General features: G+C 71.4%; 50 protein-coding genes (1 of these 50 running past the window's edge). 13 read left to right on the forward strand and 37 right to left on the reverse strand.

Annotated elements, in window-relative coordinates:
* Positions 1 to 102: 102 nt before the first annotated feature.
* Positions 103 to 1,821, forward strand: a complete 1,719-nt coding sequence (locus AN216_RS06350) for a hypothetical protein (protein WP_244502349.1) — start codon at positions 103 to 105, stop codon at positions 1,819 to 1,821.
* A gap of 33 nt (positions 1,822 to 1,854) precedes the next feature.
* Here the strand turns inward: AN216_RS06350 and AN216_RS06355 are convergent, their stop codons facing one another.
* The gene (locus tag AN216_RS06355) at positions 1,855 to 4,413 is read right to left on the reverse strand and encodes an NB-ARC domain-containing protein (protein WP_244502350.1); all 2,559 of its coding nucleotides are present in this window, start codon (positions 4,411 to 4,413) and stop codon (positions 1,855 to 1,857) included.
* Positions 4,414 to 4,875: 462 nt separating this feature from the next.
* Between AN216_RS06355 and AN216_RS06360 the strand changes: the two genes are divergently transcribed.
* From AN216_RS06360 to AN216_RS06375, 4 genes are all read left to right on the forward strand, one after another.
* Positions 4,876 to 5,205 carry a plasmid stabilization protein gene (locus tag AN216_RS06360; protein WP_070195609.1) on the forward strand — a complete coding sequence of 110 codons (330 nt, stop codon included), beginning with the start codon at positions 4,876 to 4,878 and terminating at the stop codon, positions 5,203 to 5,205.
* A 155-nt stretch (positions 5,206 to 5,360) separates the two neighbouring features.
* Positions 5,361 to 5,726 carry an iron-containing redox enzyme family protein gene (locus AN216_RS06365; RefSeq protein WP_420855692.1) on the forward strand — a complete coding sequence of 122 codons (366 nt, stop codon included), beginning with the start codon at positions 5,361 to 5,363 and terminating at the stop codon, positions 5,724 to 5,726.
* Between the two features lie 143 nt (positions 5,727 to 5,869).
* The gene (locus AN216_RS06370; protein WP_070195610.1) at positions 5,870 to 7,156 is read left to right on the forward strand and encodes an ATP-grasp domain-containing protein; all 1,287 of its coding nucleotides are present in this window, start codon (positions 5,870 to 5,872) and stop codon (positions 7,154 to 7,156) included.
* Positions 7,157 to 7,180: 24 nt separating this feature from the next.
* The gene (locus AN216_RS06375) at positions 7,181 to 9,202 is read left to right on the forward strand and encodes a CocE/NonD family hydrolase (protein WP_070195772.1); all 2,022 of its coding nucleotides are present in this window, start codon (positions 7,181 to 7,183) and stop codon (positions 9,200 to 9,202) included.
* 68 nt (positions 9,203 to 9,270) lie between these two features.
* On the opposite strand, the gene AN216_RS06380 is transcribed toward AN216_RS06375, so the two are convergent.
* The 4 genes from AN216_RS06380 to AN216_RS06390 form a co-directional block, all read right to left on the reverse strand.
* The gene (locus AN216_RS06380) at positions 9,271 to 10,692 is read right to left on the reverse strand and encodes a pyridoxal phosphate-dependent decarboxylase family protein (RefSeq protein WP_070195611.1); all 1,422 of its coding nucleotides are present in this window, start codon (positions 10,690 to 10,692) and stop codon (positions 9,271 to 9,273) included.
* 167 nt (positions 10,693 to 10,859) lie between these two features.
* Positions 10,860 to 12,056 (reverse strand): alcohol dehydrogenase catalytic domain-containing protein, encoded by a 1,197-nt coding sequence (locus tag AN216_RS06385; protein WP_070195612.1) that lies wholly within the window; start codon positions 12,054 to 12,056, stop codon positions 10,860 to 10,862.
* Between the two features lie 209 nt (positions 12,057 to 12,265).
* Positions 12,266 to 12,430, reverse strand: a complete 165-nt coding sequence (locus AN216_RS29110; RefSeq protein WP_170843047.1) for a hypothetical protein — start codon at positions 12,428 to 12,430, stop codon at positions 12,266 to 12,268.
* Between the two features lie 73 nt (positions 12,431 to 12,503).
* A complete protein-coding gene (locus tag AN216_RS06390; protein ID WP_070195613.1) occupies positions 12,504 to 12,764 on the reverse strand; it encodes a DUF5133 domain-containing protein in 261 nt (86 codons plus the stop codon).
* A 314-nt stretch (positions 12,765 to 13,078) separates the two neighbouring features.
* Between AN216_RS06390 and ku the strand changes: the two genes are divergently transcribed.
* The 3 genes from ku (at position 13,079) to AN216_RS06400 (ending at position 15,632) form a co-directional block, all read left to right on the forward strand.
* A complete protein-coding gene (gene ku, locus AN216_RS06395) occupies positions 13,079 to 14,047 on the forward strand; it encodes a non-homologous end joining protein Ku (RefSeq protein ID WP_070195614.1) in 969 nt (322 codons plus the stop codon).
* Positions 14,048 to 14,194: 147 nt separating this feature from the next.
* On the forward strand, positions 14,195 to 14,317 hold the full coding sequence (locus AN216_RS30620; protein ID WP_275522162.1) for a hypothetical protein: 123 nt from the start codon (positions 14,195 to 14,197) through the stop codon (positions 14,315 to 14,317).
* 283 nt (positions 14,318 to 14,600) lie between these two features.
* Entirely contained in the window at positions 14,601 to 15,632 is a 1,032-nt protein-coding gene (locus tag AN216_RS06400) for a TerC family protein (protein ID WP_170843048.1), read from the forward strand.
* Positions 15,633 to 15,779: 147 nt separating this feature from the next.
* Here the strand turns inward: AN216_RS06400 and AN216_RS06405 are convergent, their stop codons facing one another.
* The 6 genes from AN216_RS06405 to AN216_RS06430 all read right to left on the reverse strand — a co-directional run bounded on the left by AN216_RS06405 (position 15,780) and on the right by AN216_RS06430 (position 21,877).
* Positions 15,780 to 16,748: a TIGR03557 family F420-dependent LLM class oxidoreductase gene (locus AN216_RS06405; RefSeq protein WP_070195773.1), complete on the reverse strand. Its 969-nt coding sequence runs from the start codon at positions 16,746 to 16,748 to the stop codon at positions 15,780 to 15,782.
* Positions 16,749 to 16,921: 173 nt separating this feature from the next.
* Positions 16,922 to 17,665 carry a class I SAM-dependent methyltransferase gene (locus AN216_RS06410; RefSeq protein ID WP_070195774.1) on the reverse strand — a complete coding sequence of 248 codons (744 nt, stop codon included), beginning with the start codon at positions 17,663 to 17,665 and terminating at the stop codon, positions 16,922 to 16,924.
* A gap of 96 nt (positions 17,666 to 17,761) precedes the next feature.
* Complete coding sequence (locus AN216_RS06415; RefSeq protein ID WP_070195616.1) at positions 17,762 to 18,517, reverse strand: SDR family NAD(P)-dependent oxidoreductase; 756 nt, start codon at positions 18,515 to 18,517, stop codon at positions 17,762 to 17,764.
* A 184-nt stretch (positions 18,518 to 18,701) separates the two neighbouring features.
* On the reverse strand, positions 18,702 to 19,037 hold the full coding sequence (locus tag AN216_RS06420) for a hypothetical protein (RefSeq protein ID WP_070195617.1): 336 nt from the start codon (positions 19,035 to 19,037) through the stop codon (positions 18,702 to 18,704).
* Positions 19,037 to 20,191: a 3-ketosteroid-9-alpha-monooxygenase, oxygenase component gene (locus tag AN216_RS06425; protein ID WP_070195618.1), complete on the reverse strand. Its 1,155-nt coding sequence runs from the start codon at positions 20,189 to 20,191 to the stop codon at positions 19,037 to 19,039. Before AN216_RS06425 ends, AN216_RS06420 begins: the two co-directional genes overlap by 1 nt.
* Before the next feature lie 177 nt (positions 20,192 to 20,368).
* Positions 20,369 to 21,877, reverse strand: a complete 1,509-nt coding sequence (locus tag AN216_RS06430; RefSeq protein WP_070195619.1) for an FAD-binding protein — start codon at positions 21,875 to 21,877, stop codon at positions 20,369 to 20,371.
* Between the two features lie 294 nt (positions 21,878 to 22,171).
* Between AN216_RS06430 and AN216_RS06435 the strand changes: the two genes are divergently transcribed.
* Positions 22,172 to 22,789: a TetR/AcrR family transcriptional regulator gene (locus tag AN216_RS06435; protein WP_079166324.1), complete on the forward strand. Its 618-nt coding sequence runs from the start codon at positions 22,172 to 22,174 to the stop codon at positions 22,787 to 22,789.
* Between the two features lie 269 nt (positions 22,790 to 23,058).
* Positions 23,059 to 23,844: an SDR family oxidoreductase gene (locus AN216_RS06440; RefSeq protein WP_070195620.1), complete on the forward strand. Its 786-nt coding sequence runs from the start codon at positions 23,059 to 23,061 to the stop codon at positions 23,842 to 23,844.
* Between the two features lie 80 nt (positions 23,845 to 23,924).
* Here AN216_RS06440 and hsaA read toward each other — a convergent pair whose 3' ends face one another.
* From hsaA to AN216_RS06510, 14 genes are all read right to left on the reverse strand, one after another.
* Complete coding sequence (gene hsaA / locus AN216_RS06445) at positions 23,925 to 25,091, reverse strand: 3-hydroxy-9,10-secoandrosta-1,3,5(10)-triene-9,17-dione monooxygenase oxygenase subunit (protein ID WP_070195621.1); 1,167 nt, start codon at positions 25,089 to 25,091, stop codon at positions 23,925 to 23,927.
* An 86-nt stretch (positions 25,092 to 25,177) separates the two neighbouring features.
* Positions 25,178 to 26,779 (reverse strand): FadD3 family acyl-CoA ligase, encoded by a 1,602-nt coding sequence (locus AN216_RS06450; RefSeq protein WP_070195622.1) that lies wholly within the window; start codon positions 26,777 to 26,779, stop codon positions 25,178 to 25,180.
* A gap of 5 nt (positions 26,780 to 26,784) precedes the next feature.
* Entirely contained in the window at positions 26,785 to 27,579 is a 795-nt protein-coding gene (locus AN216_RS06455) for an SDR family NAD(P)-dependent oxidoreductase (RefSeq protein WP_070195623.1), read from the reverse strand.
* On the reverse strand, positions 27,576 to 28,517 hold the full coding sequence (locus AN216_RS06460; protein WP_070195624.1) for a 3-oxoacyl-ACP reductase: 942 nt from the start codon (positions 28,515 to 28,517) through the stop codon (positions 27,576 to 27,578). Before AN216_RS06460 ends, AN216_RS06455 begins: the two co-directional genes overlap by 4 nt.
* Positions 28,518 to 28,688: 171 nt before the next feature.
* A complete protein-coding gene (locus AN216_RS06465; RefSeq protein WP_070195625.1) occupies positions 28,689 to 29,474 on the reverse strand; it encodes a 2-keto-4-pentenoate hydratase in 786 nt (261 codons plus the stop codon).
* Entirely contained in the window at positions 29,440 to 30,321 is an 882-nt protein-coding gene (locus AN216_RS06470) for a MaoC/PaaZ C-terminal domain-containing protein (RefSeq protein ID WP_070195626.1), read from the reverse strand. The genes AN216_RS06465 and AN216_RS06470 overlap by 35 nt, the downstream gene beginning before the upstream one ends.
* Positions 30,318 to 31,499: a lipid-transfer protein gene (locus AN216_RS06475; protein WP_070195627.1), complete on the reverse strand. Its 1,182-nt coding sequence runs from the start codon at positions 31,497 to 31,499 to the stop codon at positions 30,318 to 30,320. Before AN216_RS06475 ends, AN216_RS06470 begins: the two co-directional genes overlap by 4 nt.
* A complete protein-coding gene (locus AN216_RS06480; protein ID WP_212732680.1) occupies positions 31,496 to 31,900 on the reverse strand; it encodes a MaoC family dehydratase in 405 nt (134 codons plus the stop codon). The genes AN216_RS06475 and AN216_RS06480 overlap by 4 nt, the downstream gene beginning before the upstream one ends.
* A gap of 80 nt (positions 31,901 to 31,980) precedes the next feature.
* Positions 31,981 to 33,165, reverse strand: a complete 1,185-nt coding sequence (locus tag AN216_RS06485; protein WP_070195628.1) for an acyl-CoA dehydrogenase family protein — start codon at positions 33,163 to 33,165, stop codon at positions 31,981 to 31,983.
* Positions 33,165 to 34,193 (reverse strand): bifunctional MaoC family dehydratase N-terminal/OB-fold nucleic acid binding domain-containing protein, encoded by a 1,029-nt coding sequence (locus tag AN216_RS06490; protein WP_244502351.1) that lies wholly within the window; start codon positions 34,191 to 34,193, stop codon positions 33,165 to 33,167. The genes AN216_RS06485 and AN216_RS06490 overlap by 1 nt, the downstream gene beginning before the upstream one ends.
* Complete coding sequence (locus AN216_RS06495) at positions 34,190 to 35,356, reverse strand: acyl-CoA dehydrogenase family protein (RefSeq protein WP_070195629.1); 1,167 nt, start codon at positions 35,354 to 35,356, stop codon at positions 34,190 to 34,192. Before AN216_RS06495 ends, AN216_RS06490 begins: the two co-directional genes overlap by 4 nt.
* 53 nt (positions 35,357 to 35,409) lie before the next feature.
* Positions 35,410 to 37,065 (reverse strand): steroid-22-oyl-CoA synthetase, encoded by a 1,656-nt coding sequence (gene casI, locus AN216_RS06500; protein WP_070195630.1) that lies wholly within the window; start codon positions 37,063 to 37,065, stop codon positions 35,410 to 35,412.
* Positions 37,066 to 37,077: 12 nt separating this feature from the next.
* Complete coding sequence (locus AN216_RS06505) at positions 37,078 to 38,304, reverse strand: NADH:flavin oxidoreductase (protein WP_070195631.1); 1,227 nt, start codon at positions 38,302 to 38,304, stop codon at positions 37,078 to 37,080.
* Positions 38,305 to 38,413: 109 nt separating this feature from the next.
* Positions 38,414 to 39,175, reverse strand: coding sequence for an SDR family NAD(P)-dependent oxidoreductase (locus AN216_RS06510; RefSeq protein WP_070195632.1), 762 nt, complete (start codon positions 39,173 to 39,175; stop codon positions 38,414 to 38,416).
* Positions 39,176 to 39,556: 381 nt separating this feature from the next.
* Between AN216_RS06510 and casG the strand changes: the two genes are divergently transcribed.
* Positions 39,557 to 41,200: a steroid-24-oyl-CoA synthetase gene (gene casG / locus AN216_RS06515; RefSeq protein ID WP_070195633.1), complete on the forward strand. Its 1,644-nt coding sequence runs from the start codon at positions 39,557 to 39,559 to the stop codon at positions 41,198 to 41,200.
* 128 nt (positions 41,201 to 41,328) lie between these two features.
* Here casG and AN216_RS06520 read toward each other — a convergent pair whose 3' ends face one another.
* From AN216_RS06520 to AN216_RS06545, 6 genes are all read right to left on the reverse strand, one after another.
* Positions 41,329 to 42,033 (reverse strand): PaaI family thioesterase, encoded by a 705-nt coding sequence (locus AN216_RS06520; RefSeq protein WP_079166326.1) that lies wholly within the window; start codon positions 42,031 to 42,033, stop codon positions 41,329 to 41,331.
* Positions 42,030 to 42,920, reverse strand: a complete 891-nt coding sequence (locus tag AN216_RS06525; RefSeq protein ID WP_070195634.1) for a MaoC/PaaZ C-terminal domain-containing protein — start codon at positions 42,918 to 42,920, stop codon at positions 42,030 to 42,032. Before AN216_RS06525 ends, AN216_RS06520 begins: the two co-directional genes overlap by 4 nt.
* Positions 42,921 to 42,935: 15 nt before the next feature.
* On the reverse strand, positions 42,936 to 45,143 hold the full coding sequence (locus AN216_RS06530; protein WP_070195635.1) for an acyl-CoA dehydrogenase family protein: 2,208 nt from the start codon (positions 45,141 to 45,143) through the stop codon (positions 42,936 to 42,938).
* Between the two features lie 7 nt (positions 45,144 to 45,150).
* Positions 45,151 to 46,311, reverse strand: coding sequence for a steroid 3-ketoacyl-CoA thiolase (locus tag AN216_RS06535; protein WP_070195636.1), 1,161 nt, complete (start codon positions 46,309 to 46,311; stop codon positions 45,151 to 45,153).
* A 138-nt stretch (positions 46,312 to 46,449) separates the two neighbouring features.
* Positions 46,450 to 47,226, reverse strand: coding sequence for an SDR family oxidoreductase (locus tag AN216_RS06540; RefSeq protein ID WP_070195637.1), 777 nt, complete (start codon positions 47,224 to 47,226; stop codon positions 46,450 to 46,452).
* A gap of 460 nt (positions 47,227 to 47,686) precedes the next feature.
* Positions 47,687 to 48,445, reverse strand: coding sequence for an SDR family NAD(P)-dependent oxidoreductase (locus tag AN216_RS06545; protein WP_070195638.1), 759 nt, complete (start codon positions 48,443 to 48,445; stop codon positions 47,687 to 47,689).
* Positions 48,446 to 48,620: 175 nt separating this feature from the next.
* Here AN216_RS06545 and AN216_RS06550 point away from each other — a divergent pair, with 175 nt between their 5' ends.
* Positions 48,621 to 49,073 (forward strand): YybH family protein, encoded by a 453-nt coding sequence (locus AN216_RS06550; protein WP_170843049.1) that lies wholly within the window; start codon positions 48,621 to 48,623, stop codon positions 49,071 to 49,073.
* Positions 49,074 to 49,128: 55 nt separating this feature from the next.
* On the opposite strand, the gene AN216_RS06555 is transcribed toward AN216_RS06550, so the two are convergent.
* Both AN216_RS06555 and AN216_RS06560 read right to left on the reverse strand, forming a co-directional pair.
* A complete protein-coding gene (locus tag AN216_RS06555) occupies positions 49,129 to 50,616 on the reverse strand; it encodes an FAD-dependent oxidoreductase (protein WP_079166327.1) in 1,488 nt (495 codons plus the stop codon).
* Complete coding sequence (locus tag AN216_RS06560; protein ID WP_070195640.1) at positions 50,613 to 51,542, reverse strand: VOC family protein; 930 nt, start codon at positions 51,540 to 51,542, stop codon at positions 50,613 to 50,615. Before AN216_RS06560 ends, AN216_RS06555 begins: the two co-directional genes overlap by 4 nt.
* Positions 51,543 to 51,697: 155 nt before the next feature.
* On the opposite strand from AN216_RS06560, the gene AN216_RS06565 reads away from it, so the two are divergent.
* The gene (locus AN216_RS06565; protein WP_070195641.1) at positions 51,698 to 52,918 is read left to right on the forward strand and encodes an RNA-guided endonuclease InsQ/TnpB family protein; all 1,221 of its coding nucleotides are present in this window, start codon (positions 51,698 to 51,700) and stop codon (positions 52,916 to 52,918) included.
* A gap of 106 nt (positions 52,919 to 53,024) precedes the next feature.
* Here AN216_RS06565 and AN216_RS06570 read toward each other — a convergent pair whose 3' ends face one another.
* The 4 genes from AN216_RS06570 to AN216_RS06585 form a co-directional block, all read right to left on the reverse strand.
* Entirely contained in the window at positions 53,025 to 54,209 is a 1,185-nt protein-coding gene (locus AN216_RS06570; protein WP_070195642.1) for an acyl-CoA dehydrogenase family protein, read from the reverse strand.
* An 8-nt stretch (positions 54,210 to 54,217) separates the two neighbouring features.
* Complete coding sequence (dmpG, locus tag AN216_RS06575) at positions 54,218 to 55,267, reverse strand: 4-hydroxy-2-oxovalerate aldolase (protein ID WP_070195643.1); 1,050 nt, start codon at positions 55,265 to 55,267, stop codon at positions 54,218 to 54,220.
* A gap of 22 nt (positions 55,268 to 55,289) precedes the next feature.
* Positions 55,290 to 56,198 carry an acetaldehyde dehydrogenase (acetylating) gene (locus AN216_RS06580; protein ID WP_070195644.1) on the reverse strand — a complete coding sequence of 303 codons (909 nt, stop codon included), beginning with the start codon at positions 56,196 to 56,198 and terminating at the stop codon, positions 55,290 to 55,292.
* A gap of 215 nt (positions 56,199 to 56,413) precedes the next feature.
* On the reverse strand, positions 56,414 to 57,026 hold the 3' portion of the coding sequence (locus tag AN216_RS06585) for a ferredoxin--NADP reductase (protein WP_070195645.1). Its footprint extends 422 nt past the window's final position; only the last 613 of its 1,035 coding nucleotides appear in the window; the start codon falls outside the window, past its right edge — the gene reads right to left on this strand; it ends in the stop codon at positions 56,414 to 56,416.

Genomic DNA, 57,026 nt, shown 5'->3' on the forward strand with positions numbered 1-57,026 from the left:
GTGCCGCGTGCCGCGAGCCGCGAGCCGCGAGCCGCGAGCCGCGAGCCGCGAGCCGCGAGCCGCTGACCGGCTGGGGGGTCGGGTTTGTTAGAGGCGACGGCTGTGTTCGGTAGCCAGTCGCTTCGCGTGCCCGTGGGGCGTGACGCCCGCCGCTGGAGCACGTTCCACGGGGATCGCACCCTGGTCGTCGCCGCCCGTACGGTCACCTCGACCGTGCGCGTCCTCGAGACCCTCCCGTCGCTTCTGCGCGGCGACAGCCGTGTGACGGTCGTCTTCGCCCACGACCCCACGTCCGCCTTCAACGCCGATGTCCTCGACCTCCTGCGCACCGCGGGGTGTCGCGTCATGCCCTGGCAGCAGTTGGAGCACATCGACCCTGATCTCATCCTCTCCGCCAGCGAGAACATCGACGTACCAGAAGGCGACTGTCCGGTGCTGGTGCTCCCGCACGGCGTCGGTTTCCAGAAACTCGTTCCGGATTCACGGAGTTCGCGTGCCAGGCTCTCCGGGGTCGTGCCGGAGTCCCTGTTGGAGTCCGGGCGCGCCTGGCTGGCTGTCTCGCATCCCGCCCAGGAGGCGCAGTTGCTCGCCGCCCACCCGAAGGCGGCCGGACACACGCTGCTGGTCGGCGACCCGTGCTTCGACGAGATCGCGGTCAGCCGGCCACTCAGGAACGCCTACCGGGAGGCGTTGGGTGTCTCCGAAGATCAACGCCTGGTCGTCGTCAGCTCCACTTGGGGACCGACCTCGACCCTGGGCAGACACCCGGACCTGCCGCAGCGTCTCCTCGCCCAACTGCCGTACGACGACTACCGGGTCAGCGCGATCATCCACCCCAACGTGTGGTCGGCACACGGCGCCTGGCAGATCCGCACCCTGCAAGCCGCCGCCCTGGACGCCGGATTGCTGCTGATGCCGGCCGTCCACGCCTGGCGGCCCGCGCTCGTCGCCGCCGACGTGGTCGTGGGCGACCACGGATCGGTCACGTTGTACGGCGCCTCAGCTGGTACGCCGCTGCTGCTCGCCTCGTTCGGAGAGGACGCGGTGCCCGGGACGGCCGTCCACGACCTGGCGGCCGTCGCACCGCGGCTCGACACCGGCGGGGACATGCTCCAGCAGGTGGCGGACGTCGTACACGAGCACAGGCCCGACCGGTACGCCGCGATCGCCGCTCGGGCGTTCGCCGAACCGGGGCGGTCGCTCGCCCGGCTCCGCACCGCTCTCTACCGTCTGTTGAGGCTCCCGGAACCGTCCTCCCCGCCGCCCTCGCCGCTGGCGCTGCCGGTACCGGATTCGCCCGCCTCGCCGGTCTCCTCCTGGCACACGACCAGCAGTGTCACCGGAGACCGCGCCGCGCCGACGGTCGAGGTGTGCCGCTTCCCCGCGGCCGCCTTCGCGTACGACCGGGCACTCCCGGACTCCGCCACCTCGTTCTCCCACCTCGCCTGCGCGGACGACGAGCGTGACCACCGGCTCACCGAGAGCGCCTCCGTACTCGTACGGCGTCAACCGGCGTCGACCTCGGTCGAGGCTCTGCGCTGGATCGCTGACACGCTGACCCGGCTGCCGGGGAGCCTCCTCTCGGCCTCGGCCGTACGCGGCGACTGCTGTCTGGTCGGGCTCAGGGACGGCCGGATCGTGGCGGCGGCGACCACCGGACCAGCAACGGACCCGGGACTGTCGGCCGCGGTCGTCTACGCCTGTCTGCGCGCGGGGCGTCCGCTGGACGACGCCCAGGTGACGCTGCGGGTCGGTGACAGGCGGGACGAGGACGTCCTCCTGCGCCTTCGTCCCACCGGGTCGGCCGGACAGCTGCCGTAGTGCCGGCCGGTTCCTGGGTCCTGGACACCGGCATCAACGACCAAGAGCGTCCAACCGCCACCGCAGTCCCTCCACGAGGGGGCTGTCGGCCGCTTCGTGGATCTCGAGGGCCCGGTTCAGGCACTCGCGGACCAGGCCCTCCCGGCCGTTGGTCCGCCCGGCGACGTCAGCGAGTCGCACCAGGGCCTGCGCCTCGTAGTGCGTCGCCTCCGCCTCGCCCAGGGCCTGTGCCCCGGCGCGCAGTTCACGGATCGCGTCCTCCGTCTCCCCGAGGTGATCGTGTACGACACCGATGGCGGCGGTCACCCGGGCCGCCATCCGCTGGTCAGGTTCCGTACGGGTCGCCAGGTCCTGCCGCGCCTGCCGCAGCGTGACCATGGCCGACAGGTGATCACCCTGGGCGTCCTGCGCGCACCCGAGGAAGAACGCGGCGATGGCCGCGCCACGGAACTCCTCGGCCCGCTCATTGAGTTCGCGGGAGAGCTGATACGCCTCGACGGCCCGGGACGGTTCGAACAGATCCCGATACCGTCCGAGGAACTCGTGTACGGAGGCGCGCAGCACGAGGTGACCGGACGCCTCGGCAAGGGCGGCCGCCTTGTCCAGTTCGCCTCCCGCGCGGTCGTTCTCGCCGAGGTCCAGCAGCGGGCGCGACAGCAGGCTGCGCAGTCGGCCCTCGGCCGCCGTGGCCTCCGCGATCTCCCCCGCCGTCTCCGCCGACGCCACGGCTGCCGCGGCTGCCTCGGCGCCCAACTCCAGCGACTCCCGCCACGCCCCGAGGTAACGGCGGTACAGGAACAGCGCCGTGAACGCCTCAGCCAACTGCCAGGCCAGTGTGTTCAGCCCGTGCCGGACCGCGGCCCGCAGCACTGCCAGGACGGCGTGACGCTCGGTGTCCAACCACTCCAGCGCGGGCGGACCACCGGCCACGGCGAAGGGGTCGTCGGCGTCTCGTAGCAGGGCGGACAAGTCGGCGATCCGCAGCCGGTCGCGCCGGAGTGCCCGATCAGCGAAGGCGGTGAGGGCGAGATAGTGTGTGCCCACTCGTTCCGTCAGCGCCGCCCGCTCGCTCTCCCGCTCCTCCGCCGTCGCGCGCTCCCGGGCGTGCAGACGCACCAGATCGTGCATACGGTATCGGCCGTCCCCCACGGCCTCCACCAGACTCGCCTTCGCCAGGACGCCCAGCAGGCGCTTCGCGCTCCTCGCGTCGGTGCCGGTGCCGGTGCCGGTGCCGGTGCCGGTGCCGGAGTCAGTGTCAACGGCGACGGCGACCGCGGCCACCCCGGCGTCGAAGACGCCGTACGGCAGCCATCCAAGCAGCCGGTAGAGCCGAGCCGCGTCAGGCGGCAGCAGCCGGTAGGAGGAACCCAGAACCGCGGACACCAGGGACTCCTCTCCGTCCAGTGCCATACCGGCCAGTCTCCCGGCCTCGTCGTCCAGTTCGGCGGCGAGTTCCGCCATGCTCAGGGTGTCGTCGGTGACCAGTCGCGCCGCCACGACCTGCAGGGCCACGGGCAGCCCGCCGCACAGTCCCACCAGACGCTCCGCGGCCTCCCGCTCGGCCTCGACCACCTCCTCGCCGCACCGGTCGCTCAGCAGTGTCAGCCCACCGCGCGCGTCCAGCGGTTTCAGGGAGATCAACCGCGCCCCGTCCATGGCCAGTTCACCCAGCCTGCGCTGGCTCGTGACCAGCACCGCGCTACCCGGTCCCTTGGGGATCAGCGCACGCACCTGGGCGGGCTGGTCCACATCGTCGAGTACGAGCAGTAAGCGCAGGTTGGCCGAGCGCGACCGGAACAGGTTGCTTCGCTCGGCGAGTGAACCCGGGATGCCGTCGTCGCCTCCCGGCAGCGACCTCAGGCACATCGCGAGAGCCTCGGAGACGTCCCCACCAGCGGCGGTCACCGATGCGGACTGGTCACGCAGGGCCGCGAAATCCACGTACAACTGTCCGTCCGGGAAGAGACCCCGGTACATCGCGGCCCACTGCCAGGCCGTCGTCGTCTTGCCGACGCCGGCAAGCCCGTCCAGTACGCCGACCTCCACGGCGAGGGAACCCGCCGGTCGCGCTCCGAGTGCTTCGTCCAGAGCGGCGAGTTCGGCCGTACGGTTACTGAACGGCGCCGTCAGGGGAGGGACCTGATCAGGCCGGTCCGACGAACCCGCGCCGGACACGGGCACTGACCCCACGTTGAAGGTGATGCCTCCGTGCACCTGCGTCCCGTGGAAGACCGGGCCGTGGTTCACCACTGCACCAGCGAGCTGCACGAACGTGCGCGAGGTGTCAGGCGCCAGCTCGGACAGCAACCGGGCCAACTCCGCTGCCGCGCCGGGGTCTTCCTGGAACATGTCCGCGAGTCGCCGCCGCCACCGGTCCTGGAGGTCCGCCTGGGCTCCGACATCGCCCGCCGCCCGGGCACTGTCCAACTCCTCACTCGCGGCCTGGAGTTCCTCCTCGGAGTCGTCGTCCGAACCACGCCGTCCGAAGAAGCGCGCCAAGCCACCCTTCGCGCTCTCCCATGAGTCCGAAACCATCACTCCGACCAGGGACGTCGCCCCCGTCGCCGCGAGAGCGGCCAACTCGGCTTCCACACTTCCCCCTTCGCCCAGTACGACCACGCAGGCCAGCGGACTCCACGGTAGAGAGGTCTCGGGGACTTGGACAGCCCGGCACGCTGGGGCGCCCGCGCCCGTGGCGAACAAGCCTGCTCGGGGCCTCCCGGCACCCTGGCGGCCCGCCGCCCGCTTGCGGTGTGCGGAAAGCCTGGAACCGCACCACTCGGTCGCTGGACGAGCGCGGCCGAACCGGAACGCTACGAGTCTCCTGGTGCCTGAAGAACGCCGTCAGGCCGCCTGTGCGAGCTGCTGCTGACCACCGAGCGTGACGATAGCTGGTGGAACCATCCGACCTCGGGGTCCAGGTGGCAGGGCACGCTGACGAGAATCACGTTGGAAGTTGGGTACCCGACCCGAAGGCAGGGTTTCGCCGCGTGCGCATCCGTGCGCCCGGCTCGGGAGCCAAGCAGCTCGGACAGAAACGGAGAGGAGAGCACCATGCCTGCGGGCTCGAACAAGAAGCGTGAACGGCAGTACGAGCACATCAAAGCGGGCCAGAAGGAACGGGGCACCTCTGAGCAGCGGGCGGAGGAGATCGCCTCCCGCACCGTCAACAAGGAACGCGCACAGACCGGCGAGGCAGGACGGGCCAGCCGTACCTCCACACAGGACAAGTCAGCGTCGCGTCGCGGTGGCGAACGCTCCGGCAACCGCAAGGGCCCGATCAGCCCCACCCGCGACCAGCTGTACAACGAGGCAAGGCAGAAGGGCATCGACGGGCGCTCCAAGATGAACAAGGAGCAGCTCTCCCGCGCCGTCGGCCGGTGATCCGGAGCGCGGGCGGGCGAGAAGGCCACTGGGAGGCTCGTGTGGTCAGCACGACTGACCTCCGACCGGAGGCGGATGGAGGATCTGGGTCTCGATTCCTCGTACGGCGAACACCCCGACGCGGCTCCGCGGAAGCCCTGGCCACGGTGAACGTGATGTCCCTGTTCGGACTGCATCGTGCCTGGCGGGGTGCTCTCGTGGGCCACTTCGCCGTCCCGGAGACGACGTCGTCCCCGGCGCGCGACGCTTGGCTCGGGCGATGCGCCGCGCGGGGGCCGGGACCGCCGGCCCAGCACTTCTACGACGAGCACGTGGAAGCGGACGCGGTCCATGAGCAGGTCGTCCGTCGCGACGTGCTCGGAGGGCTGCTGCTCGAGGACGAGCCGCAGCTCGCTCCGGACGTCGCCTTCGCAATCCAGGCGACCACTCATCTGGAGGACCGGCTCGCCGAAGCGCTCCTCTCGGCCTGGCGGGAGGAGCGCACAGCGCTGCGCGCGTGGGAACGCCGGCGCGGTGCATGAACGCACCGGCCTCGGAAACACGGCCGGTGAAACGCGGAGCCGACGATGCCGCTGGAGTGCTCCCCACGCCAGGACATGGAGTGTGGCCGCCGTGCCGTGGACGACCGCGCGGATCGCCTGTACAGGGCGGGGAATGGCTAGCTATGAGGCCAAACAAGGAAAAGGCCGACAACATCTTCGTGATCGGAATGGATGAGCGTAATCGGGAGCTTCTGAGTAATCTACCCCACCTCGCCGCCTACCGCTTCCACACGCTCCTGCGCAAGGAAGAGCTCATGGAGCGGGAAACGGTGTCGTTGCGGGATCTGCTGGACAAGGCGGAGAGCAGGCTGGCGGACTTCGACGGGCAGGTCGACGCCATCGTCGGCTACTGGGACTTTCCCGTGAGTTCGATGGTGCCGATCCTGTGCGCGCGCCACGGTCTGCCTTCCGCACCTCTGGAGGCCGTCGTCAAGTGTGAGGACAAGTACTGGAGCCGGCTGGAGCAGCAGAAGGTCTGTGACGCCCACCCGCCGTTCGCACTCGTCGACCTCGCCGACCCGAGGCCGCCCCCGACGCTTTCCTTCCCGATGTGGCTGAAACCCGTGAAGTCTCGCTCCTCCGAGCTGGCGTTCAAGGTCGAGGGGCCTGGGGAACTCGTCGACGCGGCAGCTCGGATCCGGGAGGGCATCGGCCGGATCGGGGAGGCGTTCGACGTCGCTCTCTCGATGCTCGACCTTCCGGAGGAGGTGGCACGGGCCGGTGGCCAGGCGTGTCTGGCCGAGGAGGAGATCTCGGGGCAGGAGGTCACGGTGGAGGGCTACTGCCTCAACGGCGAGGTCGAGATCTACGGGGTGATCGACTCCGTGCTGTATCCGGGGACCTCGAGCTTCCTGCGGTACCAGTACCCGACCTCGCTGCCCGAGGACCTGGTCCAGCGGCTGACCGACACTTCCCGGCGGGTCGTACGGCAGCTCGGGCTGGACTATTCCACTTTCAACATCGAGTACTTCGTGGACCAGGAGCGGGACCGGATCGACATCGTGGAGGTCAACCCGAGGTTGTCGCAGTCCCACGCCCCGCTCTTCGAGTACGTCGACGGAGCGCCCAACCACGAGTGCATGATCAGCCTGGCTCTGGGCCGCGCCCCCTGTCTGCCCCGTCGCCAGGGCCCGTACGGCGTCGCCGCGAAGTGGTTCCTCAGGGCCTTCTCCGACGCCCACGTACGCAGTGTGCCGACCAAGGACGAGATCGCCCGGGTCGAGCGGGAGGTGCCGGGCGCGACCGTCGACATCGTCGCCGAGGAGGGACGGTGGCTGTCCGAACTGCCGATGCAGGACAGTTACAGCTACGAACTAGCGGCCCTCTACATCGGAGCCGCCGACGAGACGGACCTCCAGGAGAAGTACGAGCACTGTCTGGCGCTCCTGCCCTTCGCCTTCGACGACTAGGAGGATCGTATGGCGGCCTCGAAACTGAGGGAAGTCAACCCCGGACCCCTCCCGATCCAGGAGGAGGAACACGTGTGGGTCCCCACGCGGGACGGGGCACGGCTGGCCGCACGCATCTGGCGTCCGATCGCCTCCGACACCGAACCGGTGCCGGGAATCCTGGAGTTCATCCCCTACCGCAAGCGTGACCTCACCGCCCTGCGGGACTCCATCCACCACCCCTACCTGGCCGGCCACGGTTACGCCGGTGTGCGGGCCGACCTGCGGGGCAGCGGGGACTCCGAAGGGGTGCTCGTCGACGAGTACGTGGAACAGGAGTTCCGAGACGCCGAGGACGTACTCGCCTGGGTCGCCAAGCAGCCGTGGTGCAGTGGCCGCACCGGGATGATGGGCATTTCCTGGGGCGGCTTCAACGCCCTCCAACTCGCGGCCCGCCGGCCCGAGAGCCTCGGCGCGATCGCCGCCCTCAGCTTCAGTGACGACCGCTACGCCGACGACGTGCACTACATGGGAGGGTGCCTGCTCAGCGACAACCTCTCGTGGGCGTCCACGATGTTCGCGTACACCTCGTGCCCGCCCGACCCGCAGGTGGTCGGCTCCCGCTGGCGGGAGATGTGGCACGAACGGCTCGACGCGATGGAACCCTGGATCGCCGAGTGGCTGCGGCACCAGCGGCGGGACGCCTACTGGCGACGCGGCTCGGTGTGCGAGGACTACTCCGACGTCGGCTGCCCGGTGCTCGCCGTCAGTGGCTGGGCCGACGGCTACTCCAACGCCGTCTTCCGGCTGATGCAGCAGCTCACCGTGCCCCGCCGTGGCCTCATCGGCCCTTGGTCGCACAAGTACCCGCATCTTGGACAGCCCGGGCCCGCCATCGGCTTCCTGCAGGCCCTCGTGCGCTGGTGGGACCACTGGCTCAAGGACGAGGACAACGGCGCCATGGACGGACCGATGCTGTGCACCTGGATGCAGGAGAGCATGCCGCCCTCCACCGCCTACGACGAACGCCCGGGCCGCTGGGTGGGCGAACCGGGCTGGCAGTCGCCCCACGTGGAACGCGTCCGGTACCCGTTGGGCGATCACCGGATCGGCCAGCCCGGGGAGCAGCTCGACGCTCCCCCGTTGAGCGTGGAATCCCCGCTGTCCGTGGGCCAGTTCGCCGGCAAATGGTGCTCGTACAACGCGCCTCCGGACCTGCCGTACGACCAGCGGGAGGAGGACGGCGGCTCGCTGGTCTTCGAGAGCGCGCCCCTGACGGGCAGGTGCGAGATCCTGGGCGGGCCGGTACTCCACGCCACGCTCGAGGTGGACCGGCCGGCCGCGATGGTGGCCGTGCGACTGTCGGACGTGGCACCGGACGGACGCGCGACGCGGGCGACGTACGGGCTGCTCAACCTCACACACCGGCGTGATCACGCCGAGCCGGAGGCGCTCGAGCCCGGCGAACGCTATCGCGTGCGCGTTCAACTCAACGGTGTGGCACAGGCGTTCCCGGCGGGCCACCGTATCCGGATCGCGTTGTCGACCTCGTACTGGCCCTTGGCGTGGCCGCCGCCGGAACCGGTGCGGCTGGTGGTGCATCCCCAGGACAGCGAACTGGAACTGCCGGTCCGCTCGTCGGCGGCGGACGGGGTGCCCGCCCCGGTCTTCGAGGAGCCTGAGGGAGCTCCGGCGTTGACGAGCACCATGATTCGGCCGGGTGAGCAGCGTTGGACGCTGTCCCGCGATCTCGTCGAATACCGCTCGGCTCTCGAGGTCGTCAAGGACCTCGGTGTCGTACGCATGGACGACACCGACCTGGAACTGACCCGACGGGCCGTTGAGCGGTACAGCTGGATCGGTGACGACTTCGCGTCCGTGCGCGGCGAGATCGAGTGGGTGATGGGCTTCGCCCGCGGCGACTGGGACGTACACACCACGACGCGCACCGTGTTGACGTCCGATGCCGCGAACTTCCTCGTGCACGCCACGATGGACGCGTACGAGAACAACCGCCGGGTGCGCTCCCGCAACTGGGAGTGGACCATCCCACGAGATCACGTCTGAGGCCGGGGACGCCGGCGGGCCGTGGGCCCGCCTCGCGACGGCGGTCTCCGAGCCCGGTCCCGCGCCGGTCAGGAGCATGCGTCGCGGAAGCGACGGATGATCTCCTCGGCGCTGCGGTCGATGTCCCCGGGCGTGGTGAGCCAGGAGCATACCGACACCCTCATCACCCTCCGGCCCGCGAAGTGCGAGCCGCTCAACCAGCAGACGCCGTCCTGCTGGACCCGCCGGATCACCTCCTTCGTGAGCGCGTCCCGGGCACGGTGCGGCGCCTCGAAGCGTACGAGGACCTGGTTGAGGACGACGTCGTTGACGATCTCGACGCCCGGTTCCGCCGCGAGGCGAGCCGCCATCCGCCGGGCGAGTTCGACGTTACGGTCGACCAGGCGGCTCACGCCCGACCTGCCCAGCGTACGCAGCGCCGCGTACACCGGAACGGAGCGCGCCCTTCGCGACCAGTCGGGCACTGTGTTGATCTGGTCCCGCTGCTCGGACGCCTCGAGATAGTCGGCCGCGACACCCACGGCGGCTCGGTGCGCGGCGGGGTGCGCCACGAGGACGATGCCGCAGTCGAAGGGGGTGTTCAGCCACTTGTGCGCGTCGGTCGTCAGGGAGTCGGCGAGGTGTGCCCCCTCCAGCTGACGACGATGCTGGTCGCTGGCCAGTGCCCACAGGCCGATGGCCCCGTCCACGTGGACCCAGCCGTCTCGGGCGTGGACACGTTCACACACTTCCGCGAGGGGGTCGACGGCACCCGTGTTGATGTTCCCCGCCTGTACGCACACGATCGGCGGGCCTTCGACCGACTCCAGCGCGGCGGCGAGAGCGGGGAGTTCGACGGCGCCCTCGGCGTCACACGCGAGCGTGTGCACGCTTGTCCCCATGCCCAGGAAACGCAGGGCGCGGTCGATCGAGGCGTGCCGCTGCTCACTCACGATCACCGGGATACGAGGCGCCTGCCACAGTCCGTCCGTCTCGACGTCCCAGCCAGCGGCGGCGAGCAGCTGATGCCGGGCCGCCGCGAGGCCGGTGAAGGCCGCCATCTGCGTGCCGGTGGTGAACCCGACGGACGTGTGACCGTGAAGCCCGAGCAGGTCGACCAGCCACTCCGCGCAGATGTCCTCGAGGACGGCGACGGCCGGGCCGCACGAATAGAGGGTCGTGTTCTGGTCCCAGGCCGTGACCAGCCAGTCCGCTGCCGCCGCCACGGGAAGGGAGGAACCGATGACATAGCCGAAGTAGCGTGGGCCCGCGCTGCCCGTCGCCCCGAGCTCACCGGCTCGCGCGAGGGCGTCAAGGGTCTCGGACGCGTCCTCACCGTCCTCGGACAGGCCCCCGGCCCCGAGGACTCCACGCAGTTGGTCGGGTGTGACAGACGGGAAGACGGGACGCCGCGCCACGGACGCGCGCCAGTCCAACGCGTGCTCGTACGCCCGGTGCAGCAACGCGGGGAACCCGTCTTCCGTGGTCTCCCCGGGTCCGTGAGCGTCCATGTCCAACGTTCCTCCACCGTACGGCTGTCGCGTTCGGCGCCCGATCCGCGTTCTTCAGGCCGTGCCATCCTGTCCGGGTACGGGGTGCGAAGCCCGGCGGAAATCGGACGACACGGTCTGTTCGCCGGGCGACGGGGAGAGGAAGACGGAGACTCGTCCCGAACGGCTCAGGAGGAAGAGGCTGCCGGTTTCAGCAGGGTCTTGATCATCCCGTCCTCCTTGCGCTGGAAGGTGCCGTAGGCTTCGGCGGCGTTCTCCAGCGGGAGCATGTGGGTGGCGAAGGCGTCCACGTCCAACGGATCGTCATCGGTCAGCAGGGGCATGATGTCGTTCACCCAGTGCCGTACGTTCGCCTGACCCATCCGCAACTGGATCTGCTTGTCGAACATCTGAAGCATCGGCAGTGGGTCGACGGCCCCGCCGTAGACGCCGGAGACGGAGACGGTGCCACCGCGCCGCACCACGTCGAAGGCCGTGTGCAGCGCTGAGAGCCGGTCAACTCCCGCGCTCTGCATCATCTTCCGGCCCACGGGCTTGGGCAGTGAGCCGACCATCCGGTGCGCGGCCTGGGCCAGTGGCGCGCCGTGGGCTTCCATGCCGACGGCGTCGATGACCGCGTCCGTGCCCCTGCCCCGGGTCAACTCCCGTACGGCTTCGCCGAGGTCCCGGTACTCGCGGGTGTCCAAGGCGTGCACACCACGCGCGCGGGCCCGCTCCAGCCGCTCGGCGATCAGGTCGACGCCGATGACCAGCCCGGCGCCCTGGTGCATGGCGATACGACAGGCCATGTCGCCGATCGGGCCGAGGCCCAGCACGGTGACGCTGCCGCCGGCGGGGATGTCGGCGTATGCCACGGCCTGCCAGGCGGTCGGCAGCACGTCGGAGAGGTAGACGAAGCGTTCGTCCGGTGGTCCGTCGGGCACCCGGACGGGCAACTCGTTGCCGAACGGCACCCGCAGGTACTCGGCCTGGCCCCCGGGCACCTGTCCGTAGAGTTTGCTGTAGCCGAACAGCGCCGCTCCGGTCCCGTGTGCGCGTACCTGCGTGGTCTCGCACTGCGAATGGAGGCCCTGGCCGCACATCCAACAGGTCCCGCAGCTCACGTTGAACGGCATCACGACCCGGTCGCCCGGGGCGATCTCGGTGACTCCGGGGCCGATCTCCTCAACCACCCCCATCGCCTCGTGTCCGAGCACGTCCCCCTGGTCGAGAAACGGGCCCAACACCTCGTACAGGTGCAGGTCGGAACCGCAGACCCCGGTCGTGGTGACACGGACGAGCGCGTCGTCCGGCTCGATGATCTCCGGGTCCGGCACGGTCTCGACACTGACGTTGTGCTTGCCCTGGTAGGTGAGTGCCCTCATCGTGTTCTCCTCCTCGTCGAAGCGAGTCGGGACGTCCGTGCTGGTTCCCGTCGCGCGGCCGGGCTCAGGCTCTGGCTCCGGGCGCCACCGCGCCCTGACGGGAAGCGGACGTCGAGCTGACCGAGCCAGCACAGCCGCGGTAGCCACGGTGCGGTCTGGTAAACCTGCCGCGGTCAGCCGGCCGCGTACCGACCACCCCCCGGGCGCCCTCAGCCACGCCCCTCGATCCGCTCGGCGGCGCGCCGTATCGCCTCGTGGTCGGCGACGTCCGCCGACACCGCGAGTCCGACCGCCAGTTCCCGCACCGTCGCCCGACCGACCACGGATGAGCCACCGGTCACCACCACGACGGGTGCCCGCGGTCCTGGCGCCATCGCCATCTCCCTGGTTCGTCTGGGGCCTTCGGGTCAGCGGTGGGCCGACCACGCGTGGACGCGCGCCGTCCCGTCACGCCCCGCTCACCCTCGCCCGGGGACGCCGTGTGGACCACGTACGGGCACGGTCGGCGGCGTGCGCGGCGGTCAGTTGGCGCTCGGCGGCGCGAAGGGCGGTGTCGATGTCGCTGGTGCCGGTGGAGACGCACAGGGTGTAGGCGACGTCGTCCATCCGCTGCCGCGCTTCCCGGGTGCCTCGTTCGGCATAGAGGGCTTGCACGGCCTCGTACCGAGCGAGCAGGTTCTGGAGGATGGCGGGACGGGCCAGCAGCATGGTGGAGGGCTCCTTCACAGGGCAGGGGGGTCCGCGGGGCGACGGCGCACTCGCGCACGGGTGGCGCGGGCGCGCGCCGCGGGGTGAACTGCGGGCGAACACGTCTCAGGGGACGCCGCCTCCCGGAGAAGCGACCTCCAGGAAGCTCGCCCGCGTGTGCGGCGAGGTCCGTCGTACGGCTCGCACGCTCTCCTGCGGGTCTCCCCGGCGGATCGTACGAAACATGCCCGCTCGGAAAATCCGCGCGTGCCGAGTCACCGGGAGGCGGCGAGAATGGAACACGAACCCACCGTCCGCTTTCCGAGGAGCGAACCATGGCACGTGCGGTGTGGTCGGGATCGTTGACCTTCGGGCTGGTCAGCCTGCCGGTGCAGCTCGCGACGGCCACCAGCTCGCACACGGTCGGCTTCCGACAGGTGGAGCGCGGCACCTCCGACCGGGTGCGCAGCCGGCGCGTCAACGAACGAACCGGCGAGGAAGTCCCGTACGACAAGATCGTCAAGGGGTACGAAACCGGCGAGGGCGCATACGTGATCGTCGAGCCGGAGGAGGTCGACGAGATCACCCCGGGACGCTCGAAGAACATCGAGATCTCCGGTTTCGTCGACCTGGACACCATCGACCCGATCTTCTTCGACACGACGTACTTCCTCCAGCCGCGCAAGGAGCACACCAAGACGTACGGCCTGTTGCGGGACGCCCTCGCCGAGACCAACCGCGCGGGCATCGCCACGATGAGCATGCGCCAGAAGGAGTACCTCGTCGCCGTACACGAGGAGGACGGGGTGCTGGTCATGCAGACCCTGCACTGGGCGGACGAGGTACGGGACCCGCACGAGACGCTCGACAACCTGCCCTCCGACTCCGCGGTCGGCGCCAAGGAACTCCGGATGGCCACCCAGCTGATCGAGACCATGGCCATGGAGTGGGACCCGGAGGAGTTCCACGACCGCACCCACGAACGGATTCAGGAGCTGATCGCGGCCAAGCGCTCCGGTGAGTCGGTGACCAAGGCAACCGCTCCGCCGGAGTCGACGAACGTGGTGGACCTGATGTCGGCCCTGGAACAGTCCGTGGACAAGGCTCGGCAGGGCCGCTCCGCCAAGCGCTCGGGACGGGCCGGCGGGCGTACGAGCGGCGGAGCCGACGACGCGGCACTGGACGAGTGGACGAAGGAGCAGTTGTACCAGCGGGCGTCCGAACTCGACGTGAGCGGACGCTCCCGTATGAACCGCGCCGAACTGCGTGAGTCCGTCGCGAACGCCTCCCGACCCGCGGCCTGACCGGCCCGGACGCACGTGCCGCCGGGTGCCGGTCGGCGGTGCGAGGCGCGGGGTACGCGGTCGGATGGCCGTGCGTGGGCGTGTGGTCGTACGCACGCGTGGCACCCGTGCGGCGGCGAACAGGACCGTACGAGAGGAGGCGCCCGCGTGCAGGGGCACGGCGACGAGGAGCCGGAGAGGTCCGAGGACGGGCACAGCGGCGAGGCGGGCGACGCACTGCGGCCGAACGAGAAGCGCCAGGAGTGGGCACACGGCGAGCCGCCCGAGTGAGCGGAACACCCGGACCAGTGGCGGAACTTCGCGGGGGGCTCGTTGCGGATGACGCCTGTGCGGATCGAACGCACGGCACCCGCCTCGGCACGGTCAAGGGCTACGACGGCTCTCCGCCGCGAGCGCCGGCGCTCGCGGCGGCGCCGTGGAACACGCGCTGACGTACCGCAAGACGCCTGACGTCCCCTCACGAGTCGCGCACAACCAGGACGCAAAAGATTTCTTTACCTTCCTTTGGCCATTCTTGTACTTTGGGCCTCCATACCGCAGGGAGGGGTGCAGGGTGGACGTCTCAATGACCATGTGGGTACTCACGGTTGTAGGACTGTGCGTGCTGATCTCGGTCGACTTCTTCATCGGTGGCCGCAAGCCACACGAGGTCTCGATGAAGGAGGCGGGCACCTGGTCGATCGTCTGGATCGTCCTCGCGGCGCTCTTCGGCGTCGGCCTGTTGGTCTGGGGTAACGGACAGGCGTCGGGCGAGTTCTTCGCGGGCTACATCACCGAGAAGTCGCTCAGTGTCGACAACCTCTTCGTCTTCGTGCTGATCATGGCGAAGTTCGCCGTCCCGTCGATCTACCAGCAGCGGGTGCTGATGATCGGTGTGCTGATCGCGCTTGTGCTGCGCGCGGTCTTCATCGGCGTGGGTGCCGCCGCGATCGCCGCCTTCGCCTGGGTCTTCTACATCTTCGGCGCCTTCCTCATCTGGACCGCCTGGAAGTTCGTGCAGGAGGCGCGTGCCGAGGAAGAGGAGGACTGGGAGGAAGGCCGCCTGCTGAAGGCGATCCAGCGGCGCGTGCCCTCCACCGACAAGTGGCACGGCACCAAGATGGTCATCCGCGAGAACGGCAAACGGCTGGTCACGCCGATGCTGATCGTCATGGTGGCGATCGGCCTCACGGACGTGCTCTTCGCGGTGGACTCGATCCCGGCGATCTTCGGCCTGACCCAGGACCCGTACATCGTCTTCACCGCCAACGCGTTCGCGCTGATGGGCCTGCGGCAGCTGTACTTCCTCATCGTCGGCCTGCTGAAGAAGCTGGTCCACCTGTCGTACGGCCTCTCGGCGATCCTCGCCTTCATCGGTGTGAAGCTGGTGCTGCACGGCGTCCACGAGACGACGAGCCTGCACGTGCCGGAGATCTCCATCCCGGTCTCGCTGGGCGTCATCTGCGGCGTGCTGGCCATCACGACCGTCACCAGCCTGATGGCGACGAAGAAGGCGGAGAGGGAAGCGGTACAGAACGCCGGGGACGACCCGGCGGAGCCGAACGAGAAGGCGGACGCCGAGAGCAAGGCGGACTCCCAGGGCTGAGGCCGTGTCGTCTGGATCTCAGGGCCCTCCCGGACGAGCGGTCGCCCCCGGCGCTGAACCGGGGGCGACCGCCCGTCCGAACGCGACCGCTCACAGCGAGCACGTCGCGGTGCTCCAGCGACCGTGCGGGAGCCGGTGGGGCGCGGTTCAGCCTTCCGCGGTCAACGCGCGGAGGGGCGCGTCGAGTTCGCGCTCGTAGAAGTCGAAGAAGCCGTCCACCTCGGGGCCGACGTTCATCATGACCAGCCGGTCGAAGCCCGCCGTGGCGAAGTCGCGGGCGGTGGCCAGGGCGCGGTCCGGGTCAGGTCCGCAGGCGAACCGCTCGAGGATGTCCTCCTCTCGGACGGTGCTGGTGGCGGCGTCGAAGTTGACGGGATTGGGAAGCTCGCTCATCACCTTCCAGCCGGTCAGCGCCCAGCGCGAGGTGTCCAACGCGGCCCGCGCCGCGGTACGTTCGTCCGCCGCCCAGGCCAGGGGCACCTCCGCGTAACGCGGTCCCGAGCCACCGAAGTCCCGGTAGCGGCGGACGAGGGCGGGGTCCTCCTCGGTCGCGAACAGCGCGTCTCCGAGCTCCGCCGCGATGCGTGCCGAGTCCGCGCCGCTGGCGGCCACGGCGATCAACGGCGCCTCCGCCGGCAGGTCGAAGACCCGGGCGTCCTCCAGCCGCAGGTGCCGGCCCTCGTACGAGCGGTAGCCGCCCTCCCAGAGCAGCCGGATGATCTCCAGCGCCTCACGCAGAAGCTCGTGACGTTGGCGAACGGCGGGGAACCCGCGCCCGACGACGTGTTCGTTCAACCGCTCACCGGAGCCGACGCCCAGGACGAAGCGGCCCCCGGACACCAGCGCGAGCGTGGCGGCGGCCTGCGCGATGATCGCCGGGTGGTAGCGGACGGTCGGACAGGTCACGCCGGTCACCAGCCCGACGCGGTCCGTACGTGCCGCGATGGCACCGAGCACGGTCCACACGAAGGGCGAGTGGCCCTGGTTGTCCAGCCAAGGGTGGAAGTGGTCGCTGATCTCCACGAAGTCGAAACCGGCCGTCTCGGCGCGCGTCGCCTGCCGGATCAGTTCCTCGGGGCCGAACGCCTCGGACGCCAGCTTGTAGCCGATCTGCATGCTCTCCTCGCTCCCTGCGGTCATCGGTCCCGCCTCCGGGAACCCTGGCAGGCATCCGTGCGGGGCGAGGGAAGCCAGGCCGGTGCCCCGCGTCGTACCCCCTGGACAGCGGAGGCGGTCGGGGACGGCGTGGGGCGCGCCCGCGCTGGTCCTCCCGACCGCCGCGCAATCGGCTAAGCAGCGGGTGGGAGGCGGTAGACGGAGACGTGGGAACGGGATTCCGGGGTGAACTCGGTCCCGCTCCAGTCGGCGTGCCGGCTCTCCCGCTCGAACCCCGCCAGCTGGGCCATGAGGTCCAGTTCGGCCGGCCAGACGTAGCGGTGCGGGCTGCGGAAGACCCGCGCCTCCGGACCGTCGCCGAACGAGAAGTGGTGCGAGACGACCCGCTGACGCGACACGTCAAAGGTGTCCAGGCCGATGTATCCGGGTTCGGACCGCCAGACCACGGCCTGCTGCCCGGGCGGGAGCCGCCCCGTATCGGGGACCCACAGCTCGATGGCCAACCGGCCGCCTGGTACGAGGTGCCGCGCCGCGTTGCGGAGGCACGCGACCTGCTCTTCCTGGGTGAGCAGGTTGGAGAGGGCGTTGTAGACGAGGTAGACGAGCTGGAAGGTCCCCGGGACACGGCCGGTCGCCATGTCTTCGACGACCACCGGGATCGTGGCGTCGTCCGCCTTCGTACGCAACTGGTCCAGCATCGGCCGCGAGAGCTCGATGCCGGCGACCGGTACACCGCGCCGGGCGAGCGGCACGGCCACTCGACCGGTCCCGACGGCGAACTCCAGCGCCCGTCCGCCGTCGGCCAGTGCGGCGAGGCGGTTCACCGTCGGCCCCAGCACCTCCGGCTCGAACATGCCGAGGCCCGGCGTGTCATAGCTCCGCGCGGTTTCCGCGTCCCAGACCTCGCCCTGCCGCATGCCGTCCACGGTTCACCGAACATGCGACGGGTGTCGACGGGTTTTCGGGGCTTCAGGCGTGCCGGCCGTCGCTGCGAACCGCGAACCGCGTACGGCTCAGCGGAGTTTGATCGCGCCACCGTCCGCCATCAGGGTCTGACCGGTCATGTACCGCGAGTCATCGCTGGCGAGGAAGGCCACGATGGGCGCGACGTCCTCGTCCGGGTCGCCGAACCGCCCGAGCGGGACCTTGGCGGCCGACTGCGCGTACTGCTCGGGGCGCGCCTCGGCCCACTGGGCCACTCCGGCGGTGAGCGCCATGGGGCACACCACGTTGACCCGTATGTCGTGCTGGGCCCACTCGTTGGCCACGACCCGGCTGAGGCCCCGGATGGCCTCCTTCGTCGCGGCGTACGACGCCTGGTTGGGCTGGCCGTCCAAGCCCGCGCCGGAACCGAAGTTGATCACCGAGCCCGCCCCGGAGGCACGCAGTTCCGGCAGCGCCGCGAGCATGAAGTTGCGGGTGGCGTACAGGCTCGTGTCCATGGCGAGGTCCCAGTCCTCCGCCGTCTGCTCCTCGAAGGGTCGCTGCCGGGACACGCTCGCGTTGTTCACCAGGACGTCGAGCCCTCCGAAGCGCTCGGCGGCGGTCGCGACGGCCGTGTCGGCGACGGCCCGGTCGGACACGTCCCCGCGCAGGAACACCATGGCGTCGCCGAGCTGGCGGGCGAGCGCCTCCCCGGCCTCCTCCTGTAGGTCCACGACGACGACCCGGGCGCCACGGTCGACGAACAGCTTCGTGACGGCACCGCCGATGCCCGAGGCCCCTCCGGTGACGAGGGCGGTCCTGCCTGCCAAGCTGGGAGTACTCATGCGTCGTTTCCTCGCGTCTCGCCCGGGTGCAGTGCTTCCAGGGCAACTGTAATGAATTCTATTTTCCTCCCCGTCCAGCCGGCGCGTGACACCGGCCACGCGCTCTCGCAGGATAGGTACGGCCACACCGAGCGGCGAGCGGAAGCCCGCCGCGCGTCACTACCGGAGCCGTCGGGGAGCGTGCTCAGCCGTCCGCCGGCAGCTCTTCCCGCACGGGGATCTCCCCCGCGGCCGCCGCCTCCCGGATCGTCGCCGCGAGCGCCCGGCATCCTCGGAACCCCGGCCCGCCGGGATCCGGACCGCTGATACCCGAACCGCTGGAACCCGGTCCGCCAACGCCCGACCGCGAGCCGGACGGCAGCAGCCGGCGCTCGGCGCAGGCGCTCAGCGCCTCGGAGTCCCACTGGACGCTGGTCTGCTCCCAACTGCTCTTGCGCGCCGCCACCCGGGCGCCGCACGCCCGGCATACGACGGGCCGCATCGGGGAGTCGAGCAACCGGTTGTCGGTCCGTGGAGCCATCAGACCGGCTGGCTCTCTGTCGAGACGTCGGCCTGTCTCGCGAGGTTCTCCGCGACCTCGGCCTGCCACGCCTCGTTGGGCCGCGTCGTGTCGATCTCGAACTCGAAGCGGTCGGTCATCTCCGGGCTCACCTCGGCGACGTCCACGTAGAACTGCTCGTACCAGCGGCGCAGCTGGTAGACCGGGCCGTCCTCCTCGCACAGAAGCGGGTTGTCGATCCGCGCCTTGTGCTGCCAGATCTCGACGTCCTGCTCAAAGCCGATCTTGATGAACTCGGCCATCTTCCCGGCCAGTTCCTCCGCCGAGCCGCCGAGGTGCTCGGCCTTCCGCACCACGACGCCGTACTGCAACATGAACGAGTCCGAGCTCACCGGATAGTGGCAGTTGATCAGCACCGACTCCACGTCGCCGTCGCTGTAGTGATAGGTCAGCTCGTCGGTCATGAACGACGGACCGTGGTAGGTGGCCACCGAGGTCTGGCCCTGCACCTTGGGAGCGCCGCTCCCCTCGGCCTGTGGCCGGCGCACGTCCTCCCGCGCGACGCCCTCCATGACCTGGGTCGCGGTGTGACCCTCGAAGATGTTCTTGAAGTACGTGGGGAAGGAGTAGTGCACGTAGAAGAAGTGCGCCATGTCCACCACGTTGTCGATGATCTCGCGGCAGTTCGAGCCCTCGATCAGGACCGAGTACCAGGTCCAGTCCGTCCACTCGTCGCTCGTCGCGCCCTCGATGCGCGGCACCGTCACGTCCTCGGGCGGCGCCTTGCCCTCCGGGTCGTGCCACACGAACAGCAGGCCGTCCTGTTGCAGCGTCGGGAACGCCGCCGTACGGGCCCGCATCGGCGCCCGGCGGGCGTAGGGCACGCCGGTGCAGCGTCCGTCGCCGCCCCACCGCCAGGAATGGAAGGGGCAGGCGACGTCGTCACCGATCACCGTGCCGCGGGACAGGTCTCCGCCCATGTGCCGGCAGTAGGCGTCGAGCACGTTCAGCGTGCCGTCCGAGGAGGCCCACACGACCAGCTTCTGCCCGAAGGCGTGGATCGTGTGCGGCTTCCCGTCCGCGAAGTCCCGGGCCAGTCCCAGACAGTGCCAGCCACGGGCGAAGCGTGTCGGCACAGCGTCCGCCTCGATGCTGCGAACCTCGTCCGTGGTCATGTGAGTCCTACCTTTCAGCGTGGGTGCTCATCACCGGCAGCGTCCCCGTCAACGTAGGAGCGGTGCCGGGTGGTCGGTGCCGCGATCCCACTGAGCGGTACCGGCCGAGCCGTACGCGCGACCGCACGCCGCCTCGTACACACGCCGGACCCGCACGGCCGCCGGACGACCCGTCGCTCAGCCGGCCATGTCCTTGGCGGCCAGCGCCCCGAAGACCATCGCGGTGCCGATCGGGATACCGGGGCCGGGGTAGCAGTCCCCCGTGAAGGACGCGCTGGTGTTGCCGGCGGCGTACAGGCCGGCGATCGGCGAGCCGTCCTCCCGCAACGCCCGTCCGCGCACGTCCGTGACGAGGCCGCCCTTCGTACCCAGGTCCGCGAGTACGAGCCGCGCGGCGAAGTAGGGAGGTTCGCGGACGGCGCGCAGCACGGGGTCGCCGAACCAGTGGCCGAACTCGTCCCGTTCGCGGCCGAAGTCCGCGTCCCGACCGGCGTCGACGAAGCCGTTGAACCGGTCGACGGTCGCGGTCAGGGCCTCGGCCGGGACGCCGATCCGTACGGCCAGCTCCTCCAGGGTGTCGGCCCTGCTCCACGTTCCCGCGGCCAGGTGCTCGGACGGGTCACCCGGCGGCATCGCGATGCCGGGGAACCGGCCGCCGGCCGCACTGTCGAAGATCACCTGGGAGGGCGTGCGAGCCGGGTCGGCCGCCATCTCGCGTCCGAAGCGGTCGTACGGCAGCGACTCGTTGGCATACCGGGAGCCGTGCGCGTCGACGACGAGTCCGCCGGTGAACCCGGGCACGAAGCCGGCCCGGCCATCCGGCATGGCGACGCCAGGGCACCACCATGCCTCGTGCATCAGCGCGGTCACCGCCCCGATCGCGGTGGCGGCGCGGACGGGTTCGCCGGTGTTGGTGCCGAGCGGCGCCATCGCCCGGTCGGCGTGGCCGGGGACCCGATGGGCACGACGCAGGTCGGCGTTGCGCTCGAACCCGCCCCCGGCGAGGAGCACCCCCCTCCGCGCGCCCAGCCGGACGACCCTGCCCTCCCGGACGGCGACGACCCCGGTCACCCGGTCTTCGTTGGTCACCAGCTCCTCCACACACGTCCCTAGGCGGAGGACGCCGTGGCCGGTGCGGTGGTACGCGAGCAGCAGCCGGCCGATCAGCGCGCGCCCGGCGCTCAGTGGGCCGGGGGCATGGCCCTCGCCGGCCCGGTTGCGTTCCACCGACGGACGGATCAGGGGCGCCAGATCGCCCAGCTCGGCCGCGTCGATGTCGAGCGGCACGAAGGACCGGCCACCCGGCACCCGGCCCGGCCGGTCGTAGTAGTCGGGGAAGACCCGGAACCGGAACTCGATGGCCGGGTCCGCCTCCAACTCCCCCACGAGCACGGGCGCCTCCCGAAGGAACGCCTCCTGCTTCCCGGTGTCGTCGGCGCCCAACAGCGCGCGGAGGTACGTACGGGCCGCCTCGGTCGAGTCCCCGACCCCGTCCCGTGCCTGCACCTGCGAGCCGGGCAGCCACAGCGCGGCGCCGGAGTAGGCCGAGGTCCCGCCCAGCAGTGCGGTCTTCTCCACCACCGCGGTCGCCAGGCCCGCACTGGCGGCCGTGTACGCGCCGGTCAGCGCGCCGCCTCCCGATCCCACGACGACGACGTCGTACTCCTCGTCCCAGTTCCCCGCCACGCGCCGACCTCCCTGGTCGCTGATCTCACCGTGTCACCGAGGAAACCCATGACGTCCGCGCGCGCCGGGCGTCGATCCCACTCAGCGGTACGCCGGATGTCCCCGCCGGTGGTCCGTACCGGATGCTGGGGCCTCTCGCGTTCGCCAAGCCCGCGCGACCGACCGCGCTTCCGCCGGCACTGGTGCCGCGTCCTCACGCAGCGGGCGCTGTGCCGAGCGTCGCGACGGGGCTCACCTTGGCTGACGCGGCACTAGCATGGGGTTTGCCAGCGAAGGTCACGAGGGGGAGGAACCGTGCCGAGAATCGCCGCAGACCGCCCGGCCGCGGAGCCGCAGTCGCCGGGACAGCGAGCCCGGCACGAGCGCATTCTGGACGCGGCGGCCCGCCTCGGCGCGGAACACGGGCTCGACCACGTGCAGATGCACGACGTGGCGAAGGAGGCCGGCGTCGCCATCGCGACGCTGTACCGCTACTTCCCCTCCAAGACGCACCTGTTCACGGCGATCATGGCCGGACAGGTCGAGCGGATGGGCGAGAGCTCGCCCGAGATCGACGCCGCGGCCGACCCCGTGGAAGCGGTGGCCGAGACGCTCCTGCGCTCCACCCGGCACATGCTGCGCACTCCGCGGCTGGCGAGCGCGATGATGCAGAGCACCTACGCCGCGCACGTCGCCACGGTCAGCGAGGCCGCCGCGACCGAGGCCAAGGTGCACGACACCGTCCTCGGGCTGCTCGGCCTGGTGGAACCGACCGACCAGGACAACCGTCTCGTACGGCTGCTGATGAAGAGCTGGCACGGCGTGCTCATCTCCGCGATCTACGCGCACTCGACGCTCTCCGAGGCGGAGACCGAGGTCCGGCTCGCGTGCGAGGTGCTGCTCGCGGCCCGCTCCAACGCTCCTGGCCGCTGAGCCACCGGGGCCGCTGAGCCACTGAGCCGCTGGCCGCCGGGGCGCTGTTCCGCGCGAACGCCCCGCCGCTCCGCTCCCGTTCACCGGGACACCGCGCACCTCCGCGCGCCGAGGGGCTACGTTCGCCGGAACGCGAACGGGCCGGGCCGTACGACGTCGCTGACCTGACTGACCCCGGCCCCGCCGTGTCCGAGTACCGCACGGCGCCGGTCGCTCGACAGCACCCACCGAACCGCGAGAGCCGCCGGGACGGCGGCGGGGGGCGAGACATGGACATCAGCAATCCGGTGGACTTCACCGGGCACTGCGTCGTCGTGACCGGCGGCACCAAGGGCATCGGCGCCGCCATCGCCGAGGCGTTCCTCCTCACCGGAGCGGACGTCGTGGTCTGTGGTCGCGGTGAACCGCCAGAGCTGCCGAGCGCGGACGGGCGTCGCGCGGTGTTCCTGGCCGCCGACGTACGGGAGGCCGAGGCGGCGACCACCCTGGTCGATGAGACCGTGGCACGCTTCGGACGCCTGGACGTGCTGGTCAACAACGCCGGCGGCTCCCCCAGCGCGGACGCGGCCGAGGTGTCGCCGCGCTTCGTCGACAAGATCGTCGCGCTCAACCTGCTCGCGCCGTTCTACGCGGCGCAGGCGGCGAACCGGGTCATGCGCTCCCAACCCACGGGGGGCTCGATCATCAACATCGGGAGCGTCTCCGCGCACCAACCCCAGCCCGGCACGGCCGCGTACTCCGCCGCCAAGGCCGGTCTGCTGTCACTCACCCGGGCACTGGCCCTGGAGTGGGCGCCGGCCGTACGGGTCAACCACATCACCACCGGCCTCATCCGCACCGAGAACGCCGCGGCCGTGTACGGCGAGGACGGCGGAGCCGCCGTGTCCGAGGTGATCCCGATGGAACGGATGGCCGTGCCCGAGGATGTGGCCCGCGGCTGTCTCTACCTCGCGAGTGGTCTGGCGTCCTACGTCAACGGCGCGGACCTAGCCGTGCACGGCGGCGGCGAGTTCCCCGCCCGGTATCTCGCGGCCCGGTCCAGCGGGGCTTCCTGACCCGCCGGGCGTCCCGGTCCTCCGGGGCGCCCGGGACCGCAGCCCGAACCGGAGCCCGGGAGCTCGGCCGAGGCCGGGCCTCAGACCAGGTTGTCCTCGACTGTCAGCCCGAACGCGCCCCGGCCGTACAGGGCGAGGGTCCGCTCCACGTCGTTGGCCACGTGCACGCTACCCGCGTGGGCGTCCCGCCAGGCTCGTTCGATCGGGTTGCCGCGCCGCAGCGAGTTGCCGCCCGCCGTCTTGAACAGCAGGTCGATCGCGTGGACCGCGCGCTCCGTCCCCCGCACCTGGTCCCGCCGGGTGCGCAGCCGCAGCTCCATGGGGATGTCCCGGCGCGCGGTGGCGTGCTCGGTCAACTCGCGGATGTTCCGGTCCAGTTGCAGCACGGCCGCGTCGATCTCCGAGCCCGCCCGGGCGATGGCGACCTGCGCGTACGGGTCCTCCGCGAACTGACCGCCGCCGAGGCTCAGCCGGACCCGCTCCGTCATGCGGGAGAGATACGACTCGTAGCAGCCCACCGCCGCGCCGATGACCGGAGAGGTGATCGCGCTGGTGAACACCGCCGCGAACGGAAGCCGGTACAACGGCCCGGAGTTGACCCGCTGCCCCGGGCCCCTGAGCTGAGCCTGCTCGTAGTTCCTCAGGACCCGGTGGGCCGGCACGAACGCCTTGTCGACGAGGATGTCGTTGCTGGCCGTGCCCCGCAGCCCCACGACGTCCCAGACCTCCTCGATCCGGTAGTCCGACCGGGGCACGAGCACCGTCAGGAAGTCCGTCGGCCGGCCCTGTGCCCCGACGACCAGCGCCCCGAGCAGGACCCATCGGCCGTACTCACAGCCGGAGGAGAAGCTCCAGTGGCCGCTGAGCTGGTAGCCGCCGTCGACCGCGGTGAGCCGGCCCGCGGGCGCGTACGCGGAGGAGACCAGGGTGTCGCCGTCGCTCCCCCAGACCTCCTGCTGGGCACGCTTGGGGAAGAGGCCCAGTTGCCAGGGGTGCACGCCCAGCACCGCGGTGACCCAGCCCGTGGAGCAGCAGACGGCGGAGAGGGCCCGCACCACCTCGTAGAACTCGACCGGTTCGCGCTCCTGCCCGCCGTACGGGCTGGGCTGCAGCATCCGGAAGACGCCGGCGTCGACGAGTTCCCGGACCGTCGTCTCCGGGACGCGTCCCTCCTCGTCGGCGGCCCGCGCGCGCTCGGCTATGCCGGGCAGCAGGGCGCGTACCGACTCCAGTGCGGTGTTGGCCATCGTGGTGTCCTCCGTGTCGCTGCGTTCGAGGGCCCGCCGCCGGGTACGAGGCGAGCCCGAGGCCCCGCGACCGGCGCCATGACCGGTCAACGGGATGTCCCGCGCAGGTCGTCCTTACGGATCTTGCCGGCGGCGTTGCGCGGCAACGTCTCGAGGACGGTCACCTCCCGGGGGGCCTTGAAGTTCGCGAGCAACTCACGGCAGTGGTCGACGAGTTCCGTGGGGGTCGTCACCGCCCCCGGACGCAGCGTCACGTACGCGTGCCCGATCTCCCCCATCCGGTGGTCGGGGACACCGATCACCGCGGCCTCCGCGACGGCGTCGTGCCGGGCGAGGGTCTGCTCGACCTCCGCCGGGGAGACGTTGAAGCCCCCGACGACGAACATCTCCTTCGACCGGCCGGTGAGGGTCAACCTGCCGTCCTCGTCGAGGTGCCCGATGTCGCCGGTGTCCAGCCAGCCCTCCGGATCGACGGCCTCCGCGGTGGCCTCCGGGTCGTCCAGGTAGCCGCGCATGACGTTGTGGCCCCGGACCAGGACGACGCCGTCCCGCCCGGCGGGCAGCCCCTCCCCCTGAGCGTCGACGACCCGGACGCGGACGCCCTCGATGGGGCGGCCGGCCGTACGGGCGACGGCCTCGTCGGGGTCCCGCGCGGTGCACGCGCTCACCGTCCCGCAGGACTCCGTGAGGCCGTACGCGGTCAGCACCGTCGGGAACAACTCCGCCCGGATCCGCCGGACCAGGGCGACCGGCACGGTGGCGGCTCCCGTCACGGCCAGCCGCAGGGAGGACAGGTCGTAGTCCTCCCGGCCCGGCGCGTCCAGGAGGGAGGTGTAGATCGTCGGTGGGCCCGGCAGCACGGTGACGGACTCTGTCTGCACGAGCCGCATGGTCTCGGCGACGTCGAAGACCAGTTGCAGCACCATCGTGGCGCCGCGCAGCAGACAGGCCAGCACCCCGGCCTTGTATCCGAAGGAGTGGAACATCGGATTGATGATCAGGTAGCGGTCGCCGCGCACCAGGCCGGTGCGGTCGCACCAGGCCCGGTACGTCCGTACGTTCTGCCCGTGCGTGGTCAGCACGCCCTTGGGGCGGCCGGTCGTGCCGGAAGTGAACAGCACGTCCGACACGTCGTCCGCTCGTACGGACACGGCCCGGGCGACGGCCTCGTCGGTCGGGACCCGGTCGCCGTCACGCAGGAAGGATTCCCAGGACGTCGCCCCCGCCCGCTGGCCCTGGTCGAGGGTGACCACCTCGGCGAGGTCGGTCAGATCCGGGACCGGACGGTCCGGTGCGGTCCGGTCCGACTCGCCCTGGACACCGAGCAGCGCCAGATAGTCATTGCCGAGGAAGCCGTCCTCGACGAACAGCAGTCGGGCCCCGCTACGGCGCAGCACGTCGCGCGCCTCCTCGCCCTTGTAGCGGGTGTTGACCGGGACGAGCACCGCCCCGGCGCTCAGCACCCCGAGCGCCGCGGTGATCCAGCGGGTGCTGTTCGGGGCCCACAGCGCGATTCGGTCGCCCCGTGCGGTCCCCCGGGCGAGCAGCGACCGGGTGACCGCCAGGGCCTCGTCCCGCAGCTGCCGGTAGCTCAGACGCAGCTCGCCGTCCACCACCGCCTCCACGTCCGGGGCGGCGGTCGCGGCGAGCGTGAGGGCGCCGGGGATCGTGGTCTCCTCGGGCGGCATCCCGCTCACTCCTTGGGGAGCATGCGCTGGGACGCCTCGTGGGCCCCGGTGACGAGTGCCGCGCGGTCCCCGATGTCGTTGCGCTTCTCCGCCGTCGCGTCGTTCCCGCCGGCGATCCACACCGGCCCGTCGGCAAGGTGCGCCAGCCCCTCGCGCGCGACATCGTCCGGTTCGGCGACGTTCAGGCCTGGGAGGTCCATCCGCAGGCCCGCCCGCTCCATGGACGGCGTGCGGGTCACCCCCAGCACCAGCTCCAGCACGTGTACGCCGTGCGGTTTCAGCTCCAGCCACAGCCCCTCGGCGAAGATCCTGCCGAACGCCTTCACTCCGGAGTACACGCTGATCTGCGCCTGCCCCATGTAGCCGGACAGCGAGCCGACCAGCATGATGCCGCCACGCCCCCGCTCCTTCATCCGCGCGCCGAAGTGGTGGGCGAGCGCCAACTGGGCGGTGATGTTGAGGTCGATCACCTCTCGGACGCGCTCGAGGTCACCGGTGACGAACTCGTGACCGTAGCTGTTCGCCCCCGCGTTGAAGATCAGCAGGCCGACGTCGAGATCCTCGGTCGCCGCGCGGATCGCTCGCGGTGCCGCGCTGTCCAACAGGTCGAGCGGGAGGGTGCGTACCTCCACACCGGTGGCCCGGATCTCCTCGGCGGTCTGCTCGAGTGGACCCGGCTTGCGGGCGATGAGCACCAGGTTGACGCCCGCCTCGGCGAGTTGGTGGGCGAACGAGGCGCCGACGCCCTCGGAGCCTCCGGCGATGACGGCCCACGGTCCGTACGTGTCCTTGTCGATCATCGATTCGTCTCCATGGTGTCGAAGGACGGGTCGAGCCGGGCGATGTCGTAGGCAGCGAACGTCTGGTGCGGGTCGCGGTCGGCGAAGTACGCGCCCAGCTGGGACTCGAACTCCTCCGTGCTGAAGGCGCCGTCCGCCGCGGTGAACTTCCGTTCCACGGTGGGCGGGGCCAGCAGGGCGACCATGTCGCCGTAGACCACGAACACCTGGCCGCTGATCCCGTCCGAGGCGGGCGAGGCGAGATAGCTCACGAACGTGCCGACCCGCTCGGGAGCGAGTGGGTCCAGGCCGTCTCCGGCGCCGTCCTCGGCGGCGTCGGTGGCGAAGGCGTCGGCGGTCATGCCCGTACGGGCGCGCGGGCAGATGGCGTTGGCGCGTACGCCGTACCGGGCGAGACCCTGCGCCGTCGCCAGGGTCAGCGCGACGATGCCGGCCTTGGCCGCCGAGTAGTTCGGCTGGCCCGGGGCGCCGAAGAGGAACGCCTCGGACGCGGTGTTGACGACCCGTCCGTACACCGGACCGCCGGCGGTCTTGCTGGCGGCCCGCCAGTGCGCCGCTGCCGCGCGGGAGACGGCGGCGTGCCCCTTGAGATGGACGTGGACCACGTCGTCCCAGTCGGGCTCGCTGAGGTTGAACAGCATCCTGTCGCGCAGGACGCCCGCGTTGTTGACGAGGACGTCCAGGCTGCCGAACCGCTCCACCGCGGTCCGCACCAGGCGGTCACCCATGGACCAGTCGCCGACGTCACCGGTGACCGCGACCGCCGTGCCGCCCAGGTCCCGGATCTCGGTGACGACCTCCTCGGCACCCGGGCCCATGTCGTTCACCACCACGTTCGCCCCGTCGGCCGCCAGCGCCAACGCCTCGCTCCTGCCCAGGCCCGCACCGGCGCCGGTGACGACGGCGGTGCGCCCTTCCAGGCTGCTCCTCGAGCTCATCCTGTCTCTTTCTCCTCGTGCGTGGCGGATACGGCGAGGCCGAAACTAGTACGAATTCTGGTTCCGCCCGTGGGCCTGTCCCGCTGAGTGGGTCGAGCGCGCCCCAGGCCCGACGGCACGCGCCAGATCCCGACACGCGCAGGTCCCGGAACGCCTCAGGTCCCGGAACGCTCAAACGAAGCGGGCGGACACCGAGCCCAGGCCCTCGAACTCGGCGCGGAACTCGTCGCCGGGCCGCGCGTCGACCGCCCGCGTGCACGACCCCGGCAGCACCAGCTGACCGGCCTCCAGCCGCACCCCGAAACCGGCGACCTTGCGGGCCAACCACGCCACCGCCACCGTCGGGTCCCCCAGTACCGCGCTGGTGTCGCCGCGCGCGATCTCCTCCCCGCCCTGGTACAGCACGGCGCCAACGCCCGCCAGATCCAGGTCCGTTGGCGCGACACGGCCGCTCCCCAGCAGCACCCCGGCCGAGGACGCGTTGTCCGCGATGGTGTCCTCCAGCGCGATCCGCCAGTCCGCGATCCTGCTGTCGATCAGTTCGATGCCGGGGACGACGTACTCGGTCGCGGCGATGACGTCCGCCTCGGTGCACTCCTCGCCGGGCAGGCTCTCGCCGAGGACGTAGCCGATCTCCACCTCGATACGCGGCTGACAGTAACGGGCCGTGTCGACCGGAACATCCTCGGACAGCACCATGTCGGAGAGCAGATGGCCGTAGTCGGGCTCGTCCACGCCCATCATCCGCTGCATGACCTCGGAGGACAGCCCCACCTTGTGGCCGCGCACCGACACGCCGCCCGCCCGCCGCCGTTCGATGTTCCGCAGCTGGATCTCGTACGCGTCGACGACGTCGATCCCGGGGAAGGTGTCGGTCAGCGGCTCGACGGGAGCCCGGTCCCGCTCCGCGTCCCGCAACAGCTCAGCGGCCTTGGCGCGCCGCGGGGTATCCAGCATCGGTGTCTTCCTTCCGTGTTCGGGTGCCGTCCGTCACGTCGCGGGCCGGCCGGAACCGGGCACGTCCCCCGGAGTGGGCCGTACGCTCGGGCGCAGAGGTCTCGAACCGCAGCCCGGCCGCGTCGTCGTCTCCCCAACCCCGCACCTCGAGCGGGTCACCCGGGAAAACCGGAGCCGCGAAGCGGCCCTCGAGCTCGACCAGGTCGGCGGGGTGCGCGTGCACGGCCCTGGCGATCGGCAGGGTCACCGCCGCGAGCGTGCACAGACCGTGCAGGAACGGACGAGGCATGCCGGCCGCGACCGCCGCGGCCGGATCGATGTGCATGTGGTGCCGGTCCCCCAGCAGCCGGTAGAGCGCGGCCTGTTCCGGCCCGGTGGCCAGCGACAGCCGGTGCTCGGCGGGCTTCTTGGGTGGTCGGGGCGCGGAGGGCCCGCGCTCCCCGCCGGAGCCGCCACCGCCCGGGGCGAACAGCGACCAGGTCGCCACGAAGTAGTCGCTGACCACCTCGACCTCGAAGACCGCGGCCCGTCCCTTGTCCCACACCTCGGCCACCCGCGCGGCCATCCGTACGGCGCCGGACCGCGGCAACGGCCGGCGTACGGTCAGCCGCTGCGCCCCGTGCACGGCGGTCGTCGGGTCGAAGGCGCCCAGGCCGCCGAGGGCGTCCGGAGCCCACTGGGCGAGCGTCAGGGCGAAGGTCGGGAGCACCCGCAGGCGCTCCTCGAAGACCAGGTCGAGGTCGGTCGCCCGGGCGCCCACCGCGAGCGCGTAGAGGATCGCGTCCCGTTCCGTGTAGGGGACGCTTCGGCTGCCGAGGTCGTGGCCACGCCACGGGGAGACGGTCAATGGTCCACCCCCAGGAGGACGGCGCTGGTCGGTACGCCGGTGCCCGCGGTGACCAGCGCGTGCCGTACGTCCGCGGGCTGGTTCACCGAGGTGCCGCGGATCAGTCGGACGCCCTCGGCGACGCCGTTCATGCCGTGCAGATACGCCTCGCCGAGCTGACCGCCGTGGGTGTTCGTCGGCAGCCGGCCGCCGACCTCCAGGTGCCCGTCGGCGATGAAGTCCCGGGCCTCGCCGGTGGCGCAGAAGCCGAGTTCCTCAAGCTGCGGCAGTACGAGCGGGGTGAAGTGGTCGTAGAGCACCGCGGCGTCCACCTCTCCGGGCCCGAGGCCGCTCTGGGCGTACAACTGCCTGCCGACCAGGCCCATCTCGGGGATGCCGCTGATGCTCGGGCGGTAGTAGCTGGTCATCATGTGCTGGTCGGTCCCCGAGCCCTGGGCGGCGCCGCGGATCACGGCCGGCGGGTGCGGCAGGTCGCGGGCGCGTTCCGCCGACACGATCACCAGCGCCTGCCCGCCGTCGGTCTCCTGGCAGCAGTCCAGCAGGCGCAGCGGCTCGGCGATCCAGCGGGACTCGCGGTGGTCCTCCAGGGTGATGGGGCGCCCGTGGAACCAGGCGGCCGGGTTGTTCGCGGCGTGCTTGCGGTCGACGACCGCGACCCGGCCGAAGTCCTCGGTGCTCGCGCCGTGCTCGTGCATGTAGCGGCGGGCGAACATGGCCACCCACTGGGCGGGCGTGTTCAGGCCGTACGGGGTCATCCAGGCGTACGCGGCCCGGTCGGCGCTGACGTCCATCGGCCGGTCGGCCTGCCCGAGGCCGTAGCGTTCCCCGGAACGCTCGTTGAAGGCGCGGTAGCAGACGACCACCTCCGCCGCGCCGGTGGCGACGGCCATGGCGGCCTGCTGGACGGTGCCGCCACCCGCGCCGCCGCCGTAGCCGACCCGGGAGAAGAACGTCAGCTCGCCCATCCCGGTGTTGCGGGCCACATGGATCTCGGAGCTGGTCTCCGCGGTGAAGGTGACCAGACCGTCCACGTCGGAGGGCCGGAGGCCGGCGTCGGCGACGGCCTTGAGCACCGCCTCGCAGGCGAGTTGGAGTTCGCTGCGGCCGGACGCCTTGGAGAACTCCGTCGCGCCGATGCCCGCGATGGCGGCGTGCCCGCTGAGGGCGCCTACGGTCATGACGCGCCCGCTTCCCTCGGCAGCCGCACCTCGGCCGTACCGCTGAGGTGGGTGCCCAGGCCGTTGGTGCCCCGCACCGCGATCTCGACCCGCCGCTCCTCGTCCGTACGGCCCGTGACCGTGCCGCTGAGCACCATCGTGTCGCCCGGGTGGTTGGGCGCGCCGAGCCGAAGCCGGATCGCCTGGACGACCGCGGCGGGGCCGGCCCACTCGGTGAGGTAGCGGTCGACCAGGGCGTTGCTGGTCAGGATGTTCATGAAGATGTCCTTCGAACCGCGCTCGCGCGCGAGGTCCGGGTCGTGGTGCACGTCCTGGTAGTCGCGGCTCGCGAGGGCCGTGGCGACGATGAACGTGCGGGTCAGGGGGATCGCCAGCTCCGGGAGCGGTTCGCCGACGGCCACCTCCTCGTACGTACGGGTGCGGGGCACCGTCGAGGAGGTCGTGGCGGCGTGCGAGGAGGGCTCGGTCGCCCGGGTCCGTGTCACGGGGCGGCCTCCCCACCGGCCAGGACCGCCCCGAGCCGAGCGAGGTCGGCACCGGACCCGCCCAGGGTGGTGGAGATCTGCTTGCCCCACAGGAAGTGGCGGTGCACCGGATAGTCGAGGTCCACGCCCATGCCGCCGTGCACGTGCTGGACCCGGTGGACCACGTCCAAGCCGCCTTCGGTGGCCCACCACTTGGCCACCAGCGCGGCCCGCTGACCGTCGGCCGCGCTGTCCGGGGCGTCCGGGGCGTCCGGGGCGTCCGGGACACCCGTGGCACTCGTGTCCGTGTCGCCGGTGTCGGCGTCTGCCAGCGCCGTCACCGCCTGCCACAGCGTCACCCGCATCGCCTCGATGTCGATGTAGCAGTCGGCGAGTTGGTGCTGCACGGCCTGGAAGGTGGCCAGCGGTCGCCCGAACTGCTCGCGTTCGCCGAGGTAGTCGGCGGCGTGCCGCAGCGCCCCCTCCGCCACCCCGAGCTGTACGGCCGCCAGCGCCACGCCGGCCCGGGCGACGAGCCACTCCACCACTCCGCTGCCCGGGGCACCGACCGCCTCGGCGGGGGCGTCCGTCAGCGTCAGCTGGGCGCTCAGCTCGTGGCTGGTGGTGTCGGCCCGCTCCCAGTCGGTGCCGGTGGCGTCCGGGGCGAGCAGGAAGAGGCCGGTGCCGGCCTCGGTGTCCGCCGTGACGAGCACCCGGCCGGCTCCGGACGGCGAGGGCACCACGGCCTTGGTGCCGCTGAGCGACCAGCCCCGCGGACCCGCGGTGGCCCGGGTGCCCGGGGCGAGCGGATCGCCGGGGGCGAACTCCTCCAGCGCCAGGGTGAGTCGGGCACTACCCTCGGCCGCGGCCGGCAACAGGCCCGTACGCTGCTCCGCCGTGCCGTGCGTGGCGACCGCCAGCGCGCCGAGGACGGCCGGCCAGACCGGCACGGGGGCCACCCGCCGGCCCTGCTCCTCCAGCAGTACGCACAGCGCGGCCATGCCGAGTCCGGCGCCTCCGACCCCCTCAGGCAGGGCGGTGCCGAGCAGCTCGGCGCGGGCCAGATCGTGCCAGAGCCGCTCGTCGAACCGGGTGTCGGAGGTCTCGACCTCCCGCAGCCGCTCGGGGGTGGCACGGTCGGTGAAGATCGTCCGCGCCAGGTCGCGTACCGCCTCCAGCTCCTCTCCCAGCGAGAAATCCATTACGGGTGCACCTCCGTCACGGCGGTCCGGAAGACCGGCAGCGACAAGTCGGGGTCGGCGTCGAGCCAATCCAGGACGACGGGCATGTCGATCTCGACGTCCTCGGGCGCGACGTCGAGCAGGTTGGTCAGCAGCCTGGTTCCCTCGGCCAGTTCGACGAGGGCGACGACCAGCGGGTAGGGGAACGCCGGGTGCTTCGGGTGGTGGTTCACCACGAAGCTGTACACCCGGCCGTGCCCTGACGCCTCGACGGTGTCCCAGCTGAGGCTGCCGCATTCCGGGCAACAGGGGCCCGGGGGGTGGCGCAGCCGTTCGCAGGTCGTGCAGCGTTGGATACGCAGGCTGTGCTCCTTCGCCGCCTCAAACCAGAAGGTGTTGTCCTGGTTGATGGCGGGCCGGGGGCGTAGCGGCGGCGGCTTGGCCTCGGTGTCGGTACCCGTACCGGTGTCGGCCGCCGGCTCCGACCGCGCGGGCCGGAAGCGCAGGGTGCGCCAGCGCTGGGTGGCGACGACCTCCCCCCGCTGATCGCGGTAGGTCTTCAGGGTGGTGACGAACCGTCCGGCACCGAGCCCGGTCTTCTTCTCCGCGGAGATCTCCTCCACGACCTCCCGCACCAGGACCTCGTCGCCGGGCGCGAGTTCCCGCTGGAACTCCAGCTCCGAGTCGGTCGCCACGACCGAGGTGTAGCCGCCCTCGTCGAGGAGACCCACGAGTTCGTCGAATCCGCGCCGGGCGGACGGGGAGGCTCCGCTGGCGGCGGCGTATCCGCGCATGGTCCACGCCTGCACCATGGAGGCCGGTGCCACCACTCCGGGCCGTCCCGTGGCACGGGCCGCCTCCTGGTCGACGTACACCGGGTTCTCGTCGCCCATGGCCTCTACCCAGTGCCGGATCATCGGCTGGTTCACCGGGTCCGGGCCGGGCGTCGACGCGGTCAGCTCACCTCCGACGAAGGCACGCAGCCGCGCTTCGTAGTCGTCGTGGCCGCCGTGTTCTCCGTGGTCGTCGTGCCCTTGGTGCCCGCTCACGCGCCACGCCCCTTACGGGGGAGGCCGAGGCCCTGGGTGGCCACCATGTCCCGGAGGATCTCGTTGACGCCGCCGCCGAAGGTGTTCACGATGCCCTGGCGGGAGAGCTGTTCGACCTGTCCGGCCAGGGCGGCGCCCGGTGACTCCGGCCGGACGCGTCCGGCGGCGCCGAGGATCTGGGTCAGGCTCCGCTGCACGTCGATATGCGTCTCGGTGCCGTACGCCTTGGCCGCGCCGGCGTCGGCGCCGGTCAGTTCGCCCCGCCCGACGGCGTCGGTCATCTTCCAGTTCAGCAGCCGCATCGCCTCGAGCCGGGCGTGAGTGCGGGCGAACTCCCGCCGCACCCAGGGAAGGTCGATGGTGCCATTGTCCCTGGCCCAGTCCAGGACGTGCTCCCAGAGCTGGATCATCCGTCCGCCGAGGGCGGCCAGGCCGACCCGCTCGTGGTTCAGTTGCGAGGTGATGAGCCGCCAGCCGCCGTTCACCTCTCCCACCACGTCGGTCTCCGGCACCCGGATACCGCTGTAGTAGGTGGCGGTGACGGTCAGCCCGCCCACGGTCCGGATCGGGCTCCAGGAGAAGCCCTCGGCGCTGGTGGGGACGGTCAGGATGGAGATGCCCCGGTGCTTGGGCGCGTCCGGGTCGGTACGGGCCGCCAGCCAGATCTGGTCCGCGGTGTTCGCGCCGCTGGTGAAGACCTTGCTGCCGTCGACGACGAAGTGCTCGCCGCTGCGTACCGCGCGGGTCGAGAGCGACGCCAGGTCGGTACCCGCGCCGGCCTCGGTGTAGCCGATGGCGAAGACGATGTCACCGGAGAGGATGCCGGGCAGGAAGCGCTTCTTCTGCTCCTGAGTGCCGTACTCCATGAGCGTGGGGCCGACCGTGTTCACGGTCACGAACGGGAAAGGGAGACCGGCTCGTTGGACCTCGTCGAAGAAGACGTACTGTTCCTCGACGGATCGGCCCTGACCGCCGTACTCCGTGGGCCAGCCGATGCCGAGCCAGCCGTCCGCGCCCAGCCGCGCCACGACCTCGCGGAAGCGGTCCCCGCCGACGCCCTGCTCGCCGACGCGCCGCCGTTCGTCCTCGGGCAACAGGCCCGAGAAGTACGCCCGCAGCTCCCGGCGCAGCTCACGGTGCGCGACACTCTCGCGCAGTTGCATGTGGTTCTCCCGTTCTGTTCGTGTCGCCGCTGCCGCGCGCTCCGGAAGCGCGGTCAGGGGAGGAAGCGCCCGCGCCCGTTGGCGAGGAACTCGTCCCGCAGCGCCGCCTTGTCGTCCTCGGTCATCGGGACGTAGTCGGGCTCGCCGCGTCCGACCCAGCGGTAGACCGGGTCGTCGGTGCGCCAGCCCGCCAGCCGCATCTCCTTCTTGCGCAGCTTGTTGGAGCCGGTGGTGGGCAGGGCGTGCGAGACCCGTACGAAGCGCGGTGCGCCCTTGGTGCCGAGATCCTCCTGCGCTTCGAGGAACTCCGGCAGCCCCAGGTCCTCGAAGCGGGTCCCGTGCGGGATCTCCACGGCGGCCATCACCTGGTCCCCGGAGCGGGGATCGGACACGCCGAAGACTCCGGCGGCGACCACGGCCGGGTGCCGGCGCAGAATGCGTTCGACCAGCAGCGCGGAGGTGTTCTCCCCGTCGACCCGAATCCAGTCGCCGGACCGGCCGGCGAAGTAGAAGTAGCCGGCCTCGTCGACGTATCCGAGGTCGCCGGTCCAGTACCAACCATGGTGCACGCGCTCGGCGTTGGCGGCGTCGTTCTTGTAGTAGCCCTCGAACCGGGCGGCGCCCTCGGTGTCGATGATCTCCCCGATGGCCTCCTCCGGGTTCCGCACCCGACCGTGCTCGTCCAAAGCGGCGGGCGGGCAGCTCTCCCGGGTGGCGGGGTGGACGATCCGCACGCTGTCCCGGGCGGGCACGCCGAGCACCCCGAGCGGGGCGTCGGGCGCCTGCCTGAGCATGCCGGCGCCCTCGCTGGAGCCGTAGCCCTCGATGAGCCGGCAACCGAACCGGCGCAGGAAGGTGGCCCGGTCCTCGGGCGAGGCTTCGGTGCCGAAGGCGTGCGTGAGGGGGTTCTCGGCGTCGTCGTCGCGTTCCGGTTGCGCCAGGACGTACGCCACGGCCTTCCCCACGTACGTGAAGAAGGTGGCGCCGAAGTGCCGTACGTCCGGCAGGAAGCCGGAGGCGGAGAACTTCGGGGTGAGCGCGAGGGTGGCGCCCGCGGTCAGCGCCGGGGCCCACAGCGCCATCAGCGCGTTGCCGTGGAAGAGCGGCATCGGGCAGTAGCAGACGTCGTCCGGCCCGACCTCGTACTTCGCGGCGTTGGAGTGGCCGAGTCCGGCCAGCCGGCCCTGCGAGCAGATCGCCGCCTTGGAGGCGCCCGTCGTGCCCGAGGTGAACAGCAGCAGCATCCTCGTGTCGGCGGTGACGTCCGAAGCCCGGGCCGGCTCGGCGGCGCGCCGGGCCAACAGTTCGGCGTATCCGGGGTCGTCCACGAGCAGGAACCGTTCGGGCCGTACGCCCACGTCGAGGCCGTCCAGGCGGGCCCGTCCGGCCTTGTCGGTGATGATCAGCTGGCAGTCGGTGTGGCGTACCTCCTGCTCCAGGTACGTGCCGCCGCGGGTGGGGTTGATGCCGACGACCGTCGCTCCGCTGAGGGCGGCGGCGCCGAGCCAGAAGACGTACTCCGGGACGTTGTCCAGCAGCACCCCGATGTGGAAGGGGCCCTCGGCACGCAGCTTCCCGGCCAGCGACGCGCGGGCCGCGCTCTCCCGTACGACCTCGGCCCAGGTCCAGCTCTCCGCGCGGGTCCGCAGACCCAGGCGCTCGTCGGCACCGCGGGCGAGCAGCAGGTCGGCGATGGTGTCGTGACGCACGTCCGCCCCCTCTCACCCGGTGATCGGGGCGCTGGTGCGGACGCCGATCGTGTCGACGAGCACGCAGCGGGTGCCGCCGTAGATGGTGACCATGCACTTGTTGCAGTGGATGCACAGTGACGGGGTGGCCTCGTCCGCTCGGATGCGGTTGACCAGGTCCGGTTCGCGCAGCAGCGCGCGGGCCATGCCGACGTACTCGAAACCCTCCCGCATCGCCAGGTCCATGCTCGAGCGGTCGGTGATGCCACCGAGGAGGACCAGCGGCAGGTCGACGGCCGCGCGGATCTGCCGTGCCTGCTCGAGCAGATAGGCGTCCCGGTAGGGATACTCGCGCAGGACACGGTTCCCGACGAGCTTGACCCCGGTCCGTACCGGCTCGGGCATCACGGAGGCGAACTCCCGCAGCGGGACGTCGCCCTTGAAGAGGTACATGGGGTTCAACAACGAACTGCCGACCGTCAGTTCCAGGGCGTCGAGCGACCCGTCCGCCTCCAGCCACTGGGCGACCGGGATGGCCTCGTCCAGCCAGAAGCCGCCCGGGACACCGTCGTCCATGTTCAGCTTGGCCAGCACGGCGACCTCTTGGCCGACCTCGGCACGTACGGCCCGGGCGATCTCCCGAGCGAGGCGGGCGCGGTTCTCCAGGCTGCCGCCGTACTCGTCCTTACGGCGGTTGACCCGCGGGCTGAGGAACGAACTGGCGAGATAGTTGTGCCCCAGGTGGATCTCCACCGCGTCGAAGCCCGCGTCCACGGCCATGCGCGCGCCCTCCGCGTGCTGCCGGACGATGCGCCGCAGGTCGGCGCGCGTCGCCTCACGCGCGAAACTGAGGGTCGTCTTGTGGAAGTGCCGACTGGGGGCCAGGGCCGGGAGGCCGTTGGACTTCGGGTTGGCGACCGGGCCGGCGTGTCCGATCTGCGCGGAGACGGCCGCCCCTTCGGCGTGTACGGCCTCGGTCAGCCTACGCAGCCCCGGCAACGCCTCGGTCCGCCACAGCACCTGGTGCCGGTCGGTCCGGCCCTCCGGCGCGACCGCGCAGTAGGCGACGGTGGTCATGCCCACTCCGCCGGCCGCGTGCCGTACGTGGAAGTCGATCAGCTCCTGGGTGACAAGGCTGTCACGGCTCAGCCCCTCGTACGTCGCCGCCTTGATCGTGCGGTTCCGCAGGGTGAGGGGGCCGAGCTCCGCGGGGGCCAGCACGTCCGGGACTCCGGACGTCTGGTGCGCGTTCTGGGTCAAGATGATGCCTCCGTCCGCACACCTGTCAGGGTGGGCGGTCGCGACGTTAGCCACCGGATGACCGGCGCGGCCGGGTCGATCCCGCTGACCGGGAGATGCCGCTCGGGTGTCAGTCGAAGTTGGCCTGTCCGCCGTCCAACGGCACCGTCGCACCGGTGAGGTAGCGGGCGTCCGGTCCGCAGAGCATCGCCACCGCACGCCCGATGTCCTGCTCGCAGTCCCCGACGCGGCGCAGCGGGATGGTCTCCGAGAAGGCCGCCGCCTCCTCCGGGTTGGCCCGCTCCCACCGCAGGTATCCGGGTGAGGCGGCGTGCGGGGCGATCGCGTTCACCCGGATACCGTCCGGCCCCCACTCGTTCGCGGCCGTGCGGGTCAGCGAGCGGATGGCGGTCTTCGCGGCGGCGTACGCGCCGTAGGTGCTCAGGTCCCAGCGGACCATGGCGGCGGTCACCAGGTTGATGATCACGCCGTCGCCGCCGCGCCGCAGGTGCGGATGGCACGCCTTCATGAACGCGAGGGCGGCGAACGGCCCGCTGTGGAAGCCGCGCTGGAAGTCCGTGTCACTGAGTGAGAGCAGCGGACCGTACTTCCCGCTGTACGCGTTGTTGACCAGGATATCGAGGGCGCCGAAGCCCTCGGCGACCTCCTCCACCACCGCCGGAATCCGCTCGGTCTCCAGCACGTCGCAGGGAAACGCCTCGGCTCGTGCCCCCCGTTCCCGTAGCAGTTCACAGGTCGTCTCCAGCTTCCCGGGCGTGCGCCCGAGCACCGCCACCGACGCCCCCCGCTCGGCGAGCGCGAGGGCGATTCCCTGGCCTACGCCCTGTCCCGCCCCCGTGACGACCGCGACCTTGCCGTCCAGATGTCCCACGGTTCCTCCTCGCTTGACGCGGCACCACTGCCCCCGGCGATCCTCTGGACGCCGCACCTCGCGTGCGATCCCGGGTCCCGCTGAGTGGTACGGGCTCGCGGCGCCAGCAGTCGTACGGCCCACCACCCGTTCCTTCCGGTGACCCCGGCGGGCGGGAGCGTGCGTACGCGTGCGGAGGACGTGCCCGCTCCCGCTCCTGGTCCCGGTCACCGGGAGCCGGCTTTCCCCGGAGAGGCGGAGGAGAAGAATGGCGCCCGTCTTGAACCCAGAGCGTCTCGCGGTAGGTGGGTGGGAGCGGGAGCGCGCCGGGCATCGGCGTACAGCCCGAACAGGGTGCCGCTCACCCACCGCCGGACGCTCCTACTCGCGAGGGGGTCGCCCATGAGCGCGACGACGGACCACCGGGAAGCGGTGTCGGAGGTCGTGCGGCGGCTCACCGCTCCCGGTGGCGCCTTCGAGTTGGCGCACGAGGACGTACTCGGCGCACGCATGCGGGTGTTCGCCCACCGCCGTACCTCACTCACCGAGGTGCTGTCCGACTCCGTACGGCACGGCGAGCGCGACTACCTCGTCACCGAGCGGGAACGGATCTCCTTCGCGGAACACGCGCGCCGGGTCGCGTCGCTGGCGCGGGTGCTGCACGAGGGGTACGGCGTCCGTAAGGGCGACCGGGTGACGATCCTCGCGCAGAACACGCCCGGGTGGATCGTCGCGTTCTGGGCGACGGTGTCGCTCGGCGCGATCGCGGTGGGCGGCAACTCCTGGTGGTCGGCCCGGGAGATCGAGTACTCCCTCGGCCATACCGGCCCCAAGCTGGTCATCGCCGACGCCAAACGGGCCGCGCTCGTCGACACCTCCCAGGTGCGTCTGCTGACGCTCGAGGAGGACATCGAGGAACTCTCCCGCCGGCACCCGGACGCGCCGCTGCCGACGCCGGAGATCGACGAGGACGACCCGGCGGTCATCGTGTACACCAGCGGCACGTCGGGCCGCCCGAAGGGCGCGGTGCACTCGCATCGCAATCTGCTGGCCGTCATCGACTACCACCGGCTCAACGGCGCCGTCGCCACGGAGATGGGCGACCCCCTGCGGCCCGCGGACCGCCGCCACCTGCTGGCGCTGCCGCTGTTCCACATCGCGACGCTGCACAATCTCGCCGTCCCCCGGATCGCCGACGGGGGCACCGTCGTCCTGCACCTGGGCCGGTTCGAGGTGGACCGGGTGCTGCGGCTCGTCGAACGCGAGCGGGTCACCAACTGGGGCGCCGTACCGACCATGGCCCACCGTCTGCTCGAACACGGTGACCTGAGCCGGTACGACCTGTCTTCCCTGACCGCGTTCTCCCTCGCCTCGGCGCCGTCCTCACCGGCATTCCACCGGCGGCTGCGCGCGGCGCTCCCGGTCGCCGGGCGGGCGCTCGCCAACAGTTACGGGCTGACCGAGTCCTCCACCGGCGCGGCCGTGGCGACCGCGGCCGACCTCGCGGAGTCGCCGGACTCCCTGGGGCGTCCGGTCGTCACCGTGGAGGTCGAGGTCCGCGACCCCGCGGGACTGCCGCTCCCCGAGGGGGAAGAGGGCGAGATCTGCCTGCGCAGCCCGTTCGTGATGCTCGGGTACTGGCAGGACACGGCCGCCACCGAGCAGGCCATCCGGGCGGACCGCTGGCTGCACACCGGCGACATCGGGGTGTTCGAGGGCGGCCGGCTACGGCTCACCAGCCGGCGGTCCGACCTGATCCTGCGCGCGGGTGAGAACGTCTACCCCGCGGAGGTCGAGGACGTGCTCGCGGAGTGCCCGGGAGTTCGGGAGTGCGTGGTGGTCGGAGTGCCGCATCCGGACCTGGGGCAGGAGGTGGCGGCCGTGGTGGTGACCGACGGACGCACCGCGCTCGACGAGTCCGAGCTGGTGGAGTTCACGCGGGAGCGGCTGGCGCGCTACAAGGTACCGTCCCGGTGGCGGCTCACCGAGGAGGGCCTGCCCCGGAACGCGACCGGGAAGGTGTTGCGCCGTGAGGTGACCACCTGACCCGGAGGACCGGAGGGGAACGCGGAGAGGCCGGCCTACCAGCCGGCCTCTCCGCGGTTTGGGGGAACTCGGGGGAAGGCGCCCGGCGGCCCGGGGCCGGAGGTCGGAGTGCCCGGGCCGCCGAACGCTCAGCGTGGGCGGGGCAGGTGTTTGGCGATGAACAGCCCCTCCGCGGTCACGCAGTCCCGCCCGCCCGCCGCGATCCCGCCGACCGTACGGATCTTCGCGCCGTCCACGGAGATCTGCCGGCCGGTGATCGTCAACGGTTCGAACAGCGGCGAGGGACGCCGGTAGCGCAGCGTGAGTTCCGCGGTCATCCCGGAGAGGCCGGCCCAGTGGTTGGCGACCCCGAAGGTGTGGTCCAGCAGCAGTGCCGAAACGCCACCGTGCACGCACCCGGGCGGACCCTGGTAGGCGATGCCCAGCGTGACGGTGCCCTCGACGGAGCCGTCCGCCCTGCCCGTCAGTCGCAACGGGGGCGCCAGGGCGTTCTCCGGACCGGTCACCGGGTCGTGCCGGGTGATGCCGTCGCCCCGCCACATGTTCACCAGCCGGGTCTCCCGGGCCGGGGCGTGCTCCTCCAACTGGTCCGCGACCGCGTGGAGTTGCTTGGCCATTCCGGCCATGTCGGCGGCGGTGTCGTCACCGGTACGCAGGAGGGCGGAGATCACCCGGCGGGCGGCGGCGGCTGCCCCGTCCACGCCGTCCTCGTGTGCCTCCGCGACGAGTCCGTCGGGACGTACGGCGGACCCGCCGGCCCCGGCGGACCCGGCGAACCCGGCGAACCCGGGGGCCTCGGGGGTCCCGCCGGTCTCGGGACCTTCGGCACTCACGCGACCACCGTCGCCTTCGCGTGGGTGAGCACCGGCGCGTCGTCCCGCTCGGGACAGGTGGCGTGCAGCGTCAGTTCCTCGCCCGCGCGCCACACCCGCGTCCGGATCGTCTCCCCAGGGCACAGGGAGCCCGCGAAGCGCACGGACAGGTCCGTCAGCCGCGTCACGTCACCGTCCAACAGGCCGTCCGCCAGCGCCTTGCAGACCAGTCCGTACGACGCGAGCCCGTGCAGGATCGGCCGTTCGAAGCCGGCCCGCCGCGCCACCCCCGGGTCGGCGTGCAGCGGGTTCAGATCGCCGTTCAGCCGGTAGAGCAGGGCCTGTTGCGGGGTCGTGGGCGTGTCGAGTACGACATCCGCCGGGCGGTCCGGGGCCGACCAGGGGGTCGCGGGAGCCGGATCACCGCCGAAGCCTCCCTCGCCACGGGCCCAGAGCCGCATCGTGGCGGTCCACAGCGGCTCGCCTCGTGGATCGACCGCGGCGGACTCCCGTACGATCAGCGCGGCCTTCCCCTTGTCCCACAGTTCGGTGACGCGTGAGCTGACCGTGGCCTCCCCGGCGGGCGGCAGCGGCCGATGGACCCGAAGTCCCTGTCCCGCGTGCAGGATCGAGCGGAGATCGATGTCGACACCCGGCGTGTCCAGGGACGCCCCCGGCGCCGAGGCCCCGGAGGCCGATCCCGCGGAGGCCGAGATCCCACTCCCGGCGACCATGGCGAAGGTCGGCAGCACCGTGAGGTCCCGTTCGTAGGTGAGGTGCAGCTCCGGGTCGGCGTCGTCCCCGCCGGCCCCGAGACTGAGGTGGTAGAGCAGCACGTCCCGGGTGGTCCAGCTGATCTCCTGCACCGAGGGGGGTGCGCTCAGCGCCGTGTCGCGGTCGATGGCCATGTCCAGCCTTCCTGTTCAGCCGTGCTTCGGGGCGGGTGCGGGGTCGCGTGGCAGGCGTAGCAGCCGCTCGCCGATGATGTTCAACTGCACCTCGGTCGTGCCGCCCGCGATCGACATGCAGCGGGAGTTGAGGAACATCCAGGTGGCGTCCTGCCGCGGTCCCTCGCCGGTCAGTGCCGCGCTGCCCCGCCAGTCCACGGCCGTCTCCCAGACCTGTTGCAGGTGCTCCACGCCGAGCAGTTTCGCGATGCTGGCCTCCGGGCCCGGTTGCTTCCCGGAGACGGAACGCAGCGTCGTACGCAGTCCCAGCAGCCCCACCGACTGCGCGTCGCACAGGACGTGGCCGAGGTGCGCGTACCGTTCGTCGTCCATGTCCCCCGGCTCGTTGGTGGCGAGCTCCAGCAGCGCCTCGCCGCCCGAGCCGAGCGCGGAGTCGTGGGACAGCGCGACCCGCTCGTTGACCAGCGTGGTGCGGGCGAGCTTCCAACCGTCCCCCGGCTGGGCTACGAGCATCTCGTCCGGGACGAACACCTCGTCGAGGAACACCTCGTTGAACTCCGCCTCGCCGGTGATCTGCCGCAGCGGGCGGATCTCGATGCCCGGGACCCGCATGTCCAGCAGGAAGTACGACAGGCCCTTGTGCTTGGGCGCTTCGGGGTCCGTACGGGCGAGCAGGATGCCCCAGTCCGCCTCGCGGGCACCGGAGGTCCACACCTTCTGCCCGGTGAGTCGCCAGCCGCCGTCGACCCGCTCCGCGCGGGTGCTCAGCGCGGCGAGGTCGGAACCGGCACCGGGCTCGCTGAACAGCTGGCACCACACGATGTCCCCGCGCAGGCTCGGCCCGAGGAACCTCTCCTGCTGCGCGGTGTCCCCGTGCTCGATGAGCGTCGGCACCACCCAGCCGCCGATGACCATGTCCACCGCGGTCAGTTCCGCCGCCCGCAGCTCCTCGGCGATGACGAGCTGCGCGAGGGCGTCCGCGCCCTTTCCCCAGGGAGCGGGCAGATGCGGAGCGGTGTATCCGTGGTCCGCGAGGTAGGTGAGGCGTTCCCGCTCCGCCATGGCGGTCGCCGCCCGGAGTTCGGCCCGCACCTCGGCGCGTACGGTCTCCGCCTCGGGCGGAAGCTCGACGCCGAGGCTCCGCCGCGCGCCGTCCAGGGTGAGCCGGCAGACCCTACGGCGCCAGCGGGCCGTCGGTCCGAGGGCGACGCGCAGGGTCTGGGCACGACGCAGATAGAGGTGGGCGTCGTGTTCCCAGGTGAAGCCGATCCCACCGAGGACCTGGATGCAGTCCTTGGCGACGTCGAAGGCCGCCGCCACGCTGGTCGCGCCGGCGACGGCAGCCGCGAGTGACGCCTCACGCGGGTCCTCCACGGCGCCGGGGTCGCCGGCTCGGGCGGCGTCCCAGGCACAGGCGCGGGCCTGCTCGGCCTGCGCGAGCATGCGCGCGCACCGGTGCTTGACACCCTGGAACTGGCCGACGGGCCGGCCGAACTGCTCCCGTACGGTGGCGTACTCGGCGGCGGTGGCGACCGCCCAGTCGGCGAGGCCCGAGGACTCCGCGGCGAAGAGCGTCGCGGCCAGGTCGAGGGGCAGCCGCGGGTCCACCGACAGCTGGTCGTCGGCCGGCACCGGCACGTCGGGACGCGGGCGCACCCGCGAGGACCGGCGGGTGAGGTCGTGGCTGCGGTGGTCGGTGGTCTCCACCGAGGTGCGCGGCAGCACCAGCCAGGTGGTGTCCTCGCCGTCCCGGACCGGCAGCACGAAGAGGTCGGCCGTATGCCCGCCGATGACGAGCGGGCACTCGCCGGTGAGCGTCGTCGCGCCGTCCCGGGCGCGGGAGAGCGTCAGCGTGCCCGGCTCCAGCCCCACGGCTCCGATCGTGCTGCCCTCGGCCAGGCCGGGCAGCCACTGCCGGTGGCCGGCGCGGTCCAGGATCGCGGCGGCGAGCGTGGTGGGGAGGAAGGGGCCCGGGGCCATGGCTCGGCCCAGTTCCTCGACGACGACGGCGAGTTCCACGAGCCCGTAACCGCTGCCGCCCGACTCCTCGGGCAGGTGCAGGCCGAGGAGGCCCTGCGCGGTGAGGGTCGGCCAGTAGGGCGGCGGGCTCTCGTACTCGGCGTCCGTCACCGCGCGGACGACGTCCTGGGTGATGTGCCGGGTGGCGAACGCGCGTACGGAGTCGCGCAGATCGCGGTGTTCTTCGGTCAGCCCGATCGTCATGGTGTTCTCAGATCCGTTCGATGATCGTCGCCGTCGAGTGCGCGCCCCCGGCGCACATGGTGATCAGCGCGGTGGACTTGTCGCCGCGCTCCAGTTCGTACAGCGCCTGGGTGAGCAGCCGGGCGCCGGTGGAGCCGACCGCGTGACCGAGGGCGATGGCGCCACCGTTGACGTTCACCCTGTCCAGGTCGGCCTGGTGGGCTTGGGCCCAGGACAGCACGACGGAGGCGAACGCCTCGTTGATCTCGACGAGGTCGATGTCGTCCAGGGCCATGCCGGCCTTGCGCAGGACGTGTTCGGTCGCCGCGACGGGACCGTCGAGGTGGTAGTACGGGTCCGCGCCGACCATGCCGGAGGCCACGATCCGGGCGCGCGGGCGCAAGCCCAGCCGATCGGCGCTCTCCCGGCTCGCCAGCAGCACGGCGGCGGCACCGTCACTGATCTGTGAGGAGTTGCCGGCGGTGTGGATGCCCTCCGGGAGAACCGGCTTGAGCCCGGCCAGTGCCTCCGCCGTGGTCTCCCGTAGCCCCTCGTCCCGGGAGACCACGACGGTCTCGCCGGTCGGGCCCTCGGAGTCGAGGACGGGGGCCTCGATCTCCAGGATCTGGTCGCCGAAGCGCCCCTCCTCCCACGCCCGGGCGGCCTTGCGTTGCGAGGCGAGGCCGAGCGCGTCGGCCTCGGCACGACCGATGCCGCGATCGCGCGCGATCCGTTCGGCGGCGGTGAACTGGTCTGGCATGTCCAGCGACCAGCTCTCGGGGACCGGCGAACCGGTGTCGGGGGTCAGCGCCTGCCCCAGGAAGACCCGGCTCATCGACTCGACGCCGCAGCCGACGCCCACGTCGATCGCTCCGGACGTGATCAGACCGGCGACGAGGTGCACGGCCTGCTGGGACGAGCCGCAGGCGCAGTCGATGGAGGTGCACGCGGTGGCGTGCGGTAGGCCGGCGTGCAGCCAGGCGTTCCGGGTGACGTTGTTGGACTGCTCGCCGGCCTGGGTGACACAGCCGCCGACGACCTGCTCCACGGCGTCCGGAGCGAGCCCCGCCCGGTCCAACAGGCCCCGCTGGGCCAGCCCGAGCAGTTCGGCCGGGTGCAGCCCCGCGAGCGCCCCTCGGCGCCGGCCGACCGGTGTGCGCGCGGCTTCGACAATGACGGCCTCGGCCATGGTTCTCCCGTCAGGTGGGGCGGCCCGTCAGTTGGGGCCGGGTCGGTTCTGCCAGGAACCAGAACTAGAATTCATTCTGGAATTCCGCAAACCGGAGTCCCACTGAGTGGCCAGCGGCCGCCGCCCCGCCGCCTCGGGTCAGAAGACCTCGGGCCCCCGCAGGGTCGCCTCGGCTCCCCCGTCGACGTACAACACCTGGCCTGTCACCTGGGAGTTCTCCGGGCTGATCAGCCACCGCAGCGCGGCGGCGATCGTCCCCGCCTCCGAATGGCCACCGAGCGGCATCGGCACCGCCTCGTCCATGACCTTCTGCTGCTCGGGAGTGAGGGAGTGGGCCGCGGACATCGGAGTACGCACCACCCCGGGGGCGACCGCGTTCAACGGAATCCCCGCGCCCGCCCACTCGTCCGTCACGCAGACCGAGCGCAGCCACCGAGCCAGGGCCGCCTTGGAGGAGGGATAGAGCTTTCGGCCCTCCCCTCGCTCGGCCACCGTGGCCGCCGCCGCGAGCGCCGCCGTCTCGTCGCCGGCGAGGCAGGCGTCGATGATGTCCGGTGAGTTCGGCTGGGTGCCGCTGATGGAGCCGACGACGGCCGCCCTCGGCAGCGAAGCCGCCATCAAGGCCGGTCGCAGGCCGCGCAACAGTTCGGTGGCGCCGAAGTAGTTCACCGCCACGGTGCCCTGCGTCGTCCCCGAGACGCCGGCGCAGGCGACCACCGCGTCCACGACTCCCCCGGTCGTACGGGCCACCTCCTCCACCGCCTCCCGCCGCCCGGTCGGGCTGCCGAGGTCCGCACAGACCTCTGCGTCCCGCAGATCGATGCCGGTGACCTCGTCTCCCCTGGCACGCAACTGCCCGGTGAGTTCCCTGCCGATGCCGGAAGCCGCTCCGCTGACTACCACCTGTCGTGCCATTACTGATACCTGCTTCCTGCTCCTGGCGATGAGTTGGGCTTCGGGTCCTGGTGACTCGACTTTGTCGGACAACCGACGGGTACGGGAGCCCTGGGCCGGCAGCGGTCCGTACCAATCATGATGGGCCAACCGCCTTCGCATGGCCGGGTCTTGGTGCCCGCACAAACGATCCCGTCGCCTTCTGGGTTCGCTCGCCTCCCAGTTCTGAGCTCGGCGGCCGCAGCTCCCGACCAAGCAGCGCGGTCGCGCTCGGGGCAACCATCTCTCCCTGCCCGCCGTTCTGTGGGTACGGCGAGTGAGCCGAAGAGCGCGCCGGTGTGGAAAGTGACGAGACCAAGTGAGCGAGCAGTGGGGTCTCCCCAGGCCGTAGGCCGAGGGGAGGAGCGAGTGCAGTGTCGAGGAGCGTCGACACCGGGTTCGAGCGCTCGGAGGCGAACCGAGCGCGGAAGAAGCCCCCAGCTCAGGTGTGGGAGCCACCGTCGACCCGGACCTCCGCTCCGGTGAGATAACCACCGTCCCTGGACGCCGCGAAGGCGAGGACTCCGGCGATCTGCTCGGGATCGGCCACGCCCCGGGGGGACCGGATGCGCTGGTAGTAGCTGGCGTCGAGCTCCGGTGGCAGCACGTCCGCACCCGTGAGGGGTGTGGCCACCGCTCCGGGTGACACGGGTACGACGCGGATACCGCGATGCGCCACCTCCGACGCCAGGCACAGCGAGAACGCCAACACGGCCCCCTTGGAGGCGGAGTAGGCGCTCATGTACGGGTTCCCGTGGGTGGCCGAGGAAGAGGCGACATTGACGATCACGCCCGTGTCGTCCGGCAGGTGTGGCAGGGCCTCGCGGCAGAAGAGCGCCGTCCCCACCGCGTTGACCGTGAACAGCCGCTGCATGTCGCTGACCGTCAGCCGGTCGATCGGGGTCGTCCGGTGGATGCCGGCCACGTTGATCAGGACGTCGATGCCGCCCAGTTCGCCCACGGCCGCGCTGATTGCGTCGATGACCGCCCGCTCGTCGGAGACGTCGGCGACGTGCGGCACGATTCGGCCCGCTGCTCCCGGTTCCGCTGTCGCGGCCTCGACGGTACGGCGGAGGCCGTCTTCCGACAGGTCGACGGCGAGGACCGTCCCACCCTCGGCCACGAGACGTACCGCCGTGGCCCGGCCGATGCCCGAACCCGCTCCGGTGAGCAGGATGTTGACTCGCTCGAAACGGTTCATCGCGGCCCTTCGCCTCGCTGTCCACGTCCGGTCGAGGCACGGTACGCAGGCACCGGAGGCCGTACGGGACGCGTCCCGCTCACCGGAAGGGCACCGGGGCGGCGGGGCTCCGTCGCCCCGGCTCGTCGACCCGAGTTGGTGCCGGGTCGACGAGCCGGGTTATGATGTGTGAGTCATGACACCCCATCATGACCCGCGTTCCACAGACTCCGCCCAGAGCGGCGCGACACATACCGCCCAGAGCGGCACCGATCCGATGGTCACCGAAGCCCTGGCCGAGCACGTCGCACGGTGGGCCGAGCTGTTCAGCAGCGGCGACGCCGCCGGACTCGACCAGCTCTACGAGGACGGCGGCGTGTTGGTCCCCGTCCCCGGTCATCCCGTCACCGGCCCGGAGAGGTCCGCGGCCAACACGTACCTGCTCAGTCACGGCGTGCCGATGGAGGCCCGCGTGCGCCGTTGCTACGCGGCCGGCGACATCGCCCTGCTCGTCGTGGACTGGTCACTCAAGGGCACTGGGCACGACGGCACCGAGATCGACATGTCCGGGACGGCGACCGACGTGCTCCGGCTCGGTGCGGACGGTCGGTGGCGGTACGTCATCGACAACCCCGCCGGCGTCGCGTAGGGCACCGGTCGGCCGGTGTGCGTGGCCCAATCGGGTCCCGCACGCCCGTGCCGCGTCAGCCGCCGGCCGCCGCCCGTCCCGCCCTACGCCCGAAGAAGGTGCCGTCACCCAGCGACGTACCGCTGACATAGCCCGCGCCGTGCAGGCCGGAGCTGGCCCGGCCGGCCGCGTACAGGCCCGGGAGGGGAGCGCCGGAGACGTCCAGCACGGCGCCGTCGACGGTCGTGCGGAGCCCGCCCAGGGTGAAGCCCGCCGCTCCCGTCCCGGCTCCGGCACTCCCCCGGCCGCCGGCATGGAAGCCACGGCGTGGGTCGATTGCGGCGAGGGGCGGCTTCAACGGCCGCAGCCAGTCGGCGTCCTTGTGGAAGTACGGGTCCCGCCCCCGCTCGGCGTGCTGGTTGTACGTGCCGACGGAGGACTCCAGCGCGCCCGCCGGCATCCCGAGCCGGTCCTCGAGCGCGGCCAACTCCTCCTCGACGAACTCCGGCAGCACGCCCCAGCGTTCCGCCTCAGGGACGCTCTCGAAGCCCTCCTCGTCGATGATCACCCAGTACGGGCCAGGCTGGGTCAGCACCGCCGCCGCGCTGAACAGGCCGGGATAGACGTCCTCGTTGACGAACCGCTGACCGTGCCCGTTGACCAGCATGCCGCGTACGGCCAGGGCCGGCAGCACGGTCATGGCGACCTCGACCACGGACATCCGCCGGGTCGCCGCGCCGATCGCGGACGCCATCCGGATGCCGCTGCCGTCGTCCAGGCCATCGCTGACCTTGCCGTGGCCCAGCAGCGCGGGCGCGTGGTCGGCCAGCATCTCCTCGTTGTCCACGAAGCCTCCGGTGGTCAGGACGACGGCCCGGCGGGCGCGGAAGGCGACGTCCTCGCCGTGCCGCCGGCCGGTGACCCCGACCACCCGTCCGGCGCCGTCCACCACCAGCGCCGTGGCCAGGGTGTCCGGCTCGGTCGCGGCTCCCGCGCCCCGGGCGGCGGCGATCAGCTTCTCCATCAGGAGCCAGCCACCGTACGCCCCGGTGGCGGGCCGGTGCCCGCGGGGGACGGGCCGCGCCAGGGTGTTGTACGGCCAGGCGTTCTCGCCCAGCCACATCAGCCCGTCCGTCGAGGGCGGCATCCAGGTCGGGGACTCCCACAGGCTGTGCTCGAAGGTGACGCCCCGGTCGACGAACCACCGGAAGTGCTCGGTGCTCTCCTCGCAGTACACCCGCAGCTTCTCCGGGTCGGCGTGCGGCCCGAGAGCGGCCTCGAGGTAGCGGAACATGTCCTGTGTGGTGTCCTGGTAGCCGCACGCGTCCTGTACGGGCGTCCCGCCGCCGAGGTAGAGCTCGCCACCCGAGAGGGCCGAGGAGCCTCCCGGCCCGCCGGCCCGCTCCAGCACCCGTACGTCCGCGCCGGCCGAGGCGGCCTCGAAGGCGGCGGCGGCACCGGCGCAGCCGAAACCGACCACGAGGACGTCGCACTCGGCGTCGTAGCGGCCGACGGAGCCGGCCGGCACCGGGGTCGCCGGCGTCGCCGACCGGGCCGGGCTCATCGACCGGAGCCGGGCGGCAGGAACGCCGCGAGCGGCTCCGAACCGGACCAGTCGTGGCCCCAGTAGCTGTCCGCGGTGATCTCCTCGGCCGTGTAGGACGACTCGTCGACGAGCATGCCCTCGGTGCCGTACTCCAGGTCCCAACCTCCGGGGGCGCGCACGTAGAAGGAGACCATCTGGTCGTTGGTGTGGCGACCCAGGGTGGAGGAGAGCGGGAAGCCCTGGCGTGCCACGTTGTCGAGCGCGCGCCCCACCGCGTCCAGGCTGTCCACCTCGACCATGAGGTGCACCAGGCCGGGTTCCGCGTCGTGCGGGGCCGGGCACAGGGCCAGGCTGTGGTGTCGCTGGTTGACTCCCATGAAGCGCACCCTCCGCACCGGGGCGTCCGCGTCCCGACCGCCGAGCCGGATGGCGCCGCGCGGCAGGAAGCCGAGCACCTCGGTGTAGAAGGTGACGGTCTCCTCCATCCGGATGGTGGGCAGGACGACATGGCCCATGCCCTGGGCTCCGGTGACGAAGTCCTGCCCCAGGCCGGTCAGTACGGGGCTGTGGTCGAGGATCGGCCCGAAGAAGACCTCGACCGGGACGCCGGCGGGATCGTCGAAGGTGATGGCCTCCTCCACCCCGGCCTCGTCGGCCTCCTCCCGGGTCAGCGCCTTGACCGGGGTACCGCAGGACTCGACGTCGCGGGCGACGGCTGCCAACGCGAACTGGTCGCGTACCTCCCAACCCACGGCTCGGACCCGGTCGGTGTCCCCCGGCAGGACGGCGAGGCGCGCCCGGCGCTCGTCCATGCGCAGGTACAGGCCGTCCGGGTCGGGTCCCGAGCCCTCGGCGAAGCCGAGCGCGCCGACGGTGAGTTCGCGCCAGCGGGCGATGTCCCGCGTCTGAACCCGGAGATAGCCGAGTCCTCGGATCTGCGTCATCTGATCTCCTCCGTGGATACCCCGAGCTTTAGCTCGGGGAGGAAACGGAGCCTCTGCGGAGCAGGGCAGGGAGCGGGGATGCACCGCCAGGGCGGAGCCTCGTATCCACCAATTTGCCGCAGTAGGCCACACATTGACGTGCTAATTTGTGAGTCATGGCCACCCACGTGAAGCGGGCGTTTAAGTACCGCTTCTATCCGACGGATGCGCAGGCGGCAGAGCTGTCGCGCACTTTCGGATGCGTGCGAAAGGTCTACAACCTCGCCCTCGCGGCTCGTACCGAAGCCTGGTACCAGCGCGGGGAGCGAGTGAACTACAACGCCACCTCGGCCATGCTGACAGCGTGGAAGAAGACCGAGGAACTGGCCTACCTCGCCGAGGTGTCGTCGGTGCCGTTGCAGCAGACGCTGCGGCACTTGCAGACCGGTTTCGTGAACTTCTTCGCCCAGCGGGCGAAGTACCCGCGCTTCAAGTCCCGGAAAAAGTCCCGGGCGTCGGCCGAGTACACGTCCTCGGCGTTCCGGTACAAGGACGGGAGGCTCACCCTGGCGAAGATGACCGAACCACTGGGCATCGTGTGGTCCCGGCCACTTCCCGAGGGTGCGAAGCCGTCCACCGTGACGGTCTCCCGTGACGCCGCGGGGCGCTGGTTCGCCTCCGTGCTGTGCGACGATCCAGCGGTGAAGCCGTTGACCGCCACGGACACGGCGGTCGGGGTGGACGTCGGTCTCGACCACCTCCTGACGCTTTCCACGGGAGAGAAGATCGCCAACCCGAGGCACGAACGTCGTGACCGGGACCGTCTGGCGAAGGCCCAACAAAACCTCGCGAAGAAGGCCAAGGGCGACGGCGCCAACCGGGCCAAGGCCCGGCGCAAGGTCGCCCGTGTGCATGCGAGGATCGCCGACCGACGCCGCGATATGCTGCACAAAGTCACCACTCGGCTCGTCCATGAGAACCAAGTGGTCGTGATCGAGGACCTGACCGTGCGGAACATGCTCAAGAACCACAGCCTCGCCCGAGCTATCTCGGACGCGGCCTGGCACGAGTTCCGGACGATGCTCGAATACAAGGCGCAGTGGTACGGGCGGGAACTGGTGGTCCTCGACCGCTGGTTCCCCAGCTCGAAACTGTGCTCCACCTGCGGCACCCTGGCTGACAAGCTGCCGCTCAACGTCCGCACCTGGACGTGTGACTGCGGGACGATCCACGACCGGGACGTGAACGCGGCCATCAACCTCAAGGCCGCCGGGCTGGCGGTTTCGGCCTGTGGAGCCGGTGTAAGACCCAGGCGGCGTAAGCCGGGCGGGCAGTCGGCGATGAAGCAGGAAGTCCCCCGGAGCGATCCGGGCCGCGCAAGCGGCGGACGACCGTAGGCCGTCCCGGAATCCCCCTGCCTCAGCTCGGGGAGTAGTCAAGTCTTCCTCTCCTTCGTCTCCCTCGTCCGGACCGGGGCCCATAACTGACGCGGCACCAGTGCCGCTAGATCATGGAGCGCATCGGCCCCTGCGGCGGCTCGACGCCGATCTCCGTCATCGCCGCCACATGGAAGACCGCGCCGGTCACGTGGATGGCGTGGGCGAGGCCGGTGTGCGCGTCGCGCCAGAACCGCTGGATGGGGTTGCTCATCCGCATGGCGTTGCCACCGGAGCGGGCCACGATCTCGTCGACGGCCTGCACGGCCCGCCACGCGGCCCGCGTCTGGGTGCGCCGGCCGATCGCCCGCCGCTCGAAGCTGATCCGCTCGCCGGCCGCCACCTGGTCGTGCAGTCGCGAGATGTTGTCGATCAGCGCCGATCGGGAGGCGGCGATCTCCGCGGCGGCCTCACTGACGGCGTAGAGGACGTACGGGTCGTCCCGGGAGGCCGTGCCGGTGATCTGGACGCGGTCGCGCTGGTAGGCCAGATGGTGGGCCAGGGCGCCCTCGCAGGCACCGATGACCGCTGCCGTGATGCCGAGTGGGAAGGCCGCGGAGAACGGCAGGTGGTACGTCGGGTTGGTCAGCCCGGCCTCCCGCGCCAGGCTGCCGTCGACGACCTTCGCGTAGTCGACGACCCGGTAGGAGGGCACGAAGGCGTCCTTGACCACCACGTCCTTGCTGCCCGTCCCGCGCAGGCCGACGACGTCCCAGGTGTCCTCGACGATCTCGTAGTCGGCCCGGGGCAGGATCACGTGCATCGACCGCGGCGGGGTGAGTCGTTCGCCCTCCGCGTCCGCGAGGAAGGCGCCGAGGAAGATCCAGTCGCAGTGGTCGGTGCCGGAGGAGAACTGCCAGCGGCCGTTGAAGACGTAGCCGCCGTCCACGGGACGCAGCACCCCCATGGGCGCGTACGGGGAGGCGATCCAGGTGTCCTGGTCCTCGCCCCAGATCTCCTCCTGCACCCGGGGATCGGCCATCGCCATCTCCCAGGGGTGGACGCCGACGACGCCGGCGACCCACCCCGTCGATCCGTCGCAGGCGGCGATCCGCATGACCGTCTCGGCGAACTCCCTCGGCTCCAGCTCCAGGCCGCCGTGGACCTCGGGCTGCAGCATCCGGATGGCGCCGGTTTCCCGCAGCACCTTGGCCGTCTGGTCGTCCAGCCGTCCCAGCGACTCGTTGGCGGGTCCCAGCTCGCGGATCTCGTCCGCGCGCTCGCTGATCGCGTCGAGTACGGGGTTGGGCATGCTCGTCCTCACTTCCCTGCGGAGGCCGACTGGGCGGATGCCTTCTCCGCCAGGGCGACGGCGATTTCGATGAGTTGGTCCTCCTGGCCGCCGACGAGCTCGCGGCGGCCCGCCTCCAGGAGGATCTCGGCGCCGGAGACGCCGTACTTCGTGGCTTGGCGATCGGCGTGCTTGAGGAAGCTGGAGTAGACACCGGCGTAGCCCATCGTCAGGGACAGCCGGTCGAGCAGGCACTCGCCGTCCATGACCGGTCGGACCACGTCCTCGGCGGCGTCGATGATCTTCAGGGGGTCGACGCCGGTGCGGATCCCGAGCTTCTCCGCGACCGCGACGAAACCCTCGACGGGCGTGTTGCCCGCCCCGGCGCCGAACCGGCGGGTCGAGCCGTCGATCTGGTGCGCTCCGGCCCGCACGGCGAGGACCGAGTTGGCGACGCCGAGCCCGAGGTTCTCGTGGCCGTGGAAGCCGACCTGGGCGTCCGCGCCCAGCTCCGCCACCAGCGCGGAGATCCGGTCGCTGGTCTCCTCCAGTACGAGCGCGCCGGCGGAGTCCACGACGTACACGCACTGGCATCCCGCGTCGGCCATGATCCGCGCCTGGCGCGCGAGCTCCTCCGGCGGCTGGCTGTGCGACATCATCAGGAACCCGACGGTCTCCAGCCCGAGTTCCCGGGCCAGCCCGAAGTGCTGCACCGCGATGTCCGCCTCGGTGCAGTGGGTGGCGATCCGGCAGACGGCCGCGCCGTTGTCGGCGGCCTGCCGGATGTCGTCCCGCACTCCGAGCCCCGGAAGCATCAGGAAGGCGATCCGGGCCCGCTCGGCGGTGTCCACCGCGGCCTTGATCAGCTCCTGCTCGGGCGTGTGGCTGAATCCGTAGTTGAACGAGGAACCGCCGAGGCCGTCCCCGTGGGTCACCTCGATGACGGGGACTCCGGCGTCGTCGAGCGCGGCGACGATGGACCGCACGTGCTCGACGGTGAACTGGTGCTGTTTCGCGTGCGAACCGTCCCGCAGGGACGAGTCGGTGAGACGGATGTCGAGGTCCGCGCTGTACGGCATGGCAGGGGCACTCCTTGGAGGTTCAGGACGCGGCGCGCTGGGAGACGATCCGCTGGGCGAAGCCCTCGCCGACCCGGGTGGCGGCGGCGGTCATGATGTCGAGGTTCCCGGAGTACGGCGGCAGGAAGTCGCCCGCGCCCTCGACCTCGAGGAAGACCGCGACCCGCGCGAGTCCCCCGCTCACCGCGGTCGGTTCGTCGAACTGCGGCTCGGTACGCAGCCGGTAGCCGGGGACGTACGCCGCGACGTCCGCGACGACCTCGTGGATCGACTCGGCGATCGCCGCGCGGTCGGCGTCGGCCGGGATGGCGCAGAAGACGGTGTCCCGCATCAGCATCGGCGGCTCGGCCGGGTTGAGGATGATGATGGCCTTGCCCCTGCGCGCGCCGCCGAGCGTCTCGATGCCGCGGCTGGTGGTGAGGGTGAACTCGTCGATGTTGGCGCGGGTCCCGGGCCCGGCGGAGGGCGAGGCCACGCTGGCGACGATCTCCGCGTACGCCACCTCCGTTACCCGGGAGACGGCGTGCACCATCGGGATGGTGGCCTGTCCGCCGCAGGTGATCAGGCTGACGTTGGGGGCCTCCAGCCGCTCGCCGAGGTTGACCGCGGGCACCACCGCCGGGCCGAGGGCGGCGGGGGTCAGGTCGACGGCCTGGATGCCCAGTTCCGCGTACCGGGGCGCGTTCTGCTTGTGCACGGCGGCCGAGGTCGCCTCGAAGACGAGGTCCGGGCGCTCCTCCTGGTCCAGCAGCGGGTCCACACCCTCGGCGCTGGCGCTCAGTCCCTCCTCCGCCGCGCGCTTGAGGCCCGGGCTCCGCGCGTCGACGCCGATCATCCACCGGGGCTCGATGGCCTCGGACCGGAGGAGCTTGTACATCAGGTCGGTTCCGATGTTCCCGGAACCGACGATCGCGGCGGTCGCCTTGGTCACTGTTCGAACCTCATCCGAATCGAGGGGCCTCGGTCGTGTCGGGTGGATCTGCGCGAGCCCGCGGCGATCCGGATGACACGGCCTGGGCCCAAGCTGTCAGCGCGGCGGTCGCACCGCCCCGGCTCTCCCGCTCAGCGGGAGTGGGGTCCCGAGGGCGAAGCCGGCCAGAGCGGCCCGTGGGGCCTCCCCAGGCCGGAGGCCAGGGGATGAGCGGCTCACCCGTCGTAGGTGATCCTGAGGTGCTCGCTGAGCGGCAGCGCCTGGCAGGCGAGGACGAATCCGTCGGCGAGGTCGCGCTCGTCCAGCACGTCGTTCCGCTCCATGGCCACCTCCCCCTCGACCAGTAGGCAGGTGCACGCGCTGCACCTGCCCTCCCGGCAGGAGTACGGCGCCTCCAGGCCGGCCGCCAGAAGCACGTCGAGCAGCTTGTTGCTCGACGGCCAACTGACCGTCCGTGCCGCTCCGTCGAGTTCGACCTCGACCGTGCTGGTGGGTCCGGTGGCGTCGATGACGGTCTCGGCCTCGGTGAACGGATCGGTGGTCAGTGACGAGAACCGTTCGACGTGCGTCCGGTCCCGGGGCACGCCGAGGCCGTCGAGCGTCGCGGTGGCCAGGTCCATGAAGGGCTCCGGGCCGCAGACGTACGCCTGCCGGCCGGCGTACGGCTGGATCAGCGCCGTCAGGCCCTCGGGGCCCGGCAGCCCCTGCACGGACTCCAGCCAGTGCACGACGGCGATCCGGGAGCCGTACTCGGCGGCCAGCGCGGTGAGTTCGTCCCGGAAGATCACGGAGTGCTCGTCCCGGTTGGCGTAGAGCAGGGTGACGGAG

Origin of the sequence: Streptomyces oceani (assembly GCF_001751245.1) — a bacterium.
In the GTDB taxonomy this organism is placed as follows: domain Bacteria; phylum Actinomycetota; class Actinomycetes; order Streptomycetales; family Streptomycetaceae; genus Streptomyces; species Streptomyces oceani.

Excerpts from the sequence above, each read along its gene's own strand:
- AN216_RS06390 (WP_070195613.1), bottom strand. The coding sequence starts at position 12,764 with ATGCTGCTGGCCCGTCCCGCCATCCTCCAGAACCTGCTCGCTCGGTAC.
- AN216_RS06530 (WP_070195635.1), bottom strand. The coding sequence starts at position 45,143 with ATGACGATCGGGCTGACCGAAGAACACCGCGATCTGCGCGACTCCGTA.
- AN216_RS06545 (WP_070195638.1), bottom strand. The coding sequence starts at position 48,445 with ATGAACCGTTTCGAGCGAGTCAACATCCTGCTCACCGGAGCGGGTTCG.
- AN216_RS06440 (WP_070195620.1), top strand. The coding sequence starts at position 23,059 with ATGGACATCAGCAATCCGGTGGACTTCACCGGGCACTGCGTCGTCGTG.
- AN216_RS06455 (WP_070195623.1), bottom strand. The coding sequence starts at position 27,579 with ATGATCGACAAGGACACGTACGGACCGTGGGCCGTCATCGCCGGAGGC.
- AN216_RS06360 (WP_070195609.1), top strand. The coding sequence starts at position 4,876 with ATGCCTGCGGGCTCGAACAAGAAGCGTGAACGGCAGTACGAGCACATC.
- AN216_RS06495 (WP_070195629.1), bottom strand. The coding sequence starts at position 35,356 with ATGCAACTGCGCGAGAGTGTCGCGCACCGTGAGCTGCGCCGGGAGCTG.
- AN216_RS06420 (WP_070195617.1), bottom strand. The coding sequence starts at position 19,037 with ATGGCTCCACGGACCGACAACCGGTTGCTCGACTCCCCGATGCGGCCC.
- AN216_RS06550 (WP_170843049.1), top strand. The coding sequence starts at position 48,621 with ATGACACCCCATCATGACCCGCGTTCCACAGACTCCGCCCAGAGCGGC.
- AN216_RS06570 (WP_070195642.1), bottom strand. The coding sequence starts at position 54,209 with ATGCCCAACCCCGTACTCGACGCGATCAGCGAGCGCGCGGACGAGATC.
- AN216_RS06565 (WP_070195641.1), top strand. The coding sequence starts at position 51,698 with ATGGCCACCCACGTGAAGCGGGCGTTTAAGTACCGCTTCTATCCGACG.
- AN216_RS06560 (WP_070195640.1), bottom strand. The coding sequence starts at position 51,542 with ATGACGCAGATCCGAGGACTCGGCTATCTCCGGGTTCAGACGCGGGAC.
- AN216_RS06475 (WP_070195627.1), bottom strand. The coding sequence starts at position 31,499 with ATGACCGTAGGCGCCCTCAGCGGGCACGCCGCCATCGCGGGCATCGGC.
- AN216_RS06365 (WP_420855692.1), top strand. The coding sequence starts at position 5,361 with ATGTCCCTGTTCGGACTGCATCGTGCCTGGCGGGGTGCTCTCGTGGGC.
- dmpG (WP_070195643.1), bottom strand. The coding sequence starts at position 55,267 with ATGCCGTACAGCGCGGACCTCGACATCCGTCTCACCGACTCGTCCCTG.
- ku (WP_070195614.1), top strand. The coding sequence starts at position 13,079 with ATGGCACGTGCGGTGTGGTCGGGATCGTTGACCTTCGGGCTGGTCAGC.
- casG (WP_070195633.1), top strand. The coding sequence starts at position 39,557 with ATGAGCGCGACGACGGACCACCGGGAAGCGGTGTCGGAGGTCGTGCGG.
- AN216_RS06370 (WP_070195610.1), top strand. The coding sequence starts at position 5,870 with ATGAGGCCAAACAAGGAAAAGGCCGACAACATCTTCGTGATCGGAATG.
- AN216_RS06485 (WP_070195628.1), bottom strand. The coding sequence starts at position 33,165 with ATGGATTTCTCGCTGGGAGAGGAGCTGGAGGCGGTACGCGACCTGGCG.
- AN216_RS06525 (WP_070195634.1), bottom strand. The coding sequence starts at position 42,920 with ATGGCCATCGACCGCGACACGGCGCTGAGCGCACCCCCCTCGGTGCAG.
- AN216_RS06460 (WP_070195624.1), bottom strand. The coding sequence starts at position 28,517 with ATGAGCTCGAGGAGCAGCCTGGAAGGGCGCACCGCCGTCGTCACCGGC.
- AN216_RS29110 (WP_170843047.1), bottom strand. The coding sequence starts at position 12,430 with ATGGCGCCAGGACCGCGGGCACCCGTCGTGGTGGTGACCGGTGGCTCA.
- AN216_RS06555 (WP_079166327.1), bottom strand. The coding sequence starts at position 50,616 with ATGAGCCCGGCCCGGTCGGCGACGCCGGCGACCCCGGTGCCGGCCGGC.
- AN216_RS06465 (WP_070195625.1), bottom strand. The coding sequence starts at position 29,474 with ATGCTGGATACCCCGCGGCGCGCCAAGGCCGCTGAGCTGTTGCGGGAC.
- hsaA (WP_070195621.1), bottom strand. The coding sequence starts at position 25,091 with ATGGCCAACACCGCACTGGAGTCGGTACGCGCCCTGCTGCCCGGCATA.
- AN216_RS06410 (WP_070195774.1), bottom strand. The coding sequence starts at position 17,665 with ATGCGGCAGGGCGAGGTCTGGGACGCGGAAACCGCGCGGAGCTATGAC.
- AN216_RS06540 (WP_070195637.1), bottom strand. The coding sequence starts at position 47,226 with ATGGCACGACAGGTGGTAGTCAGCGGAGCGGCTTCCGGCATCGGCAGG.
- AN216_RS06385 (WP_070195612.1), bottom strand. The coding sequence starts at position 12,056 with ATGAGGGCACTCACCTACCAGGGCAAGCACAACGTCAGTGTCGAGACC.
- AN216_RS06405 (WP_070195773.1), bottom strand. The coding sequence starts at position 16,748 with ATGCAGATCGGCTACAAGCTGGCGTCCGAGGCGTTCGGCCCCGAGGAA.
- AN216_RS06380 (WP_070195611.1), bottom strand. The coding sequence starts at position 10,692 with ATGGACGCTCACGGACCCGGGGAGACCACGGAAGACGGGTTCCCCGCG.
- AN216_RS06535 (WP_070195636.1), bottom strand. The coding sequence starts at position 46,311 with ATGGCCGAGGCCGTCATTGTCGAAGCCGCGCGCACACCGGTCGGCCGG.
- AN216_RS06450 (WP_070195622.1), bottom strand. The coding sequence starts at position 26,779 with ATGCCGCCCGAGGAGACCACGATCCCCGGCGCCCTCACGCTCGCCGCG.
- AN216_RS06425 (WP_070195618.1), bottom strand. The coding sequence starts at position 20,191 with ATGACCACGGACGAGGTTCGCAGCATCGAGGCGGACGCTGTGCCGACA.
- AN216_RS06415 (WP_070195616.1), bottom strand. The coding sequence starts at position 18,517 with ATGAGTACTCCCAGCTTGGCAGGCAGGACCGCCCTCGTCACCGGAGGG.